This is a genomic window from Pseudoalteromonas spongiae UST010723-006 (assembly GCF_000238255.3).
Taxonomy (GTDB): domain Bacteria; phylum Pseudomonadota; class Gammaproteobacteria; order Enterobacterales; family Alteromonadaceae; genus Pseudoalteromonas; species Pseudoalteromonas spongiae.
The window spans coordinates 1,038,087-1,095,757 of sequence record NZ_CP011040.1 but is presented as its reverse complement, the minus strand read 5'-3'; the positions used below and the strand labels follow the sequence as shown (position 1 = coordinate 1,095,757).

General features: G+C 40.8%; 53 protein-coding genes (2 of these 53 cut by a window edge). 24 read left to right on the top strand and 29 right to left on the bottom strand.

Annotated elements, in window-relative coordinates; all coding sequences use genetic code 11:
* The 6 genes from PSPO_RS19150 to PSPO_RS22015 form a co-directional block, all read left to right on the top strand.
* Positions 1-732: the 3' portion of a M14 family metallopeptidase gene (locus tag PSPO_RS19150; protein WP_010558921.1), read on the top strand. It extends 420 nt beyond the left edge of the window; 732 of the gene's 1,152 nt are visible here — the last part of the coding sequence; its start codon lies beyond the left edge, outside the window; the stop codon is at positions 730-732.
* 8 nt (positions 733-740) lie between these two features.
* The gene (locus PSPO_RS19145) at positions 741-2,282 is read left to right on the top strand and encodes an N-acyl-D-amino-acid deacylase family protein (RefSeq protein ID WP_010558922.1); all 1,542 of its coding nucleotides are present in this window, start codon (positions 741-743) and stop codon (positions 2,280-2,282) included.
* 205 nt (positions 2,283-2,487) lie between these two features.
* Positions 2,488-3,273, top strand: coding sequence for a LytR/AlgR family response regulator transcription factor (locus PSPO_RS19140; protein WP_158523469.1), 786 nt, complete (start codon positions 2,488-2,490; stop codon positions 3,271-3,273).
* Between the two features lie 127 nt (positions 3,274-3,400).
* Positions 3,401-3,940, top strand: a complete 540-nt coding sequence (locus tag PSPO_RS19135; protein WP_010558924.1) for a cytochrome b — start codon at positions 3,401-3,403, stop codon at positions 3,938-3,940.
* Positions 3,941-4,133: 193 nt separating this feature from the next.
* Positions 4,134-4,424 carry a DoxX-like family protein gene (locus PSPO_RS19130; protein WP_338050342.1) on the top strand — a complete coding sequence of 97 codons (291 nt, stop codon included), beginning with the start codon at positions 4,134-4,136 and terminating at the stop codon, positions 4,422-4,424.
* The gene (locus PSPO_RS22015) at positions 4,387-4,527 is read left to right on the top strand and encodes a hypothetical protein (protein WP_420848520.1); all 141 of its coding nucleotides are present in this window, start codon (positions 4,387-4,389) and stop codon (positions 4,525-4,527) included. Before PSPO_RS19130 ends, PSPO_RS22015 begins: the two co-directional genes overlap by 38 nt.
* Positions 4,528-4,553: 26 nt before the next feature.
* Here the strand turns inward: PSPO_RS22015 and PSPO_RS19125 are convergent, their stop codons facing one another.
* The 3 genes from PSPO_RS19125 to PSPO_RS19115 are packed head-to-tail and all read right to left on the bottom strand — an operon-like array spanning position 4,554 to position 7,771.
* Complete coding sequence (locus PSPO_RS19125; RefSeq protein WP_010558926.1) at positions 4,554-5,888, bottom strand: sigma-54-dependent transcriptional regulator; 1,335 nt, start codon at positions 5,886-5,888, stop codon at positions 4,554-4,556.
* 9 nt (positions 5,889-5,897) lie between these two features.
* Positions 5,898-6,422, bottom strand: coding sequence for a hypothetical protein (locus PSPO_RS19120; protein ID WP_010558927.1), 525 nt, complete (start codon positions 6,420-6,422; stop codon positions 5,898-5,900).
* A complete protein-coding gene (locus PSPO_RS19115) occupies positions 6,419-7,771 on the bottom strand; it encodes a sensor histidine kinase (protein WP_010558928.1) in 1,353 nt (450 codons plus the stop codon). The genes PSPO_RS19120 and PSPO_RS19115 overlap by 4 nt, the downstream gene beginning before the upstream one ends.
* A 350-nt stretch (positions 7,772-8,121) precedes the next feature.
* On the opposite strand from PSPO_RS19115, the gene PSPO_RS19110 reads away from it, so the two are divergent.
* From PSPO_RS19110 to phnW, 6 genes are all read left to right on the top strand, one after another.
* Positions 8,122-8,343 (top strand): EF-hand domain-containing protein, encoded by a 222-nt coding sequence (locus PSPO_RS19110; RefSeq protein WP_010558929.1) that lies wholly within the window; start codon positions 8,122-8,124, stop codon positions 8,341-8,343.
* An 86-nt stretch (positions 8,344-8,429) separates the two neighbouring features.
* Complete coding sequence (locus tag PSPO_RS19105) at positions 8,430-8,642, top strand: EF-hand domain-containing protein (RefSeq protein ID WP_010558930.1); 213 nt, start codon at positions 8,430-8,432, stop codon at positions 8,640-8,642.
* A gap of 72 nt (positions 8,643-8,714) precedes the next feature.
* Positions 8,715-8,930 carry an EF-hand domain-containing protein gene (locus PSPO_RS19100; RefSeq protein WP_010558931.1) on the top strand — a complete coding sequence of 72 codons (216 nt, stop codon included), beginning with the start codon at positions 8,715-8,717 and terminating at the stop codon, positions 8,928-8,930.
* A gap of 110 nt (positions 8,931-9,040) precedes the next feature.
* Positions 9,041-9,265, top strand: a complete 225-nt coding sequence (locus PSPO_RS19095) for an EF-hand domain-containing protein (RefSeq protein WP_010558932.1) — start codon at positions 9,041-9,043, stop codon at positions 9,263-9,265.
* A gap of 151 nt (positions 9,266-9,416) precedes the next feature.
* Positions 9,417-9,887: a Cys-tRNA(Pro) deacylase gene (gene ybaK, locus PSPO_RS19090; RefSeq protein ID WP_010558933.1), complete on the top strand. Its 471-nt coding sequence runs from the start codon at positions 9,417-9,419 to the stop codon at positions 9,885-9,887.
* Positions 9,888-9,996: 109 nt separating this feature from the next.
* Positions 9,997-11,097, top strand: coding sequence for a 2-aminoethylphosphonate--pyruvate transaminase (gene phnW / locus PSPO_RS19085; RefSeq protein WP_010558934.1), 1,101 nt, complete (start codon positions 9,997-9,999; stop codon positions 11,095-11,097).
* Positions 11,098-11,152: 55 nt separating this feature from the next.
* Here phnW and PSPO_RS19080 read toward each other — a convergent pair whose 3' ends face one another.
* The 8 genes from PSPO_RS19080 to PSPO_RS19045 all read right to left on the bottom strand — a co-directional run bounded on the left by PSPO_RS19080 (position 11,153) and on the right by PSPO_RS19045 (position 23,241).
* The gene (locus PSPO_RS19080; protein WP_010558935.1) at positions 11,153-12,265 is read right to left on the bottom strand and encodes a GGDEF domain-containing protein; all 1,113 of its coding nucleotides are present in this window, start codon (positions 12,263-12,265) and stop codon (positions 11,153-11,155) included.
* Positions 12,266-12,382: 117 nt separating this feature from the next.
* A complete protein-coding gene (locus tag PSPO_RS19075) occupies positions 12,383-13,069 on the bottom strand; it encodes a UTRA domain-containing protein (RefSeq protein WP_010558936.1) in 687 nt (228 codons plus the stop codon).
* A gap of 81 nt (positions 13,070-13,150) precedes the next feature.
* Positions 13,151-14,566, bottom strand: a complete 1,416-nt coding sequence (locus PSPO_RS19070) for an FAD-dependent oxidoreductase (RefSeq protein ID WP_010558937.1) — start codon at positions 14,564-14,566, stop codon at positions 13,151-13,153.
* Complete coding sequence (phnX, locus tag PSPO_RS19065; RefSeq protein WP_010558938.1) at positions 14,566-15,375, bottom strand: phosphonoacetaldehyde hydrolase; 810 nt, start codon at positions 15,373-15,375, stop codon at positions 14,566-14,568. Before phnX ends, PSPO_RS19070 begins: the two co-directional genes overlap by 1 nt.
* A 9-nt stretch (positions 15,376-15,384) precedes the next feature.
* A complete protein-coding gene (locus PSPO_RS19060; protein ID WP_233430560.1) occupies positions 15,385-16,632 on the bottom strand; it encodes a DUF5690 family protein in 1,248 nt (415 codons plus the stop codon).
* A gap of 307 nt (positions 16,633-16,939) precedes the next feature.
* Entirely contained in the window at positions 16,940-19,744 is a 2,805-nt protein-coding gene (locus PSPO_RS19055; RefSeq protein WP_010558940.1) for a TonB-dependent receptor, read from the bottom strand.
* 451 nt (positions 19,745-20,195) lie between these two features.
* Positions 20,196-21,398, bottom strand: a complete 1,203-nt coding sequence (locus PSPO_RS19050; protein WP_010558941.1) for a hypothetical protein — start codon at positions 21,396-21,398, stop codon at positions 20,196-20,198.
* Between the two features lie 190 nt (positions 21,399-21,588).
* On the bottom strand, positions 21,589-23,241 hold the full coding sequence (locus tag PSPO_RS19045) for a methyl-accepting chemotaxis protein (RefSeq protein ID WP_010558942.1): 1,653 nt from the start codon (positions 23,239-23,241) through the stop codon (positions 21,589-21,591).
* 132 nt (positions 23,242-23,373) lie between these two features.
* On the opposite strand from PSPO_RS19045, the gene PSPO_RS19040 reads away from it, so the two are divergent.
* Positions 23,374-24,246, top strand: coding sequence for a patatin-like phospholipase family protein (locus tag PSPO_RS19040; RefSeq protein WP_010558943.1), 873 nt, complete (start codon positions 23,374-23,376; stop codon positions 24,244-24,246).
* A 507-nt stretch (positions 24,247-24,753) separates the two neighbouring features.
* Positions 24,754-29,232: an EAL domain-containing protein gene (locus tag PSPO_RS19035; protein ID WP_010558944.1), complete on the top strand. Its 4,479-nt coding sequence runs from the start codon at positions 24,754-24,756 to the stop codon at positions 29,230-29,232.
* A gap of 38 nt (positions 29,233-29,270) precedes the next feature.
* Here PSPO_RS19035 and PSPO_RS19030 read toward each other — a convergent pair whose 3' ends face one another.
* Positions 29,271-31,466: a fasciclin domain-containing protein gene (locus PSPO_RS19030; protein WP_010558945.1), complete on the bottom strand. Its 2,196-nt coding sequence runs from the start codon at positions 31,464-31,466 to the stop codon at positions 29,271-29,273.
* Between the two features lie 231 nt (positions 31,467-31,697).
* Between PSPO_RS19030 and PSPO_RS19025 the strand changes: the two genes are divergently transcribed.
* Together PSPO_RS19025 and PSPO_RS19020 are read left to right on the top strand one after the other, a co-directional pair.
* Positions 31,698-32,909 carry an EAL domain-containing response regulator gene (locus tag PSPO_RS19025; protein WP_010558946.1) on the top strand — a complete coding sequence of 404 codons (1,212 nt, stop codon included), beginning with the start codon at positions 31,698-31,700 and terminating at the stop codon, positions 32,907-32,909.
* A 71-nt stretch (positions 32,910-32,980) separates the two neighbouring features.
* Positions 32,981-33,769, top strand: coding sequence for a hypothetical protein (locus tag PSPO_RS19020; RefSeq protein ID WP_010558947.1), 789 nt, complete (start codon positions 32,981-32,983; stop codon positions 33,767-33,769).
* A gap of 34 nt (positions 33,770-33,803) precedes the next feature.
* Here the strand turns inward: PSPO_RS19020 and PSPO_RS19015 are convergent, their stop codons facing one another.
* Positions 33,804-34,649, bottom strand: a complete 846-nt coding sequence (locus tag PSPO_RS19015) for a hypothetical protein (protein ID WP_010558948.1) — start codon at positions 34,647-34,649, stop codon at positions 33,804-33,806.
* Between the two features lie 470 nt (positions 34,650-35,119).
* Between PSPO_RS19015 and PSPO_RS19010 the strand changes: the two genes are divergently transcribed.
* The gene (locus PSPO_RS19010; protein WP_010558949.1) at positions 35,120-36,703 is read left to right on the top strand and encodes an ATP-binding cassette domain-containing protein; all 1,584 of its coding nucleotides are present in this window, start codon (positions 35,120-35,122) and stop codon (positions 36,701-36,703) included.
* Positions 36,704-36,759: 56 nt separating this feature from the next.
* Positions 36,760-37,227: a phosphate-starvation-inducible PsiE family protein gene (locus PSPO_RS19005; RefSeq protein ID WP_010558950.1), complete on the top strand. Its 468-nt coding sequence runs from the start codon at positions 36,760-36,762 to the stop codon at positions 37,225-37,227.
* A gap of 84 nt (positions 37,228-37,311) precedes the next feature.
* Here the strand turns inward: PSPO_RS19005 and PSPO_RS19000 are convergent, their stop codons facing one another.
* Entirely contained in the window at positions 37,312-37,800 is a 489-nt protein-coding gene (locus tag PSPO_RS19000; RefSeq protein ID WP_010558951.1) for a GNAT family N-acetyltransferase, read from the bottom strand.
* A gap of 99 nt (positions 37,801-37,899) precedes the next feature.
* Here PSPO_RS19000 and PSPO_RS18995 point away from each other — a divergent pair, with 99 nt between their 5' ends.
* Positions 37,900-38,811, top strand: a complete 912-nt coding sequence (locus PSPO_RS18995) for a LysR family transcriptional regulator (RefSeq protein WP_010558952.1) — start codon at positions 37,900-37,902, stop codon at positions 38,809-38,811.
* Positions 38,812-39,033: 222 nt separating this feature from the next.
* Here the strand turns inward: PSPO_RS18995 and PSPO_RS18990 are convergent, their stop codons facing one another.
* The 15 genes from PSPO_RS18990 to PSPO_RS18920 all read right to left on the bottom strand — a co-directional run bounded on the left by PSPO_RS18990 (position 39,034) and on the right by PSPO_RS18920 (position 53,992).
* Positions 39,034-42,132: an efflux RND transporter permease subunit gene (locus PSPO_RS18990; protein ID WP_010558953.1), complete on the bottom strand. Its 3,099-nt coding sequence runs from the start codon at positions 42,130-42,132 to the stop codon at positions 39,034-39,036.
* Complete coding sequence (locus tag PSPO_RS18985; protein ID WP_010558954.1) at positions 42,132-43,241, bottom strand: efflux RND transporter periplasmic adaptor subunit; 1,110 nt, start codon at positions 43,239-43,241, stop codon at positions 42,132-42,134. Before PSPO_RS18985 ends, PSPO_RS18990 begins: the two co-directional genes overlap by 1 nt.
* Positions 43,242-43,262: 21 nt before the next feature.
* Positions 43,263-43,988, bottom strand: a complete 726-nt coding sequence (locus PSPO_RS18980; protein WP_010558955.1) for a TetR/AcrR family transcriptional regulator — start codon at positions 43,986-43,988, stop codon at positions 43,263-43,265.
* 365 nt (positions 43,989-44,353) lie between these two features.
* The gene (locus tag PSPO_RS18975) at positions 44,354-46,522 is read right to left on the bottom strand and encodes an ATP-binding protein (RefSeq protein ID WP_010558956.1); all 2,169 of its coding nucleotides are present in this window, start codon (positions 46,520-46,522) and stop codon (positions 44,354-44,356) included.
* Positions 46,519-47,229, bottom strand: coding sequence for a response regulator (locus PSPO_RS18970; RefSeq protein ID WP_010558957.1), 711 nt, complete (start codon positions 47,227-47,229; stop codon positions 46,519-46,521). Before PSPO_RS18970 ends, PSPO_RS18975 begins: the two co-directional genes overlap by 4 nt.
* A gap of 31 nt (positions 47,230-47,260) precedes the next feature.
* Positions 47,261-47,878, bottom strand: a complete 618-nt coding sequence (locus PSPO_RS18965; protein ID WP_010558958.1) for an HrpE/YscL family type III secretion apparatus protein — start codon at positions 47,876-47,878, stop codon at positions 47,261-47,263.
* Positions 47,857-48,528 (bottom strand): SctK family type III secretion system sorting platform protein, encoded by a 672-nt coding sequence (locus PSPO_RS18960; RefSeq protein ID WP_010558959.1) that lies wholly within the window; start codon positions 48,526-48,528, stop codon positions 47,857-47,859. Before PSPO_RS18960 ends, PSPO_RS18965 begins: the two co-directional genes overlap by 22 nt.
* The gene (sctJ, locus tag PSPO_RS18955; protein ID WP_010558960.1) at positions 48,521-49,273 is read right to left on the bottom strand and encodes a type III secretion system inner membrane ring lipoprotein SctJ; all 753 of its coding nucleotides are present in this window, start codon (positions 49,271-49,273) and stop codon (positions 48,521-48,523) included. Before sctJ ends, PSPO_RS18960 begins: the two co-directional genes overlap by 8 nt.
* A 3-nt stretch (positions 49,274-49,276) precedes the next feature.
* Positions 49,277-49,600 carry a type III secretion system inner rod subunit SctI gene (gene sctI / locus PSPO_RS18950; RefSeq protein ID WP_010558961.1) on the bottom strand — a complete coding sequence of 108 codons (324 nt, stop codon included), beginning with the start codon at positions 49,598-49,600 and terminating at the stop codon, positions 49,277-49,279.
* Positions 49,600-49,971 carry a hypothetical protein gene (locus PSPO_RS18945; RefSeq protein WP_010558962.1) on the bottom strand — a complete coding sequence of 124 codons (372 nt, stop codon included), beginning with the start codon at positions 49,969-49,971 and terminating at the stop codon, positions 49,600-49,602. Before PSPO_RS18945 ends, sctI begins: the two co-directional genes overlap by 1 nt.
* Positions 49,971-50,231: a type III secretion system needle filament subunit SctF gene (sctF, locus tag PSPO_RS18940; RefSeq protein WP_010558963.1), complete on the bottom strand. Its 261-nt coding sequence runs from the start codon at positions 50,229-50,231 to the stop codon at positions 49,971-49,973. Before sctF ends, PSPO_RS18945 begins: the two co-directional genes overlap by 1 nt.
* Before the next feature lie 73 nt (positions 50,232-50,304).
* Positions 50,305-50,508, bottom strand: coding sequence for a hypothetical protein (locus tag PSPO_RS18935; protein WP_010558964.1), 204 nt, complete (start codon positions 50,506-50,508; stop codon positions 50,305-50,307).
* 10 nt (positions 50,509-50,518) lie between these two features.
* Positions 50,519-51,808 carry a type III secretion system inner membrane ring subunit SctD gene (gene sctD, locus PSPO_RS18930; RefSeq protein ID WP_010558965.1) on the bottom strand — a complete coding sequence of 430 codons (1,290 nt, stop codon included), beginning with the start codon at positions 51,806-51,808 and terminating at the stop codon, positions 50,519-50,521.
* Complete coding sequence (gene sctC / locus PSPO_RS18925; RefSeq protein WP_010558966.1) at positions 51,805-53,601, bottom strand: type III secretion system outer membrane ring subunit SctC; 1,797 nt, start codon at positions 53,599-53,601, stop codon at positions 51,805-51,807. The genes sctD and sctC overlap by 4 nt, the downstream gene beginning before the upstream one ends.
* Entirely contained in the window at positions 53,582-53,992 is a 411-nt protein-coding gene (locus tag PSPO_RS18920; protein WP_010558967.1) for a type III secretion system chaperone family protein, read from the bottom strand. Before PSPO_RS18920 ends, sctC begins: the two co-directional genes overlap by 20 nt.
* Positions 53,993-54,269: 277 nt before the next feature.
* Between PSPO_RS18920 and PSPO_RS18915 the strand changes: the two genes are divergently transcribed.
* From PSPO_RS18915 to sctE, 5 genes are all read left to right on the top strand, one after another.
* Complete coding sequence (locus tag PSPO_RS18915; RefSeq protein ID WP_010558968.1) at positions 54,270-55,145, top strand: hypothetical protein; 876 nt, start codon at positions 54,270-54,272, stop codon at positions 55,143-55,145.
* 2 nt (positions 55,146-55,147) lie between these two features.
* Positions 55,148-55,993 carry a hypothetical protein gene (locus tag PSPO_RS18910; protein ID WP_010558969.1) on the top strand — a complete coding sequence of 282 codons (846 nt, stop codon included), beginning with the start codon at positions 55,148-55,150 and terminating at the stop codon, positions 55,991-55,993.
* Between the two features lie 253 nt (positions 55,994-56,246).
* Positions 56,247-56,528: a hypothetical protein gene (locus PSPO_RS18905; RefSeq protein WP_010558970.1), complete on the top strand. Its 282-nt coding sequence runs from the start codon at positions 56,247-56,249 to the stop codon at positions 56,526-56,528.
* 21 nt (positions 56,529-56,549) lie between these two features.
* Positions 56,550-57,053: a SycD/LcrH family type III secretion system chaperone gene (locus PSPO_RS18900; protein ID WP_010558971.1), complete on the top strand. Its 504-nt coding sequence runs from the start codon at positions 56,550-56,552 to the stop codon at positions 57,051-57,053.
* Positions 57,040-57,671 carry the 5' portion of a type III secretion system translocon subunit SseC family protein gene (gene sctE / locus PSPO_RS18895; RefSeq protein ID WP_010558972.1) on the top strand. The gene runs 598 nt beyond the window's last position, so the window shows 632 of its 1,230 coding nt (coding positions 1-632); the start codon lies at positions 57,040-57,042; its stop codon lies off the right edge, out of view. The genes PSPO_RS18900 and sctE overlap by 14 nt, the downstream gene beginning before the upstream one ends.

The window sequence follows — 57,671 nt, the reverse complement described above, 5'->3', positions numbered from 1 at the left end:
GTGTCTAATCACACGTATGAAAATTGGATGCAAAACATTAAAACGCGGTTTGAATTAACCTCAGTTTCTCTTGGCCAATCGGTTCAAGGACGCGCGATTACAGCGCTATTGAGTAAAGGGCAAAGCGACAAATATTTATTGGTGATAGGACGCCAGCACCCACCAGAAATTACCGGTGCTTTAGCGTATTTCCCATTTAGTGAAACCCTGCTAGAAAATTCAACTTTTAGGCAACACTACAATATTGTGTTTGTACCAAATATTAACCCTGATGGTGTAGCACTTGGTCATTGGCGACACAATGTTAACGGGGTTGACCTCAACCGCGATTGGAAACACTTTAAGCAACCTGAAACCGCGGCAATTAAGCAATATTTAGATACGATAGTTAAACGTGGCGGCAAGATAACCTACGGTGTTGATTTTCACTCAACACACCACGATGTGTTTTACACTATGCCGCAAGGCAAAGGCTTAACACCTGATGATACCACCGTTAATTGGCTTGAACGCTTAGCGAATGCAGAGCCAAATTTCACTGTGCTTGATAAGCCGGGACATAACCCAGGGCGCGGCGTATTTAAACAGTGGTTATCAGATACCTATGGTGTGCACGCCATTACATACGAAATGGGTGATAACACCAATCGTAAGGTGATTAAGCAAGTGGCAATTTCGGCAGCGAACACCTTGAGTGAAACCTTACTTAATCAGTCCAAAACAGCAAAATAGGAAACACCATGAAGTATCTACTATTAACATTGAGTGTGTTGAGTCTTAGTGTGTTTGCCAAGCCACAAATTGATTATGTGATCAGTAGCGAACGCGTATTCAATAGCGATAAAAAATCCTTTGAAGCTCTTGATATCGCAATTTGTGGAAAAACGATATGTGATATCGGCCAGCGCTTTAAATACCGTTCTTTAGATGTAAATTATATTGATTACGGTAGTAAAGTGATTAGTCCAGGCTTTATTGACCCTCATACGCACAGCTTGTCTGAACTGAAAAACGAAAAAACGAGCGCTAATTTGAACTACCTCACGCAAGGAGTCACCACTGTAATTAATGGTAACGATGGCAAAAGCCCGCTCTCAATTGCTAAAACTACAAAGCAGCTGTTATCGCACGGTATTGGTACAAATGTGGCATTTTTTATCGGCCATAATACAGTGCGCAATGCGGTAATGGGAAAAGAAGACCGTCAACCCACTACGCGAGAAATGAATAAAATGAAAGCCCTTGTTGAGCGCAATATGCAAGCTGGTGCCTTAGGTTTATCAACAGGGCTTTATTATTTACCGGGCACGTTTGCAACGACAGAAGAAGTGGTTTCACTTGCTAAAGTCGCTGCCAATTACCAAGGTATTTATGAAACGCATTTACGAGACGAAAGTACTTTTAATATTGGCTTTTTAAACGCGGTAAAAGAGGCAATTCATGTAGCGGAGCAAGCCAAGATGCCATTGCATCTTGGTCATATTAAAGCGCTCGGCGTTGATGTATGGGGACAAGCAAATGATGCCATTGCACTTGTTGAAGCCGCGCAGCAACGCGGCATAAAGATAACAGCTGACCAATATCCTTGGCTTGCATCAGGTACCTCAATCAGTGGCGCTGTTGTACCAAGCTGGGTGCGCGAAGGGGGTAAAAAAGCCACTATTAAGCGCTTAAAAGATAAACGTTTATATCAACAAATTTTTACTGAAATAAGTGAAAATATCCGTCGTCGTGGTGGGGCTGAACGCTTGCTTATTACCGTGACAGAGCAAGAGGGGATTACTGGTAAAACCCTCGCTGAGGTTGCAAAAGACCGTTCACTTACGCCTGCAGATACCGTGATTGAGTTGGCACAAGGTCCTGTCGTGAAAGTTGCATCGTTTAATATGTCGGAACAGGATGTTAATCACTTTATGGTTAAACCGTGGGTTGTCACATCATCAGATGGAAGCAATGGTCACCCGCGTAAATATGCGAGTTTTGCTAAAAAACTAACCACGTATGTGCTTGAGCAGCAGGTACTTAGTTTAGAAACGTTTATTTATCAAAGTACAACGGCCACAGCAAATGCACTCAATATTTCAGACCGAGGCGCAATAAAACACGGACTATCCGCTGATTTGATTGTGTTTGATCCTAAAGATGTAACGGTCAATGCCAGCTTTAAACAATGGAATGTATTGACCAGTGGATTTAACGATGTGTTTATAAATGGCCAGCATGTGATTAAAGCGGGCACGTTTACCGGCGCGCTAGCGGGCGAATTTATTAAGCCTCATTAATTGTAATCGGGGTTTACAGTAGGTGACACCTGCACAAGGCATCTACTGTAAACGCGCTGATCATTACTCGGCGAATAAATATGAACTGCGTTTAAACCCTTGCATTGCTATTGCTATCGAATATATCTCTTTCGAAAATAGCATTTTACTCAGACAAGACCATTTCTTATGATTACACACTCGTTTTGCAAAGACAGGAATGGTTGTGCTCGCTAAAAAATTTCTTACCCTTAAAGATTATCAATTACTGACACTCGCATGGTTATTTATGCTGAGTTTGGTTTGTTTAAATTGTACCGTTCATAGTTTATTTATTGCAAAAACACGTGTTGATATTGCCTCGTCTATTGCGTGGTCATTGCAGAAATACGGTATTTGGTTACTGATAACACCACTTATTTGTATGGGGTTACAGGCGCAGTTTTCGTTTAAACGTATCTTATCAATAGGTGTAAGTGCGCTGCTTATTGTACTGTGCGTTAATACTAGTTTAGATATCTTGTTTGAGGGAATTAGATGGCAAGAAAGTGTGTTTTATAATTGGCATAAACACGTTTTTGCTTATGGCGGTATTGTTCTGGTGATCTGGGCGAGAAAGCAGCTCTTTTCTGAATCGAGTACCGCAGAAAACTGCGCAAATTCAAGCGTTGTTGTAAGTGACGAAAAAGCACCATTGTCAGGCCAGTTAGTCACATCTGAATTGAGGTTAGCTTTTAGTGATATCTATTACGCTAAATCGTCCGGTAACTATATCGACATAGTGACAAAACATAAAACCTATTTACTGCGCATGACAATGAAAGAGCTTATCGCTTTATTACCAAGTGATTACTTTATTCGCACACATCGTTCTTACATTGTTAATTTAGCGCATACAGAACACATGCAAAACATTCGAGCAGGTAATGCCAATTTAGTACTTGCTAATGCGCAAAACGTACCTGTGAGCAAATCACAACGGCAACTTGTGAAACAGCTTTTAGCCCAGTAAATATCGGCTTTTGGGATGAATGGAGGTGTGCTGTTCATCCCAAAATAAGTGAATTTATCACAGCCAACTTTACCCCAGTTATTGTGCACTTTAACGTATGGCGCATTACATAATTGGAGTAATTAAAATGAATATACCGTCACTTAATCGTACCACTCGCTACTTTCATTGGTTGAGCGCGTTTATTATGTTGGGCCTGATCAGCGTAGGTTATTACATGGTGTATTGGGAGGTGTGGGCACTTTACCCAACGCATAAGTCTATTGGTGTGTTAGCTTTGCTAGTAGTACTTCCGCGTGCTTTGTATCGTCTTCAAAAAGGGTTGCTAACGCCTACATCAGCGGTGTCACACCATCAACAAAAGCTCATCGAAGCAGCCCACTGGGCGCTATTAGCCGGTACTATCTTGATGCCTATAAGTGGTATGTTGTACTCAGGTTTCGGCGGTTACGGTATTGATATTTTTGGTTTTACATTGGTTGCCAGTAATTACATCGATTCTGCAGCTGTTCCCTATAACGAAACCATTTTCATTTTAGCTAAAGCAGCGCATTCGTATATTGCCTATGGTTTAACTGGATTGATTGCGTTGCATATTCTGGGTGCGTTTAAACATCACCTGTTGAGTAAAGATGTCACCTTATTGCGCATGCTCGGGCGCGCTTAAATTCATTTTGCGAAAAATGCTGTAAGGCTTAGGGCCAACACCCAAACGGCGCGTCGTTGTTTGGGTGTTTTTTATGGTCGTAATACTTCGTAAGCGATTTAAATTGGTGTTTTTGCAATCTTTAAAACGTTGCTGGGTGTTTTGATGTTAGGATGACGTCAATATTAATGCTGTAAATCAAGGACGAAACTCGGTGTCATCAGTTCAAATTGCTCGTTATATTGTGAGTTTTAGTTGGTTGTATCACGGAATTTTTCCAAAACTAGTGCATATTGCGCCACTTGAAAAATTAATGACGGCGAGTATCGGGTTTTCTGAAGAAACCTCTTACTTCATCACAAAAGCCGCAGGAGTCGGGGAAGTGTTGTTCGGTTTGCTTATTTTTGTTTTTTTATCGTTCAAAACTGCTTTTATTTTTCAATATCTTAGCGTTATGTGGTTTATTATTGTTTGTTGCGATTTTACAGCCGACGTTACTGATTGAAGCATTTAATCCAGTTACAACGAATATTGCGATAATTGGTTTAAGCCTCATTTTACTTGCAGACTTAAACCAATCCAAAAACGGTGATAACGCCCAAGTGTAACGGAACACTATTACGTAACTGTATGATCACTCATTATTAATTTCGTGTTTTTTCATTAATTTGTAAAAGTCGGAACGGTTTCGTTGTGCCAGTTTTGCAGCTTCAGACACATTGCCACCAGACAGTGCTAACACCTTTTGAATATAGTCATATTCAAACTGACGTTTGGCTTCATTTAAACCAACAAAGGCGTTATGCGTTTCGTCTGAATCAGGCAATGCGTTTGCAACAACATCTTCGGTAATAATATTTCCGGCGCTAATGGCAATACAGTGTTCAACGATATTGTGCAGTTGACGCACATTACCCGGCCAATCGTAACTTAGCATGCGCGTGATACTTTGTGGATTAAATTGTTTGGCATCGTCGGTGAGTTTGGCTAAAAATCGCGTGGCGAGCAGGGGGATATCATCTAAGCGTTCTTTTAAGCTCGGTAAGGTAATTGAAACCACATTTAAGCGATAATACAAATCTTCACGGAATTGATTATCTTTGACCGCTTGCACAATATTTTTATGGCTTGCCGAGACCACACGAATATCGACTTCTTGTTCAACTTGGCTGCCAACCGGACGAACTTTTTTCTCTTGTAACACCCGTAATAATTTAACTTGCAAATCAAGCGGCATATCGCCAATTTCATCTAAAAATAAGGTACCGCCATTGGCCGCTTGTACTAGACCTTCTTTATCGCTTACAGCACCTGTGAAGGCACCTTTTTTATGACCAAATAACTCTGATTCAAGTAAGTGACCTGGCATTGCACCACAGTTAATAGCAATAAAAGGACCGTTGGCTTGATTACTGGCTAAGTGAATGGCTTTTGCTGCGACTTCTTTACCGCTACCGCTTTGACCTTGAATAAGGATATTAACCTTACTGTTTGCCAGCGCTTTTATTTGCTGCACTAATTGGTGCATTTTTTCACTTTGGTAAATGAGGCCATGAAAGTTATCTGGCTCAACACTGCTGTTTTGGCTTACTTTGCCGGCAAGCGTTTTTTCAATCACATCAAGCATTTGTTGGCTATCGATAGGTTTTGTTAAAAAGCTAACAAACCCTTGGTGCATGGCATCTACCGCATCGGGAATAGAGCCATGTGCCGTCATCATAATTACTGGCATGCCAGTGTAAAATTTTTTGATTTCTTGATTAAGAGCAAAGCCATCCATATTCGCCATTTTAAAATCGGTGATCACTAAATCAATGGCGGTTTGCTTTAACAGGGCAAGTGCTTGATTACCATTTTCAGCCACAGTGACATTATATCCGTTGCCTTCAAGGCGAATCGCAAGCAGTTCTGCAAGCGCAGTGTCATCGTCAACCAGTAATAAATTGGCAGCGCTAGCCAAATGTTTCATAGGTGTCCTTTATTGTGTTCTGTTTTCTGAAAGAGAGGTTTCAAGGCGTTGTTTTTCAATGTCGACTAGCTTTTGTTTAAGTTCAATTAATTGCCTTTGCAGCTCGAGCAATTGTTGCTCGTGTTTTTGAGCTTTTGAATCTGAATAAAAGTTAGTGATCTTTTGTTTTCGTAAGTTTTCCGTATGCCAAGTTAGCGAATCAAACCAAACCACGTAATCATTTGGCCATAACGCGTTGGTTTTAATTTCTTCAATCAGTTTTAACTGTTTGTTGGTAGAGGTTGTTGTACAGTATTCACCAATAAATGTTTGTAACGCCTCGTTTTCAAGAGTTGGATGTGTTGGCGCTTGAGTACAATTTGCAAGCAAGGCGCTTATAACCGCGGTAATCGGTTGATGCGTTTGTTCTACCGCTTTATTTGTATTTGTTGTCGGCTGAGTGTGTTCACTGTTATTTTGCACAGGTGGTGTACTTGTACATGCGACAATAAACAGTGCCGCACTTAACTGTGTAATGAGTTTAAATATCTTCATTGGCTTGGGAATGTAATTAGTATGTTTGCACCTGAGTCTGTTTCTTGCCATGTGATATCGCCTTTTAATTGATTGACGCATTCTGACACAATGGCAAGCCCTAACCCAGAACCTTGCTTGTTTTTATTGTGTTCGCTTTGGTAAAAAGGCTGAAAAAGTAAGTGTGCTTCTTCTTGATTAATGCCTGGTCCGTCGTCCGCCACGTTAAGTTCAATGGTATTATGATTTTGTCTAATGTAAATATCTACTGTGCTCGTCGCATGATTTAGCGCATTGCTGACTAGTTGCGTAAGGATCAATTTACACGGTAAGTGAGGTACCTTATTTGTAGCGCTAATGTGCCAACATATAGCGATGTCCTTATTCGCAATAGTATCACTTAAGTGACGGTTAATTTCTTCTTCAAGTGTGTTGAAAGAGGTGACCTGTTGTAATCCGTCAGGGTGGCTGGCTGCACTGTAATTAAGTAAATCATCAATCATGCGTGCAAGCTTTTCTACCGATTGTTGCATTATGGTTAGAATTCTACCTTGTTTATCACTTACCTCGCCAAGTAAACCGCTGTTTAATAAGCTGCTGCCTTCATTAATCGAGGCTAGCGGTGTTTTCAGTTCGTGTGTGACATGACGTAAAAAAGTTTCCTTTTGTTGTTGCACGCGTTTTAGTGCCAAGCGAAGCCAGTCAAGTCGCCTGCCAAGTTGTTGCAGCTCATGGCTACCTGATAATTTTATCGGCTGATCTAACTGCCCCTTACCTACATCAGATAACACGGTTTCAACCTGATTGAGTTGACGACAAATGCGAAAGATTAAAAACGAACTAATAATCACTAATATCGGCAGTAACACAATAAGGCCAACAACAAACTCGGTTTGTAACGACTTAAACTGTTCATTTTTATTTGCTAGGCGGGTATCTAGTGTGTCATCAAAGTTGGCATCAAGTTGTTTAAGTTGCGCCACCAGTTGCGCAAATTCGTCAGCGCTTTTTGGGTCTAATAATGTCGCGTGTTGCAATTTAGCAACAAAATCACTTTTCGCGAGTTTTAATTTTAGTAATTCGATGCGATTTTGCGTGGTTTGCCATTTTTGTTCGATACTAATTTGTAATTGTTCACTCTTTAACAGTTGGTTGTTTTTGAGCGCCTTTTCAATGCCATTTACGTCTGCTTTTATATAATTGTACTCGAGTATAAGCTCCTGATTTTCATCGTAAATAATAAGCGTTTCTTGCTGGTGTTTCGAGATGCTGGTGGCATACCACAGTGTAAGCAATACGATCGGAAGTACACCCACTAACATGGCAACTAGCGCTTGTTTTTGTAACGACTGAGAAAAAAATTGTTTCACTAAAAAAAACCTTTGCAAATACAGGCTGAACCGAACAGCTTTTGTTCGATTAAAAGTAGAAATTAAATTAGTTGTTGCAAAATTGCGACAATATAACCAATTGTTTTATAAAGATAAAAATATGATGGCTGTTTTGTTGTTGCAATTTAGCAACAAATAAACAGCTTATTTTCGAGCGAAATACTTCAAAAATATCCTATCTATTTGTTTTATATGCTTTTTTAAAAGTTGGCATCATGTTTGTAATAGTCTTAGCGACAATGCGAAAGCATAAAACGAGACTAGCTTAACAAATGTATTTTGCGTTAAGCAAAAATTTAACAGACATCCAAATATAGGGAGAAATACCCATGAAGATTAGAGCAATTGCATATTTAACAGCAGTACTTGGTGTAGCAGCATTTAATACACAAGCAAACACATTATTTGATGAGCTTGACCTTAACAAAGATGGCTTCATTTCTGAAGTAGAAGCAGCTGCAAACAGTAAAGTAGCTGAAGTGTTTCAAGAGTTAGACACAAACGAAGATGCGCAAATCAGCAAAGACGAATTTGCAGCATTTGAAGGCTAATAAACGCCTTACCACTTAATAATAGGGAAGTGCGCTACTTTCCAATCAGTTTAGATATTCAAAGTTAAAATGAAAGGAAGTTCCAAATGAAAAAATTAGTAATGTCAGTATTTGTTATTGCAAGTTCATTCTCAGCAGTTGCAGCAGACGATTTCGCAACACTTGATAGTGATAGCAATGGTGCAATCAGCCAGCAGGAAGCGGCACAAAATGAAGCACTTTCAGAGCAATTTAAAACACTGGATGTTGATGGTAACGGCGAGCTAAGCAAAGACGAGTTTGCAGCATTTAAAGGCTAATCCGTACCAGGGGAAGTGCGCTACTTTCCAACGTTAAGTAACAAACCCAAAGTAAAGATGAAGGAATTTAAAATGAAAAAATTAGTAATGTCAGTATTTGTTATCGCAAGTTCATTCTCAGTAGTTGCAGCGGACGATTTCGCAACACTTGATACAGACGGTAACGGTTCTATCAGCAAAGACGAAGCAATGCAAAACGTATCGCTAGTTCACCAATTTGCTGACTTAGATGTAGACAACAGTGGCGAGTTAAGCAAAGAGGAATTTTCGAAGTTTAAAGCGTCATAAGTTTAAAGCTTCTTAAATATCCCGTTTTACAGTTGGGCTCACTTAACTCCTTGTCAATCAGTATGCCGAGTGAGTCCAACTTTTTTTATTAAATCAAGTAGTGAAGTGAAATGAAAAAAGCCTTAGTTATCGCAATCTCAATGTATGTAATGTTATTTGCCACCGTAAAAGCCGTTGCAGATGAAGAGTTTGCTTTGTTCGATTCTGACAACAGCGGTACCATCAGCGTAGACGAGGCGAAACGCAATCACGCACTACTTGAACAATTTACACATTTAGACCGTGATAATAATGGCGAATTAAGTCCACAAGAATTCGCCAGATTCACAGGATAACCCCGTATCAACCCTCCCTAGTGCGACCTGAACTATTTTTTGTTGGACATGAATACTTTTACGGTCGCACTATTTTCACATTAAAAGTGCTTTTGCTTTTGAATTGGCTTATGTAAGCTGCTTATAACATCTTAGTTTTATGAGCAAAATCATGACGCCAGCAATTAAAACAGCAGAAAAAGCGAAGATAGATTTCTCCGTACACCAGTATGAACACGACAGCAGTGTTGCATCTTTCGGGTTAGAAGCCAGTGAAAAGCTTGGCGTATCTGCGGCCACTGTGTTTAAAACGCTGGTAGCAAGCTTAGATAATGGCGAGCTGGTTGTCGCGATTATTCCTGTCGATCGAAAATTAAATCTAAAAGCTGTGGCCAAGGCGAGTAAAGCAAAAAAAGCCAAAATGGCCGAACCGCTCGATGTTGAGCGTTCAACCGGTTATGTACTTGGCGGCGTAAGCCCACTAGGACAAAAGAAACGTCTTAAAACCCTGCTTGATGACTCAGCTAAAGCACAATCCACTATTTATGTGAGCGCCGGTCGTCGCGGTTTGGAGATTGAACTTCAACCAAGTGATCTTTTATCACTGACTAATGGACAGTTTGTACCATTAAAAGCCGAATAACTCCTATCTAAGGTTTATCCCGAACCGTTATTTGTCATTGAAGTTTCATAATTCAAGGCCATTATTTATGCTTAAATAATCTGGACTATACCAGATTGGAAAAGATGAAATGAATGAATACTTGTTATTGACGCCGGGCCCACTCTCAACCAGTAATACAGTAAAGCAAGCAATGCTTAAAGATTGGTGTACCTGGGATGACGACTATAACATTGAGATTGTGCAGGCGATCCGCGCTAAACTCACAGCACTTGCAAGTAATACTGATGATTTTACGAGTGTTTTAATGCAAGGAAGTGGTACCGCTAGTGTTGAATCAGCACTTGGTAGTTTAATTAAAAACACCGATAAACTGCTCATTATTAACAATGGTGCTTATGGTAAGCGTATCGCCGAAATTGCAAATTACTTAAATATTAATGCGCAGGTAGTAAATTTAGATGAAACCCAGTTACCAAATATGGCTGAGGTTGAAGAGCAGTTACAAGCGCACAGTGATATTACTCATATTGCAATGGTGCACTGCGAAACCACCACGGGCATGCTTAACCCCGTTGCAGAAATGGGCGCGCTTGCTAAAAAGTACCATAAAACCTTTATATTAGATGCAATGAGCAGCTTTGGTGGTATTGAGCTTGATATGGCTGAACTTAACATAGATGTGCTTATAAGCTCTGCTAATAAATGTATTCAAGGTGTACCGGGGTTTGGCTTTGTGATTGTTAAAAAAGCAATTATTGAAAAGTGCCAAGGCATTGCACGCTCGCTTAGCTTAGATTTGTACGCGCAGTGGAAAACCATGGAAGATCATAACGGTAAGTGGCGTTTCACGTCGCCGACTCATGTGGTAAGAGCTTTCTATCAGGCGCTTTTGGAATTAGAAGAGGAAGGCGGTGTTAAAGCGCGCTATAACCGTTATAAAGAAAATCAACAGCGTTTAGTTGATGGTATGCACGCACTTGGATTTGAGACCTTGCTAGCGAAAGAGCTGCATTCGCCGATTATCACCTCGTTCTATTCACCAACCAGTAATAAATACAATTTTGCTTTGTTTTACAGTGCGTTAAAAGAGCAAGGGTTTGTAATTTATCCGGGTAAAGTATCAGATGCTGATTGTTTTCGCATTGGTAATATTGGCGAAATTTACCCTGACGATATAACGCGATTACTTAGTGCAATAAAGCGCAGCCGATTTTGGTTAGAAGCTTAAGATAGAATTGTTGATAAGCTAAAGGTGATAGCTAAGGTTATTGCCTTTTGTTTTGTTAGTTAATGGTTGTTTGGTTACGTCCAGCTTGTTTAGACTGATACAAGGCTTTATCAGCTTGTGCAATATTATCATCCAAAGACACGGCTTCATTAAACTGTGTTAATCCAACACTAATGGTTAACGGCCCGTAGGCTTTATCTTTTGAGTGTTCCGTCACCGATCCACGAATGCGTTCGGCAATTTGAAAGCCAAGATTACTGTCAGTATTGGTTAAAAAAATAAAAAACTCTTCACCGCCATAACGGCAACTAATGTCGTATTCACGCGTGCAGTATTGTATTTGCTGTGCCACAAGCTTAATTGCATCATCTCCTTGTTGATGACCATGTTGATCATTTACTTGTTTAAAGTGATCAATATCTAACATTAACACCGAGCATGTTTGCTTATTGCGTTTGGCTAATGCCAGTTGATTATTAACAAGATTGTAAACCGCTGTGCGATTATATAATCCCGTTAATGCGTCTTGTGTTGCTAAGGCTTTGTATTTTAATTTGAGGTTGATCAGTTGGCTGGTGAATATAAACACCGTCAGAACCAAAATAAGCGATGAGAAATAAACAAGTGGATAATAAAAGTCTGTTTCAAAATATTCGCGGCGACTAATACCACTGGGAAGATTATAGAGCTCATAAAATATCACTATCAGCGATATCCCTAGAAAGATTGCTAATCCTTTATCTGCCTGGTTGGGATTTTCCGCTCTTACTAGGCTTATCAGTGAAATACAAAGGCAAAAAGCCGAAAACGACATGGTATAAAAGACATGACTTTCATTAAACATCAGTACACATGTAAACAGGATAAAAGAAGCAATCAGAAGGCGGCTAAGAAAGTGATTACCGCTTTTTTTACAGATGGTTAGGCCAAAAAGTACAGACGTTATCGTGCCAAATAAGTCCTCTAAGTACCAACCTGTATTTATTATTTCAAAAGGGGGCTCATTTAAAAAATAAAAAAACAACAAAGAGCTAATAAAGTAGCCAAAAAGATAGGGGGTTTCTTTGTTGTCTTTCATCACCGAGCGTAAAATAAATAACGCGAAAATACAGGCGATGATCTCTATGGTGGTACTCACACCCACTGCTTCTTGGTAACTAATACTCATTCATTCTGCCGCTGTACAATTAATGCTCTGAGTTTAGTAAAAATCCAGCATAGTTAAAATGTTAGCGCTCAGAATTTAATGAAAAATATAAGAAACTTCAGCCCTACGCGTTAGTTTTTATTGGCCAATCACTATCATTTCAATGGCATCATGCAGCCAGTATTCAATGTTGTAATCGATTAAAATACCACTTGATTCATAACGCTGACGAATCACTTTTAAACACGGCGCGCCGCTATTTTTTTCAAGGCTTTTGGCAACATCATCGGGCAGAACGGTAACACTTATTACGCATTCTTCGTTGTTAATATCCACATGATAATGAGAGGTCATAATCGTGGTGATTGAGCCATTGAGCGGTTGTGATTCTAAATCATCAAAACGGCTGGCATCGCAGTTAATCTGCTCAAACATAATGGGTCGGCCATCAAGGCTGCGAACACGCTCGATTTTATATAACGTATTCCCACTAAAGTGCTGGTTAAGCGACACATTTTCTTGTTTCTCGATACTCAATACATGGGTGTTTGGCGTAAAGCCTTGCTCTTGCGCTAATTGATAAAAATTAACCTTAGTAGCAGGTCGCCACTTAAGTTTATTGGGTGTAACAAACCAGCCGCGACGTTTTTGGCTGTAAATTAAGCCTTGTGCTTCAAGGCGGTTTAATGCTTCACGCACAGTAATACGAGTAGAATTAAAGTGTTCTTGCAGTGTGCGCTCTGATGGCAGTTTATCACCAATAACAAGTTCGCCACTGGCGATATGTGTTTGAATATACTTTTGTATTTTTTGATATAGCAACATAGAAAGCGGCTTTTAAAATCTGCAGAAAACGAGGCCTATGCTATTAGGCCTAAGAAATATGTCAAGCGTATGAATCGCGCGTTAATTTGTATCTGCCTTTGCAGCAGCACCAGAAAGCTTAGCTAAGAAATTATCGAGTTTAGATGGTGCTAAATTATTATCTTCCGCGCGCTCTTTTCGCCTGATGCCGTTGCGAATGACATAAGCGCCAAGTGTGCGAAAGGGCTCGATGGGAAAACGTTCAAGCTTTTGGTTTACAAGGCCACACCTTTGCCATTCATCGTGCGTATTTAATAGCATAGACGCGAGAATTTGCCCGCCTAAATACGATTGCACCACACCATTACCCGAGTAACCTGCTGCAACCACCACATTTTTATCGGTCTCTTGGAAAAATGGAAAACCGCTTACGCTGCGATCCGATGGACCTGTCCAGGTGCGCTCAATTTCAAAGCCATGATCGCCAAAGAAATAATTAAGTGAGTGTTGTAGCTCAGCTTGATATTGGCTGGGTGCGTTGAATTTATCACTCACCTGATTGGCAAAACTAAAATAGTTACCGCCTTTACCGAGCATTAAACGGCCGTCAATTGTTGTGCGGTAATAATTCACAAATATACGCGAATCGATCACTGCTGCACCATGGTTAAGATTAAGTGTTTTTAACTTTTCAGTCATCGGCTTAGTAATCACCATATCGGATGATACCAACACAACATTTCGTGAAAATTGCGGCATTAACCTTGGTAACCAGGCATTGACGGCAAATAACAATTTTTCAGTTTTAAGGGTTTTTATTGACTGAGTTTTATTACTATAACAAACGCTAATAGTCTCGTTTTTTGGTGCGTTTATCTTTGCGTGGGAAACATAACGGCTAGATTCACTTATCACTATGCCCATTTCAATGGCAATACGGCGTAGCCCGCGAACCAGTTTAGCTGGTTGCACACTGCCAGCGTGAGGTGAAAAGACCGCGTGTTGATTCTGACCTGAGCCCGTGTGTTTCAGCTGTTCTTTATTTACTACTTGCCATTGATTAAGTGAAACAGCGTCAAGGGCATTAAGACAGGGTGTAAGCACACCTTGTTGCGCAGCATTAGACGCGCTGATATAACAGCCATCGACACGTAAATCACAGTCAATATTATGTTCTTTTGCAAATTGGGATATTGCATGAACGGCGTTTTCAGATTGTTGCACTAGCCACTTGGCGTGTGACTCACCAAAGCGTTTTTTCAAACTTAAATACTTGGTTGACCACGTCAGCATGGCACCGCCATTGCGACCCGAAGCCCCTTGGCCACATAAATCTTTTTCAAGGATCACAATACGGGTGTTTGGCGCGCGTTGTTTAATAGTGATTGCCGTCCAAAGTCCAGTAAATCCGCCACCAATAATCGCAATGTCATAAGGGTTTTCATCAATACTGGCTGAAGAAACAAAGGTTGTTTCTTCAGCCATTGCTTGATCAAACCAAAAGGGTTGATACGTCATTAAGGGCGTTCGCCTCTTGCTAATCGTGCATTAATCTCAAAAAGTACCGGTTCAATATCGGCTAAGCTATTAATTACGAAATGAGCACCTGCGCTTGATAATTGGGTATATGCTTCGCGTGATAAATCGCTTTGTTCACTTGTTGATAATGCTTGCCACTCTTCTTCACTTTTGCCTACAGCGTTGCCCGTAAGTGCCACTCCGATTGTCCACATGCCTGCATTTAACCCTTCCAAAATACCGGGAACTGAGTCATCAACTTTTACACAGTGATTGACAGAACTAATTGCCAGCTTGTTAACATTTTCTAATGCCATCCAAGGACCAGGGCGAGAGCCCGCTGTTAACTCGTCACTTGCCACACAGTAATCAGGGCGATAGCCGTGCTCAGCTGCGGCAATTTCAAGTTCGGTCATTACTTCGCGCGGGTAGCCTGAACAGCTACCGATTTTAACTCCTTTTGCTTGTAAGCGTTGTATCACTGGTAGCACGCCTTCGATAGGGGCTGAACGTTCTGCAACTTTGGCTTTTTGCAGCGGCATAAAGGTTTGGTAAATATGGTCAATTTGCTCGGTGGTCATTGCCGAACCAAACTGTTCGCACCAACGGCGATTAACAGTGTCGAGCTTGCCAAGTGATTCGATATGATCCCATTTGCCCATGCCCATTGGAATTCGTGCTTCTTCGAGCGTGATGTCAAAATCATAAGCCGATTTAAACGCTTCAACAAAGATGGTAGTGGGTGCGATTGAGCCATAGTCAACAACGGTGCCTGCCCAGTCGAGAATAAGCGCTTCTACTTGTTTCATAAATAGTCCTTAATGAGTTGGTGCGAGCGACTTAGCATTAAGTGCTCGTTTAGAGGTGTATTTGTTAGATAAAATAATGCTGAAGTAGCAAAGGGAGCTGATGACCAATACACTTGCAACTGCACAGATCCAGTAACTGGTAGCAATAAAGTAGCTCAGCCATGACAACTCTGGTTCGGCAAAAGTGCGGTACAGCAAAATACTGACCGAGCCGATATACCCAGCTGAATCAGCTAAATAGAGTAGAAAACCCACATTGGCAACACCGCCCACGGCGGCAATCATGCGGTCGAATAAAAAGCAGTTGTAGGGGATATACGCGATATAAAGCCCTGCGCCAAGTAACACCATCCAGGCTTTAGCATCTAAGATGCCTAATTCAAAGCCATAGGTACTCGCACCGAGTAACAATGTGCCAAATAAGATAAAACCATGATTGACTAAAAACGCGGTTTTGTTGTTTTTAATCAGTACCATCATGGCAAGGGCAATCAGCACGATAAATGAAATGCGAATGCCTGCGTAAGCAAAAATGGTTGGTTCTTCACCATAACCTAACGCCATCCACAGTTCTGCTTGAAAATTATCTAAAAAGTCACGAAAGCCTGTGAAAAGTAAAAAGCTTAAAACGAGCGCTGTAATACCAAACCAATATTGTTTAAAGAAATTAAACCGCGCTTTGCCATCCATTGGTGTGCGTTTTTGCCTTGCAGCAATATCGCTTTGATCAGGTTTTGGAATGGCGTTTAAACACACAACACTGAGCAGCAATAAGGGTAAAAAGAGTAGGCCAGTTAGGGCAGGCATCCATAACTCAGAAATGCCTAGGTTGTTGGTAATATAGCGGCCAACAGTTTTCACAACACCGGATGATAAAATAAAGGTGATACTTAAAATGGCACCGAGGATTTCAGTAGTGCGTCTACCTTCTAAATAACTAAAGACGACCCCCCAAATCATGCCAAGAGATAAACCATTAAAAAATAGGCAAATAATGTTAAGGCCAATTGGCAATAGTGCAAATAACACCAGCGAGAGCTCTGCGCCTAAGATCATCAAAATGATGGCGTTAGCTCGCTGCTTAGATGGCATTTCGGAAATCACTTTTACGCCGATAAATTTTGCTAGCATGTAACCAAATACTTGGCTTAATACCAGCGCCACTTTAAAGCTTACAAGCCAGTTTTCTTGCTCAAATGCAAGATAGCTTGATGCGGCAAATGGCTTTCGAAATGCATACATACAAAAATAAGTCATAAAGGCTGCGGAGGCTGCGAATAATACGAACGCGGGGCCTTGTGTCTTTTGTAACCAGTTAGCATTTTTAAACAACATAATACGTCTCGACTGCGTTTGAAAAAGGGTGCAAAGCAGGTGCTTTGCAACCTCGGTACTATCAACAAATCAGTGTTAATTTAGGGCAATTGTTTCGGGAACCCATTGTGATAGTGTTATGTGAACTTAATGTGTAACCAAAGGGGTCAAGTTTGCCATGTGATGCACCCTTACCCCTGTTAGCTTGTTCGCGTTAAAAACGTTCGTTAGAACATTCGTTAAAACTTCGTTAGAAACGATAATTAAGGCCGAGCATGCCGCGAATACCGTAATATTCGACTTGCAATGGGCGACCTTGCTGACCTTGGTAATACATTAAGGGTTCGTTCGTTAAGTTATTAAGCTCAAGGTAAACCATGGCATCGTCATTAATTTGATACGAAGTAGTGAAATCAACGCTGGTATAGTCACCGTAGTAACTGTCACTTTGTTTATCACTGCCGTGCTCTTCAACGTACTCACCTTTGTGGTTCACAGCTAAACGCGCAGCAAAGAAGGTGTTATCGTAGTAAAGGGTAATGTTAAATAATTCATCGGCTTGGCGAGGGATGCTAACAACGTCATCGCGCTCTGGGATGGTCATTTCAGAATCCATAAAGGTCGCATTTGCCATTACCCCAAAGTTCTCAAGGCTTGGCGCGATAAAACCAAAATCACGATTAAAGGCAAGTTCTAATCCCACTAATGATGCGTTGTCGCCATTTTCTGGGCGAATTAAATTAACGCCTTCACGGCCGTTGTAACTGCCAATGGAACTGCTTTGGAAAATAGGATCTTCAATATCTTTATAGAACACACCAGCTGACACTAAACCAAGGCGGTCAAAGTAATGCTCAAACATGACATCAATGTTGTTTGAATAGGTTGGATCCAGTTCTGGGTTACCTGAAAACAGTTGGTTATCTGCTTCTAGGTAAGTTGCACCTGGCGATAATGAGCCAAAATCCGGACGGGCAAAGGAGCGCGTGAGTGCTAAACGCCAATTGGTCATATCACTCATTTTATATGTGATATGGAGCGATGGCAGCACAGAGAGATAATCATTCTCGGCTTTACTTTCAACCACTTTGTCTTGATCGGCAAGATAGGTAAAGCCCGATACTTCGGTATCGGTTTGGGTTAAACGCAGGCCACCAAGTATTTCGATTTGTGCATTAGCTTGCCATGTTGCCATACCATAAATACTGGCGTGTTGCTCGTTTACATCAAAGTTTCGACCAAGGGCGCCACCGTTTGAAATAAGTGCTGATTCACCGGCATCGAGCTTAAATTTATTACGGTTTTGTGTCCAAAACTGTGCTAAGGCATCCGTGGAAGCCACTTGAGAGAACTGGCTTGCGTAATCAATGCTGAGTTCGTTTAAGTAATCATTTCGACCTGGTTGGTCGCTTAACGCAAAGTCAGCAAGGGTAGGCGCATCACCATAGTTCTCACTATCCCATGCGTAAAATTCATCAGCAAATTCGGCAACGCGTTCTTTATCACGGTACTTCACACCGAATTTAAGTAATAAGCTGTTATCTAGTTGCCAGTCAAAATCACTGCTGAAAACGATTTTGTCTTTTTCATTCACGAAAACTTTATAGAGCTCTACCCATGCAAGCTTGGTATCGCTCGGTGACATTTGAAAGCCATTTGGCAAGTGGTTACTGATGGCATTCCATGGGTCACTGCCGCCGTCCACTTCGTTGTAGGCATAGTTTTTACCTGTACCACGGTCTTCAAGGCCAACATAGCCAACGTTCTTTTGGTCAAAACGCACAACAAAGTAACTGTTGTCTTCGCCATTTGGCATATCGCCGTAGCGGAACTCATTTTCGTAACTCGACAGTGACCAAGAAAGTGTTTTATCAAAACCAAAATAATGTTCACCAGCAAGTTCAGCGCCACGCATTTCGGTGATAAGTTCATTGCGAATATGCTGCACTTCAACGCGGTCTTTGTCAAAACGCATACGATGTTTGTAATGGGTTTCATCGTCGATTAAGGTGCCGTACATTGCGCTTGCACTGACTTTACCCTGATCTAAGGTGTACTCTAAAGAGCCATTTAAACCGTAGGTTTCGCGTGTACCTGTATAGTCCCTAAGCTCTAAACGACGAATACCAATACCATCATTCCCGCGACGAGGTTCAAAGTTATCCGTTGCCCAATCACGTTTCCATGCAGTAGCATTAATTAGATAACCGAGTTTGTCATCGGCTATACGGTCGCCATAAAGCACACTCGCAGAGTAGTTAGTGCCTTCGGCAAGTTCATTTGCACCCAGCGCGATATTGGTATTTAAGGTAAATTCGTCAGGGGCTTTTTTGGTGATGAAATTAACGTTACCACCAATTGCATCACCTTCCATATCCGGTGTGACGGCTTTTGATACTTCAACAAATTCAATAAGTTCACTTGGGAAAAAATCAAATGCGGTAGCGCGGCTGGTGGTTTCTTCTTCAGCGGTTGGTAAGCGATTGCCATTAATTGATGCTGAGCTCCATTGTGATGGTAAACCGCGCACAGCAACAAAGCGGCCTTCACCTTGGTCGCGTTCAATGGAAATACCCGGAATACGCTGTACTGCTTCTGCTGCATTTCGGTCTGGTAATTTGCCAATGCCATCACTTGAAATCACATTGATAATATTGCTGGCATTTTTTTGGCTGTTAGCTGCAGCCATTTCGCCACGTTGAATTTGACCAATCGCAACCACTTCTTCAATTTCATTGTTGGCGTTGTTAGCATTGAGGAAAATGGTTTCAAGTACTTTCATTTCATCATCTTTAACAGAAACGCTCAGTAACTTTGTTTGGTAACCCATGTAATTAACTTCCAGTTGATACGTACCCGGTGCTAATTTAGGCAGTTCAAAACGGCCATTAAAGTCGGTAACGGCACTGTTATTAGTACCAACTACTTTCACCATGGCACCTGGTAGTGTTGCATGTTGATCTTTTACAACGCCTGTCAGTTTTGCTTCGGCGGCAAGAATGTGGGGGCTTGTTATCAGCAGTATACTGGCGGCAATACGCGATATATTTTTCATGTTAAGGCTTCTCAGTTAGTAAAATTATTATGGTCTAGACCAGAAACTGAAAAACAGTCTAACGAGGGTTTTTTACAAATCGGTTACGCTTGTGTGAAAAATAGAAAATCGACTGAGTTTTTTATTTAACCTGAACTTGGGATAAGAAGTTAACTAACAATTTTTAATACATATATTTTTATTTTAAGCCTTCTAGCTTGATAATTTTTAACAGTAACAAGGCAAATTTGTGCGTCAATAGCGAGTCTATTGCAAACAAATTTAACGCAGTAATAAGTAAAAGTAGCTGCTAGAAAGTAATTTGTTATTCCTAGCTCAGGTTATTTATATATTGATTTTATTGTATATAAAATAAAGCAGTCACGAAGAGTATTGGTTGTAACTGCTTATTTGGAATTTGTTGAAGAGGCTCACAGCAAAGTGAAACAGCAAAAAAGCCTTATGAGATTTGCTATACCAGCAAGCTTGCGGGTCTTGGGTTTGCTAGTAAATCGGCAAACACTTGCCAAACAGAGTTTTTATCTTGCATATTGGCATGTTTTTCAATGTAGGCTTTAACAATATCTTGGCCGAGGTTGTAATTAAGCACATAAGCACGGTTTGCTTTAATAAACCCTAAGCGCTGTGTTGCACGCGCTTTACTCACTAAGGTGTATTTAATTAATAACTCGATTGCGTGTTGCTCTGATATTTCGCCATCAAGTAAGCGTTTAGCAACCATGTTGTCAGCATAAGAGAGTTTTTGCATTAGCGCTTGTACTTCATAATAGCGCTCAGCTTGTGAAGCATCGAGACCGGCAAGCACGAAGAGCACTTCTTTTTCAAATACCATGCGCTCAGGCTTTGGAAAAACCACTTCAATGCCATAGTTAGCAGAGCCTTCGGCAAGCAGTGACATAGGGGAAAATAATGGGTAAACACAATATTCCATCCAACCTTTTTCGTTTACTAGGTGTTTTTCCATCAATGAGTTAAACACATGGTGGCCGGGATAGCCTTCATGGGCAGCTAAATCGACCGCACGTGAAATATAAATCGGGAAGTCGGTATTCATTTGAATCAGGCTAAAGTTATCGCCTTTATACCAGTTATAACCACTCCAAATTTGGTTAGTTACATATTCCAGCTGAAAATTTTCGTTATCTGCGAGGGGAATAAATTGTTTGGTAATCTCTCTTGAGCGCGCTACTGCGGCTTTAAATACGTCATCGAGTTTGTTTTTGGGGATTTCAAATTGTGCGTTAAATGCCACCATACGTTCGCTTAAATGACCGTCGCCTGGTACCAGGTTTTCAAGCTCTAGGAGGACGTTATCAAACTCAGATTCTGTTTTGTTTGGTGAAATGGCATCGTATAACGCTAGCGATTCTTCATCGAATTTTGGTGCATTGCCCGAAATCACATTTATAAAGGTTAGTATTGATTCACTTTGCTTTAATAAAAAGGTATGTCTGAGTGTTTCGCTTTCATTTGATGTTGTATTTTTTAAGCTATCTACAAGCTCTGTAACTTGCTGTTGAATAGCTTCAAGCGGCTCTTTCGTTGTGGGTTGCCAGTCACTTGGGCCATAGTAAGCGTCAACATAATGTGGGTGATGAAGGCCAATTGCCAGTACAAGCTTTACGTATTGCTCGGCAAGGGAGTTTAATGACATAGCGAACTCATTTTAAACGATAGAAATAACAGACATAATAACCGAGATTTAAACTGTATACAATTTGGGGCTCGGTTATTAATTTAAGTATCAATATTCACTGATATCAAGTGTGCCTATGCTTATCGCTATAGGCATACGCTGCGTAGCTAATCGCGTTACACTTTTAATGCGTTACACTTTTAATGCGTTACACTTTGAACTGCGATACTTGGTTCTTTAATTCGCTGGCAAGTGCGGCGAGTTCAGTACTTGCACTGCTGGTGTTTGCGGCCTCTTGCGAGGTGTTGTCTGAGATAGTAGAAATATTCACTACATTGCGATTTATCTCTTCATTAACACTGGTTTGCTCTTCTGCAGCGGTTGCAATTTGCGCCGCCATATCGTTTATTTTTGCCACCGCAGTGGTGATCAAATCAAGTGCTTCACCTGCCTGTGTTGCATTGTTTACACTGTCTTCTGCTTGTTGCTTACTTTGCAGCATTAATGCGACCGCGTCTTTACTGCCATTTTGCAAGCTTTCAATCATTTGATGAATTTCTTGAATTGAACTTTCGGTACGTGATGCAAGCGAGCGCACTTCATCTGCTACCACAGCAAAACCGCGGCCTTGCTCACCAGCTCGGGCCGCTTCTATTGCTGCGTTTAGCGCAAGTAGATTGGTTTGTTCCGCAATGCCGCGAATAACATCGAGTACGCGGCCAATTTCTTGGCTATCGTTTGATAGTTTATCAACCGAGAGTGAAGCCGTATCGATTTGTTGTGCTAGCTTATCGATGCTGGTGACTGTTGACCCAACAACGTGTTGTCCGCTGGATGCTTGAGTGTTTGCATCCATCGCCCCTGTCGCTGTGTCGGCGGCGTTGCGAGAGACTTCGTTAGCGGTTATCGCCATTTCGTTCATTGAAGTCGCAACCATATCGGTTTCTTGGCGTTGTTCGCTTATTAACGAGCTCGTATTTTCGCTTGATTGGGCCAGCATGTTAGACGCCTGATGTACCTGTTCACTGGCGTTAACCACCTGTTGTAATGTGCCGTGGAAATTATCAATTAACGTATCAAATGCATGGCTCACTACGCCGAGTTCATCGTTCGATTTAACTTGGGTGCGTTTCGTTAAATCGTTGCTCTTTGCAATATCATTAATGGAATTTCGCAACGTATTAAGCGGGGCAATAATATTGTTTGTGACAAGCCAACTTAATATTGCCGCAACTAAAGCAGCAACCACAGCAAAATAAATACTAACGGAAATCGATGAGTCAATATCGTTGGTCGTTGCCTGAAAAATGACTTCTCTTTCTTGATTCATTTTGCGGTTAAGCGCGGCAAAGTCTTCGCGAGATTTTGCAGCAACAGGGCTGTAATCACGTTTATACGTTTGCCATGCTTGTTCAAGTTGTGCTTTTGTCGATGTCGATGAGAGCGTTTGAACCAGCTGAAGACTTTTTGATAAAAATGTTTCGGTGGATGATTGTGATTTAACAATCAGTTGCTTGAGCTCTTTTTGCTCGGTGTTGTCGTTAAGGGCTAATGAATTTAGCTGTGAAAAATGCGATTGAATATCCTTGATACGTTCACGCATTTTAGCAAGGTTTGATTGATAATCGTCACCAAGCATAATGCTGCGATTAATGCGCGATACGTAATTTACATCGCGATTAATTTTGAGTGTAGTCACTTCTAACTTAACCGCGACACGGCTGTACTGCTCAAAGCTCGATTTGATTGAATTGAGCTTATAGATCTCAAAACTCGCAAACAATATTAAGGCAAATAGCAGTGCGCCAGAGATGATATTTATTTTGTTACGAACTGAGACGTTAGACAGCAGTGTATTCATGCGCTTATTCCAAAATGAGTTGATGTGACGGTATCGATTTTTAACCCAGCTAATAAGTTTAACTGATCTTATTGTTTCGGTATGTAATCTTATGTATTAATGGTAAAAATTCATTAAAATTAGATAAATACGATGAAAAAACGCATTTCACTTATTTTAGGCAGTGGCGGTGCACGTGGGCTTGCGCATATCGGAGTAATTAAAGCGCTAGAACAGCACAACTTTGAGATTTGTTCCATATCAGGGTGTTCAATTGGTGCTTTAATCGGTGGTATTTATGCGGCAGGTAAGTTGCCTGAATTTGAGAAATGGATTTTAGAAATAGACAAATACGATATTGTGTCATTGCTTGATTTAGCGTGGGGCAATAATGGGTTGGTAAAGGGCGACAAAATAATCAACACCTTAAAGAAAATGGTAGGGGATATTACGATTGCCGAGTTACCAATTAGCTACACGGCTGTTGCGTCTGATATTTTAAACGGTAAAGAAGTATGGCTAAATTCGGGGTCATTATTCGACGCGATCCGCGCATCGATTTCACTTCCTTTGTTTTTTACACCGATTGAAACCAATAATAGAATTTTAATTGATGGCGGTGTGTTAAACCCTGTGCCGATTGCGCCTACGTTTAATGATGACAGTGATTATAAAATAGCGGTTAATTTAGGCAGTGAAAAAGCAACACCACCAGAGCCCATCGAAAAAGTCGAAACCCATGATGATACATCCCCAATTTCACGCTTTATTGATTCATTGCGATTTGATAAAGAAGAAAAAGAGGTGAATAAACTGGGGGCGTACGAAGTAGCTGATAAAGCATTTGATGCCATGCAGTCTCACTTAGCTGCTGCTAAATTAGCGGCATATCCGCCTGATGTACTGGTTGAGATTAGCCGTAATGCCTGTGGCACATTAGAGTTTGATAAGGCCGCTGAGATGATTGCGCTTGGCTACAGTACCTGTATAAAAGCGCTTAAAAATAACTATTTACTGATTGAGTAATGTGTAACCCAGAGGGCCTTAACGCAGCCTGTCGTAGCACAAAGTAAGCGATTTAAAAGCACTAAAACAGGTGAAGAACTTCATAATTTAAACGGAGTTAACTTGGGTGCAGGTTAAATATGTATGTTTTGTTGTGTTTTATGGCCAAAATACGCGCACTTAGGCCAATACGGGCTATTATAAATGAAAGGCATATATAAAGTTATATTGTCAGGACAAGATCGGACTTGGTAAGTATAAGTTAGCTTTAAAGTACTTGATACGACAAAAGGACTATTTCGTAATATGTGTTTTATCGTTAATAATTAGCTATTTCAGCTTGTTACGGGTTTGGCTTTGCTTTAAAGTTTGTTTTGCAATGTTAAGAAGTTGTTTTAAATCAGATCAATTTTTTCTTCTTTGAATATGCATTGTGTTTTACACTGTATTAATGAAACGACAGCAGTGATGGCTCGTTGGTTTACTTCTCATATTCTGAACGGATTCATGTGACTAGGGTTTAATTTTTTGTTTCATAAAGTCTTTTCTTTTGTTCTTGTCTTACTCTTTGCATCCAGCAATGCGTTTACTGCGGAATATAGCCGGTATCTGAAAAATTACTCCGTTGAAGATGGATTATCACAAAGCTATGTCAACCAAACGCTGCAAGATAACTATGGTTACTTATGGGTGGCCACAGATTATGGTTTGAATCGCTTTGATGGGTACGAATTTGAGAGAGTCATAGGCCCTGATAATGTATTCGCAAACAATGGCATTATTGCACTTCATTCGCTAAAAAATGGCAGTTTGATTGTTAGCACGTATTATAGCGGTGCTTATTTCGTTGATCCTCTTACACTTGAAGCAACACGTTTTTATGATGGTAAATTAGTTGAAACTAAGGACGAATATTTAAGTATTGAGAGCATTATTGAAGTTAAGGACGATTTGATATTAGCAATTGGTCGCCACTTGGTTTCGTATAGTGTTGCCGATAAACAATTGAAAATTTTATTTTCATTGAATGAAAATCAAGACCTTATTCGTACCCTGTTTTACAAAGGAGAATACATATACTTTGGTACTTCGAAAGGCCTTTATGTCTATCATATCGAGACAGGTGGTGCAGGGTTAACGCACCATAAACCCTCTAACATACAAGATACCTATGATAACAACAATGTAAAATATTTAGCATGGGATCATCGTTTAGGTTTATTAATTGGCACGGTTGAAGGGTTGTTTGCACTTAAACTCGATGAAAAAGATGCTAAACCCATGCAGCTTATTCCCGATTTAAATATTTGGGGTGTGGTTAGAAATGCAGATGCATTTTATATTGGCTCTGAAAAAGGACTGTATCGCTTTGATCCAATGTCGTTTGAGTTAAATTTGCTTGCGCAATATTCAAAACGCCACCCGTTAGTCAGTAACGATGCTATTAAAGACATTTACCAAGACGACAGCGGGCTACTTTGGCTTGCGTCTGAGTCAAAGGGTGTTTATTACTGGCACCCTGATTTACAACGATTTTCAAGTTACAGTAAAGCGTCTGGTATCGATTTGTCTAATTCATCGGTAACCGACTTTATTGAATTGCAAGCAGGTACGCTTTGGGTTGCAACCGAGAATGGCCTGACAAAACTAAATACTGAAACAAAAGAAACTAAACATTTCTTCGTTAATGAGAACCCCAAAAATAAGTGGGGAAAGCACTTTATTCAGTATATTTTTGACGCAGGTGATGGAAAGATTTGGCTGGTACACAGTGAGGGATTGACACTTTTTGACACTGAAAAAGAAGTTATTGTGCCGACCAACTTATCTGCAGAAGTTAATAAAGAATTCACTGAGCTATATCCTTACGGTGTTCACCCACTAGACAAACATCGTTTGATATTTGTTAGTTACAAAGGGCATTTTATTTTAGATACACAGAAAAATGCTCTCACTTCTCTTAACAGTCTTGATAAACACTTTGATCCAGATTTATCAATTGGCTTTATGAAAAGCTTTGTAGACGATTCTGGCGTGCTTTATAGCGTTGGTGGTGCGATTTATCAATATAACTATCAAGAAGATACATTTGATTTGATTCATCAGATCGACAACTATCAAGTACACGATTTTAAATTTGTATCTGACTGGACACGAGATGCAGATAATACAATTTGGATTGCTTATAACGCTCACGGCATAGTGGCCCTTGATGATAAATACCAACAACAAAAAGAAATTACCTTTGCCGATGGTTTGCCGGATAATCGGTTATTCAGTGTCACGCAAAGTGATAACGGCGCACTGTGGTTTAGTTCGCAAAGTGGCTTAATCAAATATGATAAAGACTTAGATGCACTTAATCAGTATACCCACGAGCAAGGGTTGATAAGTGATGAGGTCTACAGTGCGCCACATAAATTAAAAGATGGCCGTATTGCGTTTACTACACCCGCGGGCATTATTTTGTTTAACGCCGAAGAAATTGAAAAAAGCCGAAACGACAAACCGGTAAGGTTACTTGATGTTGAGCTAAAATCTCGTGATGAGAAACTTACTTTGTCAGGTTTAATGGAGCAACAATTATCGCTTGAACATGATGATTTTGGCCTGAAATTTCACTTTTCTAACTTTGACTTTGCCAATCAAAAGCAAATTAAGTACCGTGTCGATTTACAAGGGCCAAGCAGTGTCGTTTATGAACAGTACGGTAAAAATAACATTGAGTTTACCCGCTTGTTGCCTGGTGATTATACCTTCAACGTCGCAGCCTACTCGTTAAAAGATGGGCAACTTGGCAAGCCTGAAACGTTTTCATTTTATGTCAAGCATAATCCCTGGACATCACCATATGCCATTGTTGGCTATATTATTCTGTTTCTTGGTAGTTTTACGTTTATCTATATAAAGCGCGTTAAACAGCAACATAGGCTACAACAGCTCCATGATGAATCTATGGCGGCAAAGCAGCGCGCACGTTTAGCACTTGAAGCAAGTAACAGCGGTGTGTGGGTGTATAACAGTCATAACCAGCAGTTGGATCAAGAACGAATTGTTTCCGATTTAGGTTATGAGCGTGAAATGCTTACCACTCTTCATGACCATATGTCACTAATCCATCCTGAAGATCGTATTCGTTTAGAAGCAAAATGGCGAGCATTTTCAAGTGGTGAAACCAATTTGTGGGATGTGACGTACCGCATGCGTGCAAAAAGCGGTGAGTGGGTATGGTATCGTGATTTAGGTAAGCGTTCTAAAGAAAGTAAAAATGAAGAAAACCCCGTTTATGCAGGGACTTACACCAATATTAGCGAAACCAAAAATAAGGAAATCCAAGCTCGGCTCTACGGTGAAGCACTGCGTAAAATGAACGAGTGGCTAATTATTCTGGACAGCAAATTTAAATTAGTTGTATCAAACGAAGCGTTTAATAAACGTTTTTCAACACATTCGGAAGACGCGACCCAAGATACATTATTGGCGTTGTTTGACGAGCAACGTCAAGCATTTTACATTGAGCAATTAGCTAGGCTTAGGGTTGGCGAGCACTTACGTCGCGAAGAAACTTGGGTGTTTGACAACGAAACTATTGACGTATTGTTATCAATTTCAGCGATTGGTGACGAGAGTGTTAGTAACTATGTAGTAGTTGTATCGGATTTGACGCAGCAAAAGGCGGCTGAGAAGAAGCTTACGCAAATGGCGAATTTCGACCACCTAACACAATTGGCTAATCGCAGTTTAATTAACGATCGCATCGAACAAGCCTTGCTGCATGCACAAAACAAAGTGATCGCGGTGCTATTTATTGATCTTGACCGCTTTAAACAAGTGAATGATTCACTTGGTCACAGCATTGGCGATCGGTTGTTGGTTGAAGCTGCAAAACGCATGACCGCAGTTGTTGGTGAACAACACAGTGTGGGGCGTCAAAGTGGCGATGAGTTTATAGTACTATTTGATGATGTGGTTTCGCCACAAGAAATTAGCCAATACGCTAACGAGCTCAACAGCCAACTTGCCAAACCCTATAAAATTGGCGGTAATACAGTCAATATTAGTTCATCAATCGGTATTTCGTTTTACCCATTTGACGCCGAAACTACTGAAGAATTAATACAAAAAGCAGACATTGCGATGATCCACGCAAAAAACAGTGGTCGCAACTGTTACCGTTTTTACACTGAGCAGCTCAACAAAGAAGCGCGCAACCGTATGTTGCTTGAAAACGAATTAGTTAACGCAGTACAAAATCGTCAGCTTACTAACTTCTATCAACCTATTGTTAATACGCAATCACAAAAAGTAGTGGGTGTTGAGTTGCTATTGCGCTGGTTTAAAGACGGTGACATGATTTCACCGGGAGTATTTATTCCGTTGGCTGAGCAAATTGGGCAAATTGTCGCGATTACCGAAATAGCGCTTGAAACAGCGACAACAGAGTTAGCGTCATGGTTAGCAAGTAATGCGAACCGCTATCTATCAATTAACTTATCTGCACTACATATTACCCAGCCTAACTTGGTTGAGCGATTTGTCACTATTTTAGCCGACAACAACGTATCGCCACGTCAAATTCGCTTAGAAATTACCGAAGGTATTTTGATTGAAGATACAGTGAACGCCCTTGAGCAACTAGAGCGCTTGCAAAAAGCGGGTTTTAAACTGTATTTGGATGATTTTGGCACCGGGTATTCGTCGTTAACTTATATCAACCAATTTCCAATTGATGTGATTAAGATAGATCAGAGTTTTATTCGTCAAATGTTATCCAGCCGCACAAACCAAGCAATCGTACAAACTATTGCGGATTTAGCGAAAAATTTAGGTAGTTACTGTATTGCCGAAGGTGTTGAAGAACTTACACAAGTTACTGTGCTAAAACGTTTGGGCTGTTATAACCTACAAGGGTTTTATTTTGCCAAACCGGTACCGGCAACTACGTTTTTAAGTGAGGAATTCCAAAGCGACGTATCACGTAAAATTAACGCCTGTAAGAACGCATAAAAAAGGGGCTTTTCAGCCCCTTAAACACGAAGGGAGTGTTAATTTAGGGTTTCAGTGATTACGGTATCAATCACATGAATCACACCGTTGGTAGTGTAAATATCGGTTGTCACCACGTTTGCGCCTTGCACTTGAAGTGCCACCTGAGGCAGTGACACTTTCCACCATAGATTATTTACGCCGTCACCTTTGCTTTCACCAGGTGCCATGTCCTGAGCATAGAAGTATAAAGGGCGACCCATAAACGCGGCTTGCTTGGTACCGTCAGCACGTGTAATAACGCTTAAGCCTTGAATATTATCAACCATCTCATCAGTAACCATTACTGGCGGCCATGCATCCGCACATGCATCAACACATGTACTACTAGCTTGACCGAGGTCATTATCGAACACATAGAGCGTGTAACCTGCTTTGGCAGAGCCATTACCGCCGACTAGCATTTGACCTGCAGCATCATAGGCAACTTCATCTGACGCCGAATTAGTTGATTCGGTGTAATTAATTAGATCCACTGATACATCATTATTTGCAAGAGTGTCTACTGCTTTACCATTTGCTGCATACGCAGAAACAGAATCGATCTCAGCAGCCACAACATGTTGCAATAACACATTTGTTAAAGCCGTATTGTCGGCAAGTAATGCTGTTAACGCATCGTCTGGGATTTTATCAAACGCAGCATTAGTTGGCGCGAATACCGTGTAAGACTTAGTTTCATCAGCGAGTGCATCGACTAAATTTGCAGCTTGTAACGCAGTCACTAGGGTTGTAAAGTCAGGATTGGATACGGCAACCTCAACGATGTTCTGAGTCGGTTCGCCTTTCATTGATGGAGGTAAAATGACTTGGTCAACCACGTGAATTACGCCATTACTTGCTTCAACATTGGCAGCAGAGACTTTAGACGCATTTATGTACAAATCAGAGCCTGAAAGTGATAAGGCGGCCATTTGAGTGTTTGCCATAGTCACCTTATTATTTTCGCTATTCGCAACAGCTACGGCGCCATCCGACATTACTTTCGCATCAGCAATAACGTGGTAGAGCAATACATTTTTTAGCGCTTCTGTATCGGCAAGTAGGGCATTTAATGTACTTTCAGGAAGTTGTGCAAATGCAGCATCTGTTGGTGCAAAAACGGTGTAAGTTGCAGATTCGTCTGCAAGTACTTCAGCAAGATCCGCGGCAGCCGCGGCGATTAATAATGTGTTGAATGAACCTGCTTGTGAGGCGACATCAACAATATTGCCAACAGGCTCAGGCACACTTACATCACCCACAATAACAGCATCAATTACGTGAATAATTCCGTTGGTAGTGTGAATGTCTTTGGTAACAACTTTAGCACCGCCGAACATCAGTGAATCTGTTTCTGAGTTGATTGATACAGGCAATTTAGCACCAGAAGCTGTTTCAGCTTCCATACCGTTTAGGGTAAATGCAGTAACAGAGTCAACTTCACCCATCACAACATGCTGCAACAAAATACTGCTTAACACATCGGTATTTGCAAGTAATGTATTAATGGTTTCTTCACCAAGCATTGCAAAAGCATCATCAGTTGGTGCAAATACCGTATACATTTTCGACTCATCAGCGAGCACTGCATCTAAATTTGTTGCTTGTAAAGCCGCAACAAGCGTATTAAACGTACCTGCTGCAACTGCGGTCTCAACAATATTTGCCGTTGGCATACCTTTATCTGTTGGGGGCATTAGCACAGCATCAATAACGTGAATTATACCGTTGTCGGCCATAATGTCGGCAGACGTAACGGTAACAGTGTTTACAAGTAAATTATCATCGTCGAGCGATAAACCCACCGAATCACCATTAACCATGGTTACTTTTGACCCTGCGCTTGATATTGCCGTCGCCGCATCGACTTTGTCCGCTATAACGTGGTATGTGAGGATATTAGAAAGCGTCTCTGTATCGGCTAACAGCGCTTCAACAGTGCCCTCAGGTAACAGCGCAAATGCAGCGTCGGTAGGCGCAAATACGGTAAAATTGGCATCAGTATTTGCAAGCGTTTCGTCAAGACCCGTTGCTTCAAGCGCAGCGACTAGCGTTGTAAAGTTGCCGTCGCTCACTGCAACGTCGACCACTGTTGTTGGTGTGGCAACAGGCGTCGTTGGCGTTTCCACTTTATGATCGTCGTCATCGTCGTTACACCCAGTTACTACAAGCGTTGATGACACTAAAAGTGCTATTTTTAATAAATTTCTCACCTTGTTTATCCTTTTTTTGATAATTAACTGGCGAGATCTTGTACGGGTTAAAAATTTAACTAGATCAAATTAATGTGAGCTTTCGGTTTTGTTAATCATTTTTAATGAATAAACTAAACGCAAAATGATCTACTATTTGACGATTAAATTTTTGTAATCTTTCAGTTTGTTACTAGACTTATAAAGGAAAGGGCTGGCGTCAAAGATGTTCTTACTTGCAAGGAATGCGACATGCATAAAAATTTAATTAAAATTGCGATTGTTGACGACTCGAAAACCATGTTGTTAACGCTAAAAGCAATGCTCAATGGCCTCGGCTATCAAAATACCGAGACCTTCTCTTCCGCGCGTCTTGCATTTGACGAAATCAAAAAAGATAGTTCAGCTTATCACTGCGTATTAACTGATTTAAATATGCCTGAATTAGACGGTATGGCATTTATTAGGCAGTTAGGTGAAATTGGCTTTAATGGCGGTGTGGCAATTGTTTCTGAAATGGATGAACGTGTAATCTCGCTGGCCGCCGACCTTGCTAAAATTCACAAAGTCCGGCTTATTGGCAATTTGTCAAAGCCTGTTAGCGTTAAACAAATTGAAATGGTGTTAGACCGGCTAAAAACACTCAATGTTGTTAAAATGCAAACCTTGCAATACCTCTCTGAACAAGAACTGATAGAAGCCATTGAAAACCAGCAAATTGAACCTTACTACCAACCTAAAATTAACAGCCAAACTAACCGCGTCGACAGTTTGGAAATTCTTGCAAGAATCGTAAAGCCTGGACGTATTGACGCCATTTTACCGCAACATTTTTTGCCGACTGCTGTATCCCTTTGCATCGAAAATATTATTACTTTTCAGCTTGTTGAAAAAGCCGCACGACATTATTGCGAGTTGCAGGTGATTTTTGACCACGATTTTAAACTGGCAATTAATTTATCACCCAAACAAATGCAAGATTCATTTTGCGCCGAACAAATGGCGACCATATTGTGTGTTAACGGATTAGAGCCAAGCCAATTTATTATTGAAGTAACCGAAGAATATGCGTTGCGTACGCCTGAACAACTGGAAACGTTAAACCGTTTGCGCATGCATGGTTATGGTATTGCGCTTGATGATTTTGGTACGGGATTTACCAATTTAAATCAGTTAAGAACCTTGCCTTTCACTGAGATTAAAATAGACAGATGTTTTATTTCGAGCATTCGTGATGATAAATTTTCTCAAGTGATTGTTAAGTCGCTTATCGATATTGCAAAAGAGCAAAAAGTAGAGCTTGTTGCAGAAGGCGTAGAAGATATTGAAGATTTAGAGTACTTGCGCCAAACTGAAATTGGCATTTTATTACAGGGCTTTTTTATCTGTCGGCCAAAACCCATTAATGAAGTTGTGCGTTGGTACAGCAAATGGAAACAAATCTCCGAAAAATCTATCTCTTAAAGACAAACTGCGTTAGTGTAAGTGTGTAAATAGTAAACTAAAACGATTTTTAGTCTTTAAGGATGAAGCGCATGAAATACCGCATTCTCAGTACCTTGCTTGTACTAAGCTCACTTACTGCCACAGCTAACAATTCCGCTGATATCGCCAAAAAATTACAAAATCCTGTTGCCGATATGATCAGTGTGCCAGTGCAGTTTAATTACGACCCGAATATTGGCCTGGACGAGCAAGGTGAACGTTGGTTAACTAATGTTCAGCCAGTTGTACCGTACGATTTAAACGATGATTGGAATTTAATCTCTCGCACAATTATTCCCATAGTAAGTCAAGACTTTGGCTCGTTTCGTGAAGACGGCATTGGCGATATAGTTCAAAGCTTTTTCTTTTCACCTAAACAACAAACCGACAGCGGCTGGATTTGGGGGGCAGGGCCTGTTTTAATGTTTCCGAGTGCCTCTGAGCCTATGTTTGGTAGCGACAATTGGGGAATAGGCCCAACGGCGGTACTGCTTAAACAAAGTGATGGCTGGACTTTTGGTGCATTGGCAAATCATATTTGGGGTTTTGGTGCAGATAAGGACCAAGGCCAGACGGATGTAAATGCAACTTTTATTCAACCATTTATTGGTTATACATGGCCAAGTGCAACCTCAGTATTCTTAAACAGCGAAACAACAATCGACTGGGAAAATGATGTAGAGTCGGTACCAATCAATTTGGTTGCCAGTCAAGTGATAACCATCGGCGATAATGTATTTAGCCTTGGTGCAGGATTGCATTACTGGGCAAAAGGCCCAGAAAATGGGCCTGATGGAATGGGGGCGCGAATTATGATTACCTGGTTAATTCCGCAATAACCAATCTAAAAATGTAAACTTTTGCATGGTACGGTTAACGAATCACCATCCAGTGTTTCACTTTTTCATTTATGTAGCCGCTTTGTCGATACGCTTTATTGATTAAACCGCGGCTTCGCAATTCTTTTAAGCCCCGTTGCACACATTCAAATATTTCTGAGTTGCCCGCGGCTTTTGACACAACAAAATGCCTGCTACCGGGGAGCTTAACTTTCAATCCATGAATTGGTACAAAGGTTTCATTGTCTTGTGAAAAACTCAGGTCGTCGGTGTTGTAAAATGTCGCAAGCATAACATCGCTTCGGCCTTTCATAATCATATCGGTCATTTGTGTAAATTGGCTTACGCTATCTAAATGAGCAAAACCAATTGCCGACATTATTCGCCAATCAATTTGCCAGTTTTTATTAGAAATTGCGTTTAGGCGTTGTAAGCCAAATTTGTCATTTACCTGACGTGCGCGTGTGTTGTTTTGATGTACATAAAAACCTGCCTCGGCTTCACCATCACGTAATAACGGCCTTGAAATATATAGATTATCTTTAATGGGCAGAGCGTCACTTAGCCAAACTCCGGTAACGCTTAAATCAAGAAGTCCTTGTTCGAGCAGACGCAAGCGACGTTTATAGTGATCTGCTTGTACTAATTCAATGTTGCCACGAAACCCGCCAAAGTGAAGCGCTTGTAACAACAAAACTTGCTCAATGACATCGCGATACGCAAACTCGCCTGAGTAATCCTCTATACTGCTAATTTCGCGATCCGCAATAAATTGTTCGACATGTTTTTGGCCTTCTAGCTGAACACCAATTCTAAGCGTTTCTTTTGCCCCAAGCGAACACGTATACACGATGCTTAAAACAAAAAACCAATATCGCATTTTAAATCCTTTAAAATTTAAACTACTCGTAATTCGAGTTGTATTTGATTAATTTATATCGTTTTTTGGTTAAGTTGGCTTAACTTCAGTTTGTTTTTGGAAGGTCTGTTAGGGAGGTAGAAAAGTCCCTGTGTAATAATTGCGCAATATACCTGTGCTTTGTTTAAATATCAATGCGTTGAAGGCTGATAATAACGTTATTTTCTACGCTTTTTTCGTTTCGTATTGCTGATTACTTGCGCGTTTTGTCGTTTTAAGGCAAAGTAAACCTACTTTTCTTATTGGAGCAAGCGCCGACATGAACAACTAACTCCCCAAACAATTTTAACTTTCTGTTTAATGTTAGGGATTAGTAGGCGTTGCTTTGCCAATTTTTCACTGAAAATCAATATTGACGCTAAATATAATAGTGCTTGGGCGTTTCTCGCAGGTGATGCTGATCCCTTTTACTTGGGTAAAAGGATGGTCTTATGCCACATATTTCGATTTCAAATTTTTCATACAGCGTAGCGCAAAAACACATTTTAAAAAACGTATCTCTGCAACTAACACCTGGCGTTTACGGCTTAGTGGGTAACAACGGTAGCGGTAAGTCGACACTTATAAACGCAATAGCAAAGCTTAATGGCTGCAATAACACGATTAAAGTCACTGGCAAAACCACTATTTTTTCACAGCTCAATGCTATGCCAAATTGCTCGGTTGCAGGCTATTTGGGTATTGCCGATAAACTAAATGCGTTGTCGCGCATTAATGCGGGTAGCATCGACGTTAACGACTATCAAACGTTACAAGATGATTGGCATTGCGAACGAGATACAATAGCACTGTTAACGTCACTTGCATTACCAAAAGACCCGTTCATATCGTGTAATAAATTAAGCTATGGGCAGCTAGCTCGTTTAATGCTACATCGTTGCTTTAACAGTGATGCAGATGTTATATTGTTGGATGAGCCAACCAATCACCTCGACCTAAATGCCAGAAAATGGTTAAGCGGCCAGATAACAGCCTTTAGGGGCATTGTGGTTATGGCAAGTCACGATGAAAATCTATTGGATCACAGCACTCGTACATTGCACGTAATTAATGGTACAGTAAATGAATACGGTGTTGGCTATCATCAATTTAAAGCACAGTTTAATGCCGAACAAAAAGCACTGAGAGCGAAGCAAGAGCACATTAAACGCGAACAAACGCAATTTAAGCGCATTGCACAACTAAGCTTAGAAAAAGCACATCAGCGTGCGGCGCAGGGCAAGCAAAAAAGAGCATCGGGCAGTCAGCCTAAAGTGTTACTCGATAGTAAAAAAGAAGCTGCGTCCAAATCCCATAGTCGGCAAGTGAAATTGCAAAACGCGCGCATTGATACATCAAATAAAATGTTGCGTGCGGTATGCGATGATCAGGTTTTAAACGAACCAGTCACATTCCACATGGCCGATATAAACACTCATAAAAATAAGGTACTGGTTAATATAAGCAACTGGAAATGTGAGTTTAATCATCATCCACCACTGAACGCTACCATTAAACAAACAAGTCGTGTTTGGCTTCAAGGCCGTAATGGTTCAGGAAAATCTACCTTACTTAAAAACATAGCGAACCTGAGTAAGGCAAACCTAACAGTTAATAGTAATTGCGATGTGATTTATCTTGAACAAAACTGTCGCTGGCTCGATCAATACAGTGATGTACTGACCGCAATTATGGCTTTGACAACACAGATAAGTGAACAAACCGCGCGTACCTTACTTGCATCTGCTGGGTTTCGAGGCGATAGCGTTTTTTTACCTGTTGAATCACTAAGTGGCGGCGAAAAAATGAAGCTGGCGATGCTAATCGTAAGCCACGCACAAAAAGATGCGTTATTGCTACTTGATGAACCTGATAATCATTTGGATATCGCTGCAAAAACCGCATTGGCGATTTCATTAAATAATTATCCGGGCGCGTTTATATTAGTGAGTCACGACACCCAGTTTGTTAAGCAAATTGGAGTGAATATGCATCTTGATATTAATTCTGGCAGTGCTATTGAAGAACACGCATAAACGTGTAAAGTTCAATAAATTATAATTATTAAATTTTACCGCATTAAGGAGATGCAATGGAAAAGCATGATAGTGGCTTTGATGAAGCAAGTTATGATGATAAAGCGATCCGTTTTAGCCATACTGTTATTCGCTTTTGCGTAAAAATACTCGCAATTTTAATGACGTTGCTCATTATTTGGGGGGTGTTAGATGTTGTCTACGTGATGTACATGAAATTAAGTTCACCGCCTTATTTCTTATTGTCAATCAGTGACATTCTTGCAGTGTTCAGCGCATTTTTGGCGGTGTTGATTGCAATTGAAATCTTTATCAACATTGTTATGTATCTGCGTGACGATGTAATACATGTTAACTTAGTAATCGCGACAGCATTAATGGCGATAGCGCGAAAAGTAATTGTACTCGACTTTACAAAACTCGCCCCTGAATACATTTGGAGCACAGCAGGCTTAGTACTTGCGCTTGGCGTTACCTATTGGTTGATTGCAGTAAAGGATAAGAAAAAAGCCAGCTTATTGTAACGTAATAACAGCTGGCTTCTTGTAGTGAAAGCGGCATATTTAAGTCGCTTTCACTCTTATCTATTCATGCGTAACGCTTTGGTTTTAAGATTTTCCGTTTTCAGCAAACTTCGCTAACGTTTTACCACTCATACGATAGCCAATCCACTCATGCTGAGGCTCGGCGCCAAGTGACTCATAAAATTCACGCGATGGGGTATTCCAATCTAAGCAACTCCATTCAAAACGGCCACACTCTTTTTCAACAGCAATTTGTGCTAAATGCTGAAGTAACGCGATGCCCGCGCCTCTACCACGGTATTCAGGTGATACGTACAAGTCTTCTAGATATAAACCTGGTTTTGCAAGCCAGGTTGAATAGTTGTAAAAAAATACGGCAAAGCCAATGGCATGACCATCTAATTCGCAAATTAAACCATAAACACCAGAGTGCTCAGAAAACATGCTCTGTTTGATGGTCTCGGGCGTTGCTAATACTTCGTGTTCTGCCTTTTCGTATATTGCTAACTCTTTAATAAAGTGCAAAATTGTATCGACATCGCTTAGTGTTGCCGGGCGAATTGTTAAGCTCATTGAAACCTCATCGTTTAAACTTTTTTGCTAGTGTATGATTAACGCGCTAATGAAACCAGTGCATAATAATCATAAATATATGAAAGGTGCTCATGGTATATGAATCTAAAACAGTTTGATCTGAATTTACTTGTTTTATTTCATAAACTCTACGTAACGGGCTCGGTTAGCCAAGCCGCAGATGAGATGTGTATTAGCCAGTCTGCATTTAGTCACGCCTTAGCACGCTTAAGAAAAAGCCTGAACGACCCGCTTTTTATTCGTGAAAACAATTATATGCAACCAACAGAGCGCGCGCACTTATTAGCCCAGCATATAGAAAAAGCGCTGCCACTTATTGAACAAGGCTTAAGTAGTGTGACGCCTTTTGAACCGTTAACAAGCGAAAAAACCTTTCGTATTGCTGCAACCGATTTTTCAGAATTTTGTTTACTACCCAAATTAACCAAGCACTTTGCCACCGTAGCGCCTAAGGTGAAATTACAAGTGTTGCCTGCAAGCCCGTTGCCCGTTAAGCAGCAATTATCACAAGGTGATTTGGATTTTGTCCTTGGCTTTCAACATCAAGATAGTGAAATGGAAGGGGTTAGGCACTTAACCTGGCTAAGTGATGAGTATGTAACTGTAACGTGTAAACATAATACGCATGTTCAACATCAAATTACGCTTGAACAATTTTTGGCGCATAAGCATATTTTAATCGCACCGTGGGGTGAGAATGCCGGTGTGGTTGACCATGTGCTTGCAAGCTTAGATTTGAACCGTGAAATTGGTTGCCAACAGGCAAGTGTGTTGGTTGCGCCGTATTTAGTACCAAACAGCGAATATGTACTAACCATGCCTAAACGCATAGCAACCTTAGTGGCTGATAAATTACAATTACAGGTGCTTAAGCCACCAATTCATATTCCAAATTATCATTTACAGTTGTATTGGCATGTATCCAAATCAAATAATGCAGCAATTAATTGGTTTATCGGTGAAGTTGAGAAGTTATTTATTGAATTGTGATGCAATGCCAATTCACTTAATACCAATTCACTTAAGTAGCTGATCATCCTAGCGGGCTAAATATCATGCTAACTGCGTTAGAATTTATCAATGTAGAACAAATACATAAGAAAAATTCCGCCTTGTTACCAATTCTTTCATCCAGCGCTATCCCTGATCACAAACTTAACAGAGTTGGTATAAGCTAAAAAAGCCAGTCAGGGCTGCTGACTGGCATTTTTATTAAAGGCTTGTTTGAAATTGCGTATGAGATAACGCTTCTTCTGTTTCCATTTCGCCGCGGTGATCTTTTGCTATTTTTTCATAAAGTAGCGGAAGCACCACTAAGGTAAAGAAGGTACCAATCAACATTCCGGCAACCAAAATAATACCAATGCTATTGCGCGCTTCAGCGCCTGCGCCTGTTACGAGTACCAATGGGAAGTGACCGAGTACGGTTGCACCTGTGGTCATTAAAATTGGGCGTAAACGTGTAGCGGCAGCGCCTTTTACAGCGTCTAGTTTAGATTTACCTTCAAGCTGTAAATGATTCGCAAATTCAACAATTAAAATACCATTCTTTGCAATCAATCCAATTAATGTAATAAGGCCAATTTGGCTATAAATATTCACCGTTGTGAGTGATAGAAATGGCAACATGAGTGCGCCAGCAAGTGCTAAAGGCGCACAGCCAAGCAGCACAACAAGTGGGTCGCGGAAGCTATTAAATTGAATCGTCAGCAGGAAGTAAACCACAATCATTGATACTAACAGTACGCCAACCATAGTATTACCTTCTTTACGAAGTTGGCGTGATTCACCTGCATAATCAATAGAATAATGCTTTGGTAAAACGTCAGCTGCTATTTGTTCAATAGTGCTTAAACCTTGCTCTTTGGTGATATGAGGTAAAACACCCGCTAAAATTCTAAATGAACTTTGTTGGTTAAACGAGCCCAATACGCGCGGGCTGGTAAATGTGCGTAATGTCGCAAATGACGACACAGGAATAAGTTCGCCACTACCAGTGCGTATTTTCATATCGAGAATATTTTCAGGGTTATAGCGCTCATTATCGCCAACAATTGGGATCACGCGATAGGCTTTGCCATCTTTATTAAAATAGTTAACAAAGTTGTTCGACATTAAAATGCTCAGCTGATCATTCACCGATTGTAAATTTAACCCTAAATCGGCGATTAATTCGCGGTCGATTTCTAGCTCTGCCTGCGGTAAGTCGATTTTTAGGTCGGTATTTATAAACATAAAGCTGCCGCTGGCGTTTGCTTTTGCAATAATCTCGTCGGCGTATTGCTTCATAGTTTCTGGCTTATCATTCGCGCGCAATACAACTTCAACGTCAAACTGTCCTGCGGTAGGCAATGACGCTGGCAGAATTGGGAACAAGCTTAAGCCCGTTACACTGCCTAGTCGACCGTAAAGGTCAAATAGTAAGTCGTGTACCGAGTTTTCGCGTTCTTCATATGGCGCAAGTTCAACGCCACCAAAACCGGCTGCCGCAGTAATAATTTGCCAGGTAAACTGACCACCTTCGGTCGCATTCATTACCTCAGCGGTATCATTCATTTTGCTTGAAGTATACGCCTGCGATGATTCAGGCGGCGCTTCAACAACTACTTGAATACTGCTTTGATCTTCAATTGGTGCGAGCTCTTTTTGTGATAAAAGGTAGAAAGGTGCCGATAACAATGAAAACACAATAGCGACGAAGAACACTTGAGCACGCCAGTTAAATAGGGTGTCTAATGCGTTAAAGTAGAAATTTTGTAACTTATCAAAGTAGCTATTTACTTTTTTCGTCAGTTTACTTTCTTTACCACCTTCGGCGTTAACCCACGCACTCATAATGGGCGATAAAGTAACGGCAACAACACCGGAAATAAGTACCGCAATGGCAAGGGTAAACGCAAACTCTCTAAATAAGAAACCCGTTAAACCGGTTAAAAAGCCAATGGGGGCGTATACTGCCGCAAGGGTTAAGGTCATGGCGATTACTGGCACAAGTAATTGACGTGAACTAATGAGCGCAGCTTGCCAGCGAGGTCTACCTTCGCGCATATGACGTGCTACGTTTTCAACGACCACAATGGCATCGTCTACTACAAGGCCAACGGATAACACAATCGCAAGAATTGTCAGCAGGTTAAGTGAAAACCCAACCACATAAATAACGGCAATCGCACCTAAAATTGAAATAGGAATGGTGATAAGTGGCACCATAGCCGTTCTAAATGAGCCCATCATGGCAAGAACCACAATGCCAACGAGTAGAACGGTTTCACCCAGCGTGGTAAAAATTTCTTTAATCGAATCACGCATGTAGAGCGTACCATCGTAACCGATTTCAATGTGCATACCGTTTGGTAATACTTCGTTGATTTGATCTAGCTTTTTATAAAGTGCATCACCAATAACAATTTCGTTAGCGCCTGGCAGCGCCCAAACTGCTAAAAATACCGTATCGTGATCATCTAAACGCGCTGTTACCATGCCTTCGGCTTCGCCAATTTCGACGTTGGCGATTGTACCAAGACGAAGTTGCACACCGTCACTTTCTTTTACGATGAGGTTTTCAAAATCAGCTACGCTTTTTAGCGATGTATTAGCCATTAAATCAATGCGTTGACGGTTGTTTTCACTGTAGCCTAATGTTGCTATGGTGTTGTTAGCTTGCAGTGCTTGAAACACATCTACGGCACTCACGTTATAAACAGCGAGTTTATCGGTATCAAGCCAAATGCGCATAGCGGGATCGCGACCGCCTTCAAGGGTTACTTTTTGCACGCCATCAATATCGCTCATTTGCGGCACAATGTTACGGGTTAGGTAGTCACTTACTTCGCTACGCGGTAAACCTTGCGATTGTACATCCAGATAAAAAACCGCGTACGGACTATCGGCACGTACAATTTGAATTGCCGGATCTTCAGCGCCCGTTGGCAATTCAAACTTGATTTGGTTTAATTTAGTCGTGAGCTCTGCTAAGGCATCTGTTGTATTGTGGTTTAGTTCAAGCCAGGCAGTTACTTTACTAAGGCCTGCTGTGGTAATTGAATCAACGTAATCTACGCCTGGAACCGTAGAGGTGACACGCTCAATAGGCTCGGTAACATAGCCCTTTACAACATCGGCTGATGCACCGGTGTAAACGGTATTAATGACTAACGAGGCACTTTCAATTTTCGGATATTGTTGTACCGAGATTTTTTGCGCAGCGTTAATACCCGCGAGCACAATTAATACTGACAGTACGATTGCCAATACGGGTCGATTGACAAAAATGTCCATAAAGGAGGGCTTGTTTTCGTGTAATGAACTCATTACAAGCCTCCAGTGTGCGTTGTATTTTCAGCCGTTTCTGTAGTGTAAACCAAGAGGTTTTCTTTTAGTTTAAACGCACCTTCACTGGCAATAAACTCACCGGCATTTAAACCACTTAAGATTAATTGTTGATCTTGGATTTTATCACCTAGCTCTACTTTAATTGGCTTGGCGCGCCAATTTTGTTTATCGTCTTTCTCTAATTTATAAACAAAATCACCGAAGTGGCTGCGTGTTACTGCATTGGTCGGTACTGCTACTGCGTCAATCACTTCAATTGGCACAAACACACTCACCATTTGGTTGTGGTGTAACTGCTTATTTTGGTTGTTTACAATGGCACGATAGCTTTGTTGGCGCGAATTTACGTCGATATTTGGCGCAATAGCAATCAGTTCAGCTGTTAATGTGGTGTCGGATTTTTGCTGCTTTACCGGTGTAACGCGTAGGGCATCACCAATGGCTAAGCGTGGTAGCGTTTGTGGTACAGCAAAATCAATCCAGATATTGTCATTTAAGCCAACCAAAGTAGTGATTTGGCTATTTGCATCAAGTAATTGGCCGACTTGATATTGCGTTAAGCCAACGCGACCAGCAAACGGCGCTTTAATGTTTTTTTTGTTAATAACTGACGTTAAATTAGCCACTTCAGCGTTAGCGACATTGACATTAGCCAGCGCTTTATCCACTTCATCTTGGCTAATGCGCTTTTGCGATAACAATTTTTCAACACGTGATAGGGTTGATTCCGCAAGGGTGAGGCGTGCTTTTGCGGCACTTAAATTAGCTTCTTCGATACTGGTGTCTAGTTTTAAAAGCAACTGATCTTTTTCAACTATATCACCCGGCTTAAAACCTACTTTGGTAATATTGCCAGCATATTCATTGCTTACGGTTAGTGTATTCGGTGCTTGCACTTGGCCAATAACTTTTACGGTTTTAATGTGCTGGGTTGACTGAGCATAGGTACTTTTCACCGATGCGGAAGGTTCAGGAAATGATTCGGCAAAGGCAATCATTGCTTGAATTTGACTAAACTTGGCAAAGCCTAGTCCCGAGACAACAACAAGTATAAGGATAATGGCTGCGAGCCAGCGTTTAATTTTCATACTATCTCCGTTTGTATTGCATTAACGCAATGTTAATTTCTTTAATTCGTTTTCAATGGTGACAAGTGAGTCATCATCGATGGGTTTCTTCCATGGATAACTATTAAGCAAACGCACTGTGCTTCTAATAATAGGATGATTAAGCGGTAATGGCTCAAGTAATGAGTCTGTGCCTTCGACAATTTCTTGCGTTTGTTTAACCCGTTGTACTTGTTCAAATCCAACAGTTATAGCCCAGCCACTAATGAGTATTTCTTCAATCACTTCGCTTAGGTTAGGCACATTTTGCAGCTCGCCCGCACTGATGCCATCGGAAAGGGCTAATTTAAAACCTTGTTCACAACAGTTACAGGCGTCGATCATTTTTTCAGTCCAACGACTTGAAGCGCGCTGAATAACCGCTTTATTGGTTGAATAAGATTGCAGTTCGTAATCAAATTCAAAGCGTTGCATGGCTTTAGGGGATATTAAACATACCGCGAGCATTTTTTCTGGCGTTGATAAGGGTAAGCTAAGCACACGTTCAAAAACCTTTGATACGTGATCAAATGACTGATAGGCAAGGGCAAGCACAATATCTTCTTTGCTCTGCACGAACTTATATACAGAACCCATAGAAAGCCCGGCTAAACGCGCGACCTTAGCCATCGTAAAGTCGGTAACTGACGACTCGTTAATACACTGTTCTGCGGCATTTAAGATCATTCTTTCCTGCTCTTGCAGGCTATATTTTGGTGCTGGTGCCATTACTAAACCTCTTGCTCATTTTCTTTGGTAACGCCATTCGAATGATATTCGAATGGCGTTATTCTAATTCAGCAAAGGTTAATGTCAATTAAAAATACGTAATATTTCAATGGTCGAATATCGTATTAATCGTGTAGGTTTATGACTACCTTAACTTAGTTCAAAAACGCTGCGTGAAACAATTAGGCAGTGTTGTTTTTTATGGCGTTTTGGTTTGTTAAACAACAATGGTCGCAAAAGTAGGTGATAAGAATGGTTTAACTGACATGTCAGTTAGTTGAGTGACAATAATGAATGTAACCGTTGATACTAGAAAGTGGGCTTGCCAAAACGCGCTAATGTGTAGCGCGTTGGCCAGCTCGATTTTAGTGTAAGGGCAGTGTAATTTGAATACATAGTCCGCCACTTTTTCCCTGTTTGGCAATAATGCGGCCGTTGTGTAATTCAATTAAGCTTTTACAAATAGATAAACCTAAACCTAAACCACCCGTGGCACGACTTCGCGACTTCTCAACTCGATAGAGACGATTAAACAAGTGTTCGATATCCTCAAGTGATACACCTGGGGCAGTGTCGTCTACTTGAATAAACAGATTATTCTGGTCATTTCGTGCTTTTAATCGAATAAAACCAGGCACTGATGTGTAGCGAATCGCATTACTAAATAAGTTATGGAAAACCTGTTGGATACGGTTGATATCAAGGTCAACATCAAGTGTCTCGTCAAGTTGAATATCAAGCTTAAGCTCAAGGCCTACTTTTTCAATAAGTACACGGTTATCAGTAATAATGGCATTAAGTAAGTTGTGTGCGTTAATTTTAACCTTATTTAAGGTTAGTACCATCGAATCAGCTTGCGATAGTTGGTCGATATCAGACACCAAGTGACTTAGTTGCTCAATCTTTGCATTTAAACGGTTGTGAGCGAGTTCAGTATCTGGTTCTAAGTTATATTGCAGTGCCTCAATTTGTAATTTTAGTACACTAAACGGTGTACGTAGTTCGTGGCAAATATCTGAAAGCATTTGGTTTTTGTGGTCAATTGCAGCTTCTTTTAATCGAGCTTGCGCTTGTGCCATCTGCTTTTTCTTAATTTGCGAGTAAATCAAAAGGCTAAATAGTAGAAAAACAATTAACGCTAAAGTGATGCCGAAATATTGACGATATTGCATTACTTCAAGATCACTTTGCTGCTTTTCATTTTCAAGTTCTAAATCTTTTACTTTTAACTGTTCAGAAAACTTAGCAAGCTCAGAATTCATTTCATCCCGGTATGCTTTCAATTTTTCTTCAGCGCGTGCTTGCTCTGTATTGTGCAGTATTTTTAGATGCGAGTAGGCTTGCTGATAATTTTCTATGTTGTAATTCGCTTTTGCTAGAATTTTTTGCTTTCTAACCATGTATGTTGGGCTAATCGTATCACCCGGCAGCATTTCAATAAGCTCTATCGCTTTTTGGTTTTGATTAATCGATATGTAAAGTTCAGCAAGCGGTGGTATAACGTTATTCTTGGTGATGGGGTTATCGATTGTTAAAGCGTTATCGGCGCTTTTATTTGCAATTTCAAGCGCTTGGTCTAGTTTACCTTGTTTCATCAAGATACGTGCTTTTCGCATAAACGCCACTGCTAATTGCTGCTTATTTTTTCCTTTCTCTGCCAATTCGATAGAGCGGTTTAAATAGGTTTGTGCTTGACCGTTGTCACCAAGTAACAAATAAATACTTGAAATGCGGTTAAGAGAGTAAATGATATTATTAATGTCGCCAGACGCTTCATCAAGTTTTAACACGCGCTGAGCAAACGTTAAGGCCAAATCTAATTCGTGCAGTTGCATATAAACCGCAGTGATATTAAACAAGATATCGGCAAGTAAAATAGGGTTGTTACCATTCTCAATGCTTGGTAATGCTTGCTTATAAAGCTCTAATGCTTCGTTGTATTTGTTCTGCCCTTCATAAATAACCCCTTTATTCATGGTAATTCTTGACGCTTGCAACGGATCACCGCTTTGCTCTGCATAAGGTAATGCTCGTTCATAATATTCCAAGGCTTTGTCCAACAAACCAAGATTGCGATAAAAGATGCCTTGACGCGTATATACTTCGCTCATTCGAGAGATGAAATTATGATTCTGCGCCAATGTGATGGCGGTAGTTTGGATGTCCGATGCCAACTGCACATCGCCTTTTCGATAAGCTTCGTCAGCTAGGGCAATGTAAACAATTATCTGTAACTCTGGCGTGCTAGACCAAAGATTATGTTGTTTTACATACCTTATTTCTTTGCTAAACGCGTCATATTCGCCTTGTTTTAAATAACCTTTGAGAATACTTTCTGTAGCGGCCGTAAATGCAGTTATATTTGATTCCAATTCTGCGGTATTGCGCAGTTTATTTAAGCTTGTGTGCTGATTGGGGACTTCAGCAATACTTGTAATTTCCTTTAGCAACTGGTTTGCTGAAACTGGCCAAACAACAATAAAAAGAGCGGCTATAAATAAGGTAGTTATACGTATGGACGCGGCATGTTTCATGATGCTTTCTCGATATAGCGATAACCTACACCATATACTGATTCAATTGCTTCGTAATCTAGCCCAAGTAACGATAATTTTTTTCGCACATTACGAATATGGCTATCGACCGTACGGTCACTGATTTCACGATACGAATCGTAAACTAACTCAATGATTTGTTCGCGATTATAAATCCGGTTAGGGTGCGATATTAGTAAGTTTAATAAGCTGTACTCGACAAATGTGAGCTTTTGCTGTTGTTCACCGTAACTGATTTTTAGTTGTGCTTCATCGAGTTGCAAGCTTTGAGTAGTTATGGCGGAAACCTGATTTTCAACTGTTGTAGGTGCGGGGGGTGTATTCACCCGGCGCAATATTGCTTTAATTCTGAGCACCAGCTCGGGGCCAGAATAGGGCTTGCAAACATAGTCATCTACACCAGTTTGTAAACCTATTAAACGGCTGATTTCGTCAGTTTTTGCGGTCACCATAATAATTGGCACATCACTAAATTGGCGAATTTGATTGGTTAGGGTCACGCCATCGACACCGGGTAACATCACATCCATTAAAATAAGATCTGGCATGTTGTTATTAACATAATCCATTACAGTATCGCCGGTTTTAAGCCACTTTGTTTGATAGCCAGACGCCTCGATAAAACGAATTAAGATTTCGCCGAGATCTTCGTCATCCTCAATTAATAGAATTGTTTGTTTGAGCATAGGTGTTAAATATATCCGTTAGATTGGCAAATTATACGTGATCTTCGCTTAAAAGCAGAGATTCAATTGCAGCAATTTGGTTTTCAATGGTCGCATCAATCACGCCTACTTGGGTTTCAAGTAAACAGCCCCCAGCATCTACTCGCTGATCTGCAACAACGTCAACATAGCTTGTTTCAGGGAATTGTTTCAAAAGGATTGAAAGCTTTTCTTTTACAGAGTCGACTAAGTTTGGGTTTACACGTAACGTTACTTTTCGCTGGTTTGTCACTGTACTCAGTGCTTTTTTAGCCATTTCAAGGGTGAGTTCAGTGTCATCAAATTCACTGACAAGCTGTGACATACCCGCCATAATCAGCTCGGCAATTCGTGGCGTTTGAGAAGCAAAATACTGATGGCATTGCTCCACGGTTTGCAAAAGTAACTGAGCTTGTTGCTGTTTTGCTTGTTCCATACCGTGTGCAAAGCCTAACGCCTGCTGGTTTTTATACTCACGCTCTGCGTTTGCAATAATATCATTGGCTTTTTTCTGAGCTGCTTCAACGACATCTTGCGAACCTAAGTAATGATTATAGTCAACGGCTTTTAGCACTTTAGCGCCACTGACTAATTGCAGCTTATCCGCTTTTATTTCAGTAAATTTGAACATGGTGGGTCTATCTCAATGGCTAATTTACGAATAAGTAAGATGGTTTTACGACAAGTTTCTTTTGAGAGGACGATTTGTTTTTCGTTAGTCATATGCTCAGGTGATAAAATAAAACACAGTAACTGAAAATGACTCTCGTCATCACAAATTTGCTTAAACACTGACAACCCTTTCTCAATGAAATTGGGTAAATTTGTCGATGAATTCAACGTGATATCTTCAACCAACAACTCTTTTGGAAAGTCGCTTAACATAAAAGGGATTTTTTGTGTCACTATTTGGCATGCGTTACAGCCAATTTGTTGATCTATCGTGTGTTTAATCTGTTTGCTTATCAACTTTTTCAATGACGGTTGAAAACATGATAGGCCCAACACACCAATCACTTGCGTAATCAATTCACGTTCAAGCAACAAAAATTTAGATAACGGCGAGCTAAGCTCTGTGTCAAACGTGCCGGGAATGCTTAATTGTTCCGCGAGAAACTGGTTGGTTTTAACACACTGATGATCAACTGGAAAATCAGCAGGGATCACCTTTTCAATCCATTGTGGGTGTAACCAGCGTAATGGTTGATACAGTTTAGCGATGATCGCGTCGGCATGCTGACTTTCAAGCATCGCAGCAAAGTGATGTTTTTGATTAACCATTTCGCTGCTGTCGTTCGTAGATTTCTTTCGCTGTGCCACTTAGCTTTTCAAAGCGTAAGCCAATAATTAACAGTACGGCAGCGGCAATTAACCAAGGTCCTAAATCTTTGAACTGTTGAATAATACCAAGACTTACATCGGTACTGGTTTTTGCTATGGGGTTAAATGTTGCAACACTGGGGAATAGAATAACTGCGATATTTTCGTATTTTAGTCCGCCCACCGAATTAGCAACCATTTGTTTAATTTGTGGAATATAGGCATCCAGGCTGATATTGCTGGAATGCTTAATAAATACTGAGGCTTTGGCCAGATTGGTGTCTGATTTGGCTTTTTTGGCGCCATCTTGTTCTGGTAATACCAAATGAACGCGCGCCGTTAACACACCATCGATATTGGACACCGTTGCTGCTAAGTCTTGCGACACCGCATAATTGTATCGCGCCGACTCCTCAGTAGGCGTCGAAATCAGTCCACCTTCAGGAAAGACATCACTTAATGTGGCAAATTTATCTCGCGGATAAGAGTTACGAGAGAGGATTTCAATGGCGTTCGATAATTGGTTTTTATCAACACGCAGCTTAACTGTACCTTTTTTGTCGGCAATTTTTTCCGCATCTACGCCCTCAACCAACAATAATGCAAGCATCTCGTTTCCCTGCTTTTCATCAAGGCCCGAGTAAAGGTCGACTTTGCACCCTGTTAGTACAAGGCAGGCAAGTAACACTGATATAAACCTATTCATTAATTATTGCGCCTTAATTAATGCTTCAACATTTTGTGTTGTTTTGGTAACGCCTTTGCTTATCAACTCTTGCTGTAATGTCACTTGCATCAGTTCCATTTGTACCTGGAGCAGTTTTTGAGGAGATAAATCAGTTAAGTTACTTAAACTCAGCTCAACGCTGTCAGCACGGGATGACACTTCAGCTTTCATTTCGCCTAGAGCGTCTAAAAACTGTGCGCTTAAGCCTTCCATTTCTGCCATAGAAGGTGCCGTAGGTAACGTATAATCTTGCTGTCCTTGTAATGAGTCCATTGAAACAGCGGTGATTTGGTTAATAGCGTCCATTAATAAGTTACTCCCATACCATTGAGTACTTCTTTTGCAAGTGCATGTGCTTCTGGTTCAATTGCTTGTGATAACACATCTCGTGCATAGGCTTCGGCATTTACATTAAATCCCCATGTCCAATACACCATGGCCAATAATGCATGTGGAATCGCAGGAGCTTTATTCTCACACCATTTTGAAAGCGCTTGTGCAGCCTCTGGAAATTGTCCTCGATTAAATAAATTTAACGCGGTTGTAGTTACCGCAATCTGTTCGCCCGATTTCGATAATCGTAATGCAGCAAATATATGTTCGGCTTCACGCGTTAGGCCCGAGTTCGAGCCTAACACACCGATATCTGCCAATAGCTTGATATCTTGAATATTCATTAGCCCATCTTCTGTACTATGGTTGACATGGCATCTTTAATTGATTTTTGCACTGTGGCTACAAGACTCATTACAACCGAGTACTCATTCACAGAGGCTTGAAAGTTTGCAAGTTTCGCCGGATTATTAGGATCGGTTTTTAAATCAGCTAATGCTGAATCAAGCGTACCTGCGGTGCCATCAGCAACTGTTTGCAGATGTCCAGACACTGTTCCTAGATTACCTAACGTACCGTCATAATTGTTGTGACCTATTGCCATAATGGCTCCTTAAAAGTTAGTTTTCGCATTGTGCCATGTTAGTTTATTTGCTTATTGATTCGGGGGATTTAGCCTAAGGGTTTAAAACTTGTAATTTTGGACTTTTAACTATTTTAAGTGAGGCGTTTAACGCTTTAATCCATGCCTCTGTTTGCTTAAATTCCTGAGGTGGTAATCCTTTGGCAAGCGCAGCGATGTGAGCTGACTTTAGTGCTTCCAAATGATTAGTTAACGCTTGGCGCTGTTCTTGGTTTTTGATTTTTTCAATGAGTGTCATAGTTTATTCCTTAAATAGTGCGGCTAAAATTTATCATGTAACTTTTGTTTCCCGACTCAAGAAAGACCCCTTCACTGCTAATTGATTTTAGACGCGCACCATTAGGTAAACGGGCACCTTCAAAATAGCGTTCGCCGTTATCGAGCACAATGTAGGGGACTTTTCCAAGATTAACGGTACGAAAGCGTAAGCTTAGGTTTGGGCTATCGTCTTGTTTGATCATTGGCGCAGATAGAATTAATCGCGGGTTATTACCAAACTTGGTGGCAAACTGCTTTTTTAATTGATCAAACTCGCGCAATTGAGAGCCGCTTAGTTGGCCTACAAGTTCGATGATATCGCCGCGGTCTTCAACAATAATCTTGTCATTAAAGCTTGAGTTGACCAGTAGTTCATTTAGCTGCTCAAGGGCGGGTTTATCTTCAAGAATTTCAAGGTCAAACGCTGTTAATCCGGGAATATCTCGCTGTAATACCTGTTCGGCGCGACTCCATGCATTTAAATTATTTGAGTCAGTAACAAATACAAGGCTGCCAGCAAGTTCACCTGAACGCATTTCAATGGCATCAAGCTCGAGGTTTTTCAAAATAAACCGTGCTGCAAACTTAATCTCTTCCATGGTACGAATGTCACTGGTAAAGCGAATATTAAGTTTCTCCGCCTGCTTCAATAGTTTTTTACGTTCAAGTTTGCTATCTACATAGCCGGATAGGCTGATTTTTTGATCGACTTCGTCCCAATCGATTATTAGGTGAGGGCGACTGTCGGTTTGAAGCAGATCTTTAGCAATCGATAAATTGAGTTTTTCAGTATCTACTTCTTGACCAGTTTCTGCTTTTATATCTAAAAACAGCAATACCGCAGCTGTAATGGTGCCAAGTACCGCAAGCCAAATCACATTTGACAGGTGCTTGTAGGTTTTATTCATCTTGACGGGCTGTTCAGATTTACTTTGATTTACCGATGGTTTATCAAATACCGGTAATTTTTTAGGCCAAGGCTCGTTAACTTCGCCAATCATAAACCATAATTCCCCCACATTGATTGGCGTCAGGGTGGGTAAAGCGAGCGTATTATCATGGAGCACACCTTGCACCTTTACGCCCACAGTTTGCGCAAAAGGCTCACAATACACAGCGTCATCTTGGCAGTTTAGGCTCAGTAAATGCGGGGGAATATCACTGTCGTTCAGCACTAAATCCATGCTGTCTTCATCACTACCCAAGCGTTGAGAGTGCGTAAAGTTGATTTCAGCACCCTTGTATGCGGTGTTGAGAATTAGTAATTTCCATTCTTTCACAGCGCACACTCCGGCTCAGTTGCGGTTGTTGGGCAGTTATTGAGTGTCACTTGATAACCTTGGTAACCATCAAGGTCTCGGCAGCTGCGAATAGCCGTACCGTATTGTTTTTTTTGATAGTGATTACGGCGTACACGTGCTTCAATTGCAGATTCACACGGCAAACGGTTAACCAGACTAAAAATATGACCATTATTGTTACTTAAGCGCATCAACTGTTTAATGCGTTTGTTTTCGGGCAGTAACTCATAATCAATTTCTTGTGTGCCATCAGGAATGGTATGCGTTTCCATCACTTTCGGGCTTATCATAAATAAACGCACCATTTGTTGTGAATTGCTGGTATTGTTTTGAAAAAGCTTTCCGAGCATTGGGATATCCCCAACACCAGGCACTTTACCGACACCTGAGCTATTTGACTCTCGTGAATAACCGCCAATGAGTAAGCTTGCCCCTTCAGGTACTTGGGCACGTGTTGTGATTTGTGTGTTCTTGATTGATGGCAGTGAGTCAGGGCCGCCATCATCAATGCGCGCACCGTCTTGAATATTAACATCAAGGTAAATTTGACGTGGTACAGCTGTTTGAATTATGCGAGGTGTCACCTGTAACAAAGTGCCATAAGTGATTTCTTCAAGCTCTGCGACCCGTTCACCTTCAACGCGGACAAAAAACGATTCGTTATTATCAAGTAATGCTTGCAGGCCATTTTCAGTGACAATGGCGGGGCGTGAGGTAACGCGTGCTCGGCCTTGTGTTTCGAGTAGGCTCACTGTTGCTAAAAAATCAGCATTCGTTGTCGTTAGTGTTTCAGCATCAGTGGCCCCGGCACCTGGTAAGATTAAGTCAACCAAACCTTCGCCTATTTTTATTTGCTTAGTCGCCCAATCAATGCCAATTTCAGACAATGAGTTCATAGTTAAATCGATAATCACTAGGCTAATTTCAAGTTGCTCGCGCGGTGTATCGAGTTGTTCAATGAGTTGCGCATACATATCGATACGTGAACGATAATCTTGAATGATTACCGCATTCAAACTGGCGTCGGCCTGTATGCTTACTTGGGTATGGGCATTACTGGTTGCTGATTGTTCGCTCGATGAGCCATCGACGTCTTGCATTTGCACATTACCACTTTGGCCGCGATTTTCGCCTTTAATCATATTTGCCAACAGTGTAGCTATACCTGGAATAATTACTTCCTCACCGCGCACTTCAAACTCCCGATCGATGGCACTGGCATGATTAAGTTTGAAAATGCGGATCACAAGTGGATCAACAAAGCCGGAATCTGAACTGTCTTGCAATAAGGCTACGGTTTCATTGATTAATTCGATATAACGCGGTGGACCAGATACCATAATCATGTTGGTATGTTGTATGGTGCGCCATTCGAAGCGCGGGTCCCACAACTTTAAATCTTGCATTGTTTGCTTGAGTTGATTAGTTGACAGTAACTCTAAGCGGATCATCTGACTTTGCCTTTCAGCACTGCGATTTATATGCAGTGTTGCACCATCAAAATACCAAATTAAATCGTATGCGCTAGCCAGGTAATCTAAGGCTTTAAGGCTTGAAGCGTAACGTAAATGACCATTAAATTTTTCATCAATGGTGGAAGAGACATTGACACTAATATCAGCGTTTGAAGCAAGCGCAGTCAGTACCTTTCTAAGAGAGTCGCCTTCACCATAGTATTCAAATGGTTGTTTTGTAAGTGCAGCTTTACTCAGCACACCAAATGGCAGCAGTAAAAAGCTGATAAACAATAATCTAAGGTAAAATATACGCATGCTGTTGGCTGTGTTGAATTGGTTGAAGTTCGAGTTGTTGAATTTGTGCCACTAATTGACAATGGCTGTTTAATAATTCAAGTAACTGCTCAAATGAGAGAGACAGCGGTTGAGTAGTTTGTATGGCGAAGCGTTCCGACAATTGTGCGATGCTTGATTCGCTTTTTTGCCAGCCGTAAGTCCAACTCATTGCTTGTTTTAGCTGTTGTTCTTGTTCATAAGCTTGTTCACTGAAGTGATCGATGTAACTATAAAATACCAGTGTATCTTTGTAGCTTTGGATATCGACCAAAATATCGCCCAGACTCACGCTCGCAAATCCTTGTTCACTCTGACTAATGTCAATGTTTAGTTCAGTAGCAAGTTGCTTTATAAAATCGTTAATTAACATATCTCCTCCACGATGCTTAGAGTCTCACGGTTTAAAAACATAAGTTTGTAGAGGAAGGCGCAAAATTTTATATATTGGGTCAGCTGAAAGTCGTAGTCATAAAAACTGAATTAAATTAAGTATCTCGTGCGTTGAAATACCTGCGTCGCTTCATTTTTATAATTCAGGTGTAAATTTATTAGTTGGCGTCAAATCTGAGTGCACACGCACATTGCTGCATATTTTTTGCAAAATTATTTGTTAGAGTGATTATCTTGGCTGATAAAGGAACAAAGAAATGAGCGGTATTTCAACTGACGATGCCTATTGGCAATTTGGTTATCATGCAAATGAGAAAGTAACGACAGACATATTTGAAGATGGTGAACGTGTAAGCAAAGAGCTATCAATTACCAACTTAAAAGATGCCGATGCCAATATCGATCCATGGGAAGTTTTATCAGCACTCGATGATGCTGCTGATGCCGTGCAATATCAAATAAATGGCACACTTTATACCAGTGACGAGATTCAAACCTTTATTGATGATGGTGATTTGGATATTACTTCTTCAGGTTATGTGATGTTTAATGGTAATCAACTAGACACAGATTTAGTTGGTTACGAAGTTCACTCGTTACTGATTGAAAAATTACAGGATGAAATAAGTGAGTTAAATGATTTCATCAGTGATATGCAGATTATGGAAAACGTACTTAAGCTCAACGATGATATAAAGGACAAAGGCGAAGAGTTTTATAATCACGCCGATTGGGATGACCATCCAATTATTGATGGTTTAATGGATCAGATGCCAAGTTTTAGCTATAGCGATGCCCGAAAATTCATAAAGGATTTAAACAATGATTACTTAGTATGGGCTGAAGTGGACGATTACGTAGACGCTACTTCATCAAGTGCAGATGGTGACACTTACTATAGTTTCGCGTCAGCCAAAATATCTATATACAATAGGATACATTTTCAAACGAATGATTACTCAAACGCCATTGAGGTACTAAACAACAAGGTAAAAGAACGAACAACTCAAGTAGAGCAATTGGGTACTGATCTACAAAGTAATACATCACAGTACAACAGTTTAATGGAAGCCATGTCGAATTATTATAGTACCTATTTTGATGCAGCAAAAAGCCTGCTAACAGGAGGGTAACCATGGCTGATCCATACTGGCAATTTGGCGCATTTGCCAATGCTTCCGTTACAGCAACCGTTTTTGAGGATGGTGAACGTAAAACTGAAACTCTGGGTGCCGATGAGCTGAAAGTGGTTGATGAAAATATCGACCCTTGGAGTATTTTGGCATCATTGGGTGAAACCAGTGATACGGTACGCTATCAAATTAAAGGGGTTGAATATACGTCAAACGAAATACAAACCATGATTAATGATGGTAATCTAACGTTAACTTCAGCAGGTTCAATAGTGTTTAATGGAGAGACTTTGGAATACGCTGAGGTTGGTTACGAAGTTCATACCCTAATGATCGAAAAGCTACAAGACGATATTGAACAGATCAATGAGTTGTTAGAGAAGCTGAATTACATTTCGGCAGCATTAGGTGAAAGTACCACGTTTGAAGAAGACGGTGAAATTACCTACAACTCATTTGCTGCGGCATTTGGTAGCGATGAATTTTTCAAGTTATTGAAACAAGAAACACCAGAACTGAGTGACACCGAGCGAGTAACCTTGTTACAAGATGCCAATAATGACTATATTTATTGGGAAAACATCAGTGGCAGTACCACAAGTAATACCGGTACATATCGCTTTGGAACAACAACATTAAATACTACACAATACCTAATGACGTTTCAGGAAAACGATATTTCAAATGCACTTGAAGCTCTTCGCAATACCGTAAAAGAAAAAACCACGCAAACGGAAACCTTAAGTACTGACTTTCAATCATCAAATGAACAGTACACTTCTGTTATTACCGCTATGTCGCAATACGCAGAAGATTTTTACGGCAGTATTAAACAGCTTACAGACTAGTCTGGTATTTTTTGCAAATTTGCACATTGTTGGCGTAAAAATAACACAATGTGCAAAATCTCAATGAAGCAATTTGCACAATCTCTGCATATTCTTAATTCAGCTCTTGGTATTGATGTTAATTTCATTATATTCAATAAGTTAGAATTAATCGTAAAAAGCCACAATTAAGAAACAATTCTCCATATTTATTGATATTTCCCTTCTTATACTGAACACATAAAGTCAAAAGGCAGTAATAAAGGTGTTCACCATGTTTGATCCTGACAAATTACTACAACAACGCAGATTACAAGCTGTAACCGCGAATGTGAATTCACGTTTACGTGAAACGCGTCGCTTAGAAGAGGAGCTAGCGCAAAAGCTAGGCATGACATTTGAGCAGTTCAAAGCGCGCTGTAAAAAAGAACGCGAAAAAGGCAAAACGCAGCACAGCGATGTTAAAAAAATGGTGAGTAAAGTGCTTAATCAAACCAGCAAAGAAGTTACTGCCAGCAAACCTAAAAAATTACCGCGACATACGCATTACATTTAAATTCTGAGGAGTGAAAACACTATGGCACAGATCGACCCAAGTCTAGTTAAAAAGGAACAGCTTGAAACGTTTATTGGTAAAGGCGGTGTAATGCATGAGCTGGTGGATTTAAGTAAAGAGCAAATGGAAAGCTTATATGCCGTTGCGTTTAACTTGTATCAAACCAATCGCATGAGCGAGGCAGAGCAAGTATTCAAAATGTTGGTGTTATGTGACCACCTAAACGTGAAGTACCAAATCGGTCTTGGGGCGACACGCCAAGCGCAAGGTAAATATGAAGAAGCGGCTGACACCTACAGCATGGCGACGTTAATTGATGCTGAGGAACCAAAGCTTGCATTCCATTCAGGCGAGTGCCATTTAGCATTGGGTGATTTAGAGCGCGCAGAAGCAGGGTTTACCGGTACGCTTGTGCGTTGTGAAGGGCGTGATGAATACAGCGAACTTGCAACTAAAGCACAAGGGTTACTATCCATCGTTGAAAAACGTAAAAAGAAACAGGAGCAAACTGATGTCAGTAAATAGCCTAGGAGTTGGCAATACGGCATTTACTCAGATTTTCCAAGAAGGAATGTCTGCGGTAATGAAAAGCTTTAGTGGAATTAACCCATCTGATGCCTCTGGGGTAACCAGTGCATCGAACGAGTCGGGTAATCCAAGTATTGCAGAGCCCGATAGCGACACCACGTTAAGTGGTATTGCCACCATGTTTATTGTGTTGGGAAAAATCAAAGAGATTAAAGACTCGACCATTGCAGCGAATAAAGCGGAACTTGAGCGTGTTCAAGCAGAGCAAGAAGATTTAATGAACGAACAAATCGACAAGCTTAATGAGCAAGAAGACAACCGTTTAGATCAAATCGAAAAAGCAGAAAAAGCACGCAAAAAAGCAAAAGAAGCGGGTATTTTTGGCAAGGCATTTGGTTTTCTTACCGCGGTAGCCACTATGGTCGGTGGCGCTGCTTCGCTGGTAGCTGGCGTGGTTGCTTCGCAGCCTAACCTGATCGCTGCGGGCGTTGCGCTTACCGCTGCAGGCATGTGTGAAGTGGCAGCGCAAGTGTGCATTATGTTTGGTGAACATGAAGCAGCTGAAATACTAAGCTATACCGCTATTGCGCTTACCGTTATTGGTGTGGGGTTACT

Excerpts from the sequence above, each read along its gene's own strand:
- PSPO_RS18915 (WP_010558968.1), top strand. The coding sequence starts at position 54,270 with ATGAGCGGTATTTCAACTGACGATGCCTATTGGCAATTTGGTTATCAT.
- PSPO_RS19040 (WP_010558943.1), top strand. The coding sequence starts at position 23,374 with ATGAAAAAACGCATTTCACTTATTTTAGGCAGTGGCGGTGCACGTGGG.
- sctC (WP_010558966.1), bottom strand. The coding sequence starts at position 53,601 with ATGCGTATATTTTACCTTAGATTATTGTTTATCAGCTTTTTACTGCTG.
- PSPO_RS19110 (WP_010558929.1), top strand. The coding sequence starts at position 8,122 with ATGAAGATTAGAGCAATTGCATATTTAACAGCAGTACTTGGTGTAGCA.
- PSPO_RS19050 (WP_010558941.1), bottom strand. The coding sequence starts at position 21,398 with ATGTCATTAAACTCCCTTGCCGAGCAATACGTAAAGCTTGTACTGGCA.
- phnX (WP_010558938.1), bottom strand. The coding sequence starts at position 15,375 with ATGAAACAAGTAGAAGCGCTTATTCTCGACTGGGCAGGCACCGTTGTT.
- PSPO_RS19075 (WP_010558936.1), bottom strand. The coding sequence starts at position 13,069 with ATGTTGCTATATCAAAAAATACAAAAGTATATTCAAACACATATCGCC.
- PSPO_RS19120 (WP_010558927.1), bottom strand. The coding sequence starts at position 6,422 with ATGAAGATATTTAAACTCATTACACAGTTAAGTGCGGCACTGTTTATT.
- PSPO_RS19145 (WP_010558922.1), top strand. The coding sequence starts at position 741 with ATGAAGTATCTACTATTAACATTGAGTGTGTTGAGTCTTAGTGTGTTT.
- PSPO_RS18990 (WP_010558953.1), bottom strand. The coding sequence starts at position 42,132 with ATGAGTTCATTACACGAAAACAAGCCCTCCTTTATGGACATTTTTGTC.
- phnW (WP_010558934.1), top strand. The coding sequence starts at position 9,997 with ATGAATGAATACTTGTTATTGACGCCGGGCCCACTCTCAACCAGTAAT.
- PSPO_RS19045 (WP_010558942.1), bottom strand. The coding sequence starts at position 23,241 with ATGAATACACTGCTGTCTAACGTCTCAGTTCGTAACAAAATAAATATC.
- PSPO_RS18945 (WP_010558962.1), bottom strand. The coding sequence starts at position 49,971 with ATGAATATTCAAGATATCAAGCTATTGGCAGATATCGGTGTGTTAGGC.
- PSPO_RS18905 (WP_010558970.1), top strand. The coding sequence starts at position 56,247 with ATGTTTGATCCTGACAAATTACTACAACAACGCAGATTACAAGCTGTA.
- PSPO_RS19070 (WP_010558937.1), bottom strand. The coding sequence starts at position 14,566 with ATGACGTATCAACCCTTTTGGTTTGATCAAGCAATGGCTGAAGAAACA.
- PSPO_RS19080 (WP_010558935.1), bottom strand. The coding sequence starts at position 12,265 with ATGAGTATTAGTTACCAAGAAGCAGTGGGTGTGAGTACCACCATAGAG.
- PSPO_RS18965 (WP_010558958.1), bottom strand. The coding sequence starts at position 47,878 with ATGTTCAAATTTACTGAAATAAAAGCGGATAAGCTGCAATTAGTCAGT.
- PSPO_RS18995 (WP_010558952.1), top strand. The coding sequence starts at position 37,900 with ATGAATCTAAAACAGTTTGATCTGAATTTACTTGTTTTATTTCATAAA.
- PSPO_RS18920 (WP_010558967.1), bottom strand. The coding sequence starts at position 53,992 with ATGTTAATTAACGATTTTATAAAGCAACTTGCTACTGAACTAAACATT.
- PSPO_RS18975 (WP_010558956.1), bottom strand. The coding sequence starts at position 46,522 with ATGAAACATGCCGCGTCCATACGTATAACTACCTTATTTATAGCCGCT.
- sctI (WP_010558961.1), bottom strand. The coding sequence starts at position 49,600 with ATGGACGCTATTAACCAAATCACCGCTGTTTCAATGGACTCATTACAA.
- PSPO_RS18935 (WP_010558964.1), bottom strand. The coding sequence starts at position 50,508 with ATGACACTCATTGAAAAAATCAAAAACCAAGAACAGCGCCAAGCGTTA.
- PSPO_RS18960 (WP_010558959.1), bottom strand. The coding sequence starts at position 48,528 with ATGGTTAATCAAAAACATCACTTTGCTGCGATGCTTGAAAGTCAGCAT.
- PSPO_RS19105 (WP_010558930.1), top strand. The coding sequence starts at position 8,430 with ATGAAAAAATTAGTAATGTCAGTATTTGTTATTGCAAGTTCATTCTCA.
- PSPO_RS19055 (WP_010558940.1), bottom strand. The coding sequence starts at position 19,744 with ATGAAAAATATATCGCGTATTGCCGCCAGTATACTGCTGATAACAAGC.
- ybaK (WP_010558933.1), top strand. The coding sequence starts at position 9,417 with ATGACGCCAGCAATTAAAACAGCAGAAAAAGCGAAGATAGATTTCTCC.
- PSPO_RS18910 (WP_010558969.1), top strand. The coding sequence starts at position 55,148 with ATGGCTGATCCATACTGGCAATTTGGCGCATTTGCCAATGCTTCCGTT.
- PSPO_RS19020 (WP_010558947.1), top strand. The coding sequence starts at position 32,981 with ATGAAATACCGCATTCTCAGTACCTTGCTTGTACTAAGCTCACTTACT.
- sctJ (WP_010558960.1), bottom strand. The coding sequence starts at position 49,273 with ATGAATAGGTTTATATCAGTGTTACTTGCCTGCCTTGTACTAACAGGG.
- PSPO_RS18985 (WP_010558954.1), bottom strand. The coding sequence starts at position 43,241 with ATGAAAATTAAACGCTGGCTCGCAGCCATTATCCTTATACTTGTTGTT.
- PSPO_RS19135 (WP_010558924.1), top strand. The coding sequence starts at position 3,401 with ATGAATATACCGTCACTTAATCGTACCACTCGCTACTTTCATTGGTTG.
- sctF (WP_010558963.1), bottom strand. The coding sequence starts at position 50,231 with ATGGCAATAGGTCACAACAATTATGACGGTACGTTAGGTAATCTAGGA.
- PSPO_RS19095 (WP_010558932.1), top strand. The coding sequence starts at position 9,041 with ATGAAAAAAGCCTTAGTTATCGCAATCTCAATGTATGTAATGTTATTT.
- PSPO_RS19015 (WP_010558948.1), bottom strand. The coding sequence starts at position 34,649 with ATGCGATATTGGTTTTTTGTTTTAAGCATCGTGTATACGTGTTCGCTT.
- PSPO_RS19005 (WP_010558950.1), top strand. The coding sequence starts at position 36,760 with ATGGAAAAGCATGATAGTGGCTTTGATGAAGCAAGTTATGATGATAAA.
- PSPO_RS19000 (WP_010558951.1), bottom strand. The coding sequence starts at position 37,800 with ATGAGCTTAACAATTCGCCCGGCAACACTAAGCGATGTCGATACAATT.
- PSPO_RS19125 (WP_010558926.1), bottom strand. The coding sequence starts at position 5,888 with ATGAAACATTTGGCTAGCGCTGCCAATTTATTACTGGTTGACGATGAC.
- PSPO_RS18900 (WP_010558971.1), top strand. The coding sequence starts at position 56,550 with ATGGCACAGATCGACCCAAGTCTAGTTAAAAAGGAACAGCTTGAAACG.
- PSPO_RS19100 (WP_010558931.1), top strand. The coding sequence starts at position 8,715 with ATGAAAAAATTAGTAATGTCAGTATTTGTTATCGCAAGTTCATTCTCA.
- PSPO_RS19025 (WP_010558946.1), top strand. The coding sequence starts at position 31,698 with ATGCATAAAAATTTAATTAAAATTGCGATTGTTGACGACTCGAAAACC.
- PSPO_RS18980 (WP_010558955.1), bottom strand. The coding sequence starts at position 43,988 with ATGGCACCAGCACCAAAATATAGCCTGCAAGAGCAGGAAAGAATGATC.
- PSPO_RS19060 (WP_233430560.1), bottom strand. The coding sequence starts at position 16,632 with ATGACTTATTTTTGTATGTATGCATTTCGAAAGCCATTTGCCGCATCA.
- PSPO_RS19010 (WP_010558949.1), top strand. The coding sequence starts at position 35,120 with ATGCCACATATTTCGATTTCAAATTTTTCATACAGCGTAGCGCAAAAA.
- PSPO_RS18970 (WP_010558957.1), bottom strand. The coding sequence starts at position 47,229 with ATGCTCAAACAAACAATTCTATTAATTGAGGATGACGAAGATCTCGGC.